Annotated in this window: 5 protein-coding genes and 5 pseudogenes (1 of these 10 running past the window's edge); all 10 read left to right on the top strand. The window is 75.1% G+C overall.

Translation table 11 applies throughout. The annotated features are described in order from the left end of the window. Window positions 1-8,128, top strand: the end of a protein-coding gene (locus tag ACFPQ9_RS18110; protein WP_380853970.1) for a type I polyketide synthase. The gene continues 12,902 nt to the left of window position 1, outside the view; only the last 8,128 of its 21,030 coding nucleotides appear in the window; the start codon falls outside the window, past its left edge; its stop codon occupies window positions 8,126-8,128. A 20-nt stretch (window positions 8,129-8,148) separates the two neighbouring features. Next, entirely contained in the window at window positions 8,149-22,746 is a 14,598-nt protein-coding gene (locus tag ACFPQ9_RS18105; RefSeq protein WP_465269577.1) for an SDR family NAD(P)-dependent oxidoreductase, read from the top strand. 49 nt (window positions 22,747-22,795) lie between these two features. Beyond that, window positions 22,796-37,870 (top strand): type I polyketide synthase, encoded by a 15,075-nt coding sequence (locus ACFPQ9_RS18100; RefSeq protein WP_380853966.1) that lies wholly within the window; start codon window positions 22,796-22,798, stop codon window positions 37,868-37,870. A 76-nt stretch (window positions 37,871-37,946) separates the two neighbouring features. Then, a pseudogene (locus ACFPQ9_RS18095) lies at window positions 37,947-41,093 on the top strand (type I polyketide synthase); the annotation flags it as partial. A 93-nt stretch (window positions 41,094-41,186) separates the two neighbouring features. Beyond that, window positions 41,187-50,786, top strand: coding sequence for a type I polyketide synthase (locus ACFPQ9_RS18090; protein WP_417803693.1), 9,600 nt, complete (start codon window positions 41,187-41,189; stop codon window positions 50,784-50,786). A gap of 28 nt (window positions 50,787-50,814) precedes the next feature. Next, window positions 50,815-50,871 (top strand): annotated as a pseudogene (locus ACFPQ9_RS44640) (hypothetical protein); the annotation flags it as partial. A gap of 102 nt (window positions 50,872-50,973) precedes the next feature. Further along, a pseudogene (locus ACFPQ9_RS44635) lies at window positions 50,974-51,597 on the top strand (beta-ketoacyl [acyl carrier protein] synthase domain-containing protein); the annotation flags it as partial. Between the two features lie 78 nt (window positions 51,598-51,675). Further along, window positions 51,676-51,966 (top strand): annotated as a pseudogene (locus ACFPQ9_RS44630) (hypothetical protein); the annotation flags it as partial. A gap of 18 nt (window positions 51,967-51,984) precedes the next feature. Beyond that, window positions 51,985-52,305, top strand: a pseudogene (locus ACFPQ9_RS44625) (ketoacyl-synthetase C-terminal extension domain-containing protein); the annotation flags it as partial. A 165-nt stretch (window positions 52,306-52,470) separates the two neighbouring features. After that, window positions 52,471-57,671: SDR family NAD(P)-dependent oxidoreductase (locus tag ACFPQ9_RS18085; protein ID WP_417803695.1), on the top strand; the 5,201-nt coding region annotated here is incomplete at its 3' end.

Below are 57,671 nucleotides of genomic sequence, written 5' to 3'. Positions count from 1 at the left end.
GGCCACCGCCCGCGCCGCCCTCCCGCACCGCGCCGTGCTGCTCGCCGGACCCGACGGCACGACCGAGGCCGCACGCGGCCGGGCCCGCGGCGGCCGCGGCCCGCTCGCCGTCCTGTTCTCCGGGCAGGGCGGCCAACGCCTCGGCATGGGACGCGAACTGCACGCCCGCTTCCCTGTGTTCGCCGACGCCCTCGACGCCGTACTGGCCCGTCTCGACCTGGAACTCGGCCGCCCGCTGCGCCCCCTGATGTGGGGCGACGACACGGCCGCCCTCGACCGCACCGGCACCGCGCAACCCGCCCTGTTCGCCGTCGAGGTCGCCCTGTTCCGGCTGCTGGAGTCCTGGGGCGTCACCCCCGAGTACGTCGCCGGACACTCCGTCGGTGAGATCGCGGCCGCCCATGTCGCGGGCGTCCTCACCCTCGACGACGCCTGTGCCCTGGTCGCGGCACGGGCCAGGCTCATGGACGCCCTGCCGTACGGCGGCGCCATGGCCGCCGTACGCGCGAGCGAGGAGGAGGTACGGCCGCTGCTCGGCGACGCCGTAGCCGTCGCCGCCGTCAACGCGCCCGACGCGGTGGTGCTGTCCGGCGAGGAGAGCGAACTGAACGCCGTCCTCGACCGGCTCGACGCCGCGCAGGTCACCCGCCTGCGGGTCAGCCACGCCTTCCACTCGCCGCTGATGGAGCCGATGCTCGGCGCGTTCCGGGCCGCGCTCGACCGGCTGGACTTCCACCCGCCGAAGCTCACCGTCGTCTCCAACCTCACCGGCCGGCCTGCCACGGACGGCGAACTCGCCGACCCCGGCTACTGGGTGCGGCACGTCCGCGAGACCGTGCGGTTCGCCGACTGCGTCGCCGCGCTGAAGGAGGCCGGCGTCGGCGCGTTCGTCGAGGCGGGCCCGGACGCCGTGCTCTCCGGCGCCGTACGCTCCCAACTCGACGCCGGCACGCCGGTGGTGCCGCTGCTGCGCCGGGACACCGACGAGCCGACCACCGCACTCACCGCCCTCGCCCGGCTGCACGCGGACGGCGTCCCCGTGGACTGGACGAGCTTCTTCACCGGAACCGGCGCCCGCCTGACCGACCTGCCCACCTACGCCTTCCAGCACCGCCGCTACTGGCCCGAGACCGCGCCCGTGGCCCAGACCGATCCCGTGGAGGCGGAGTTCTGGCAGGCGGTCGAGGCGTCCGACCCCGCCGCCCTCGCCGTCACCCTGGGCGCCGACCTCGGCTCCGAGGCGACGGCAGCCCTGGCGACCTGGCGTCGCAGGCGCCGCGCCCGGGCCGCCGCGGACGACCTGCTCTACCGCGCCGAGTGGGTGACGGCCGCGCTGCCCGCCGACTCCGGTACCGGCCGCTGGCTGCTGCTGGCCGGGGACGGGGACGAGGCGTGGACCGACGCGGCCGTCGCGGCGCTGGGCACCGACCGTCTCCAACGGGCCGACGTCGACACGCTCGCCGATGTCACCGTCGAACCGGCCGGTGTGCTGGCCCTGCCCGGCACCGTGCGCGCCCACGGGCCGCACGGACTGCTGCTCCTGCTGGAGCGGGCGGGCCTCACCGCACCGCTGTGGTGCGCCACCCACCGGGGCGTCAAGGCCGACACCGCCGACACCGCGCCGGAGCCGCCGTCCGCCGCGACCTGGGGTGCCGGACGCGTCGCGGCCCTTGAGCACGCGGGTCGCTGGGGCGGCCTGCTCGACCTCGACACCGCTCCGGACGCACGGCTGGGTGCCCTGCTCACCCTCGCCGCGGACACGGTCGGACGGACATCGGCCGAACGTGAACTGGCGCTGCGGAACGACGGCTTGCGGGCGCGCCGCGTTGTCCGAGCACGCCCGGCCACCGACAGCGCCGACTGGACGCCGCGCGGCACCGTGCTGGTCGTCGGCACCGGCCCGATGGGGCAGGCCGTCGCCCGCCACGCCGCGCTCGGCGGCGCCGACCACGTCCTGCTCGTCGGACGCGCTCCCGACCCGGACACGGCCGAACGCGCCCTGACGTACGGTGCTTCGGCTGGGGGCCGCCCAGGGGACAACCTCTCGGCTTCGGCCGGTCCAGGGGGAAGCCTCTCGCCTTCGGCCGGTCCAGGGGACAGCGCTGCGGCTTCGGCCGGTGTCATGGACGGTGTTGCGGCTTCGGCCGGTCCAGTGGAGGGTGCTGAGCCTTCGGCCGGTCTCACCGACAGTGCCGCGGCCTCGGCCCCCCTCCCCGGCAGCGCCACGACTACGGCCCGTCTCACCGTCCACGCCTGTGACATCGCTGACCGGTCCGCCCTGACCGCGTTCCTCGACAGCTCGGACGCCGCCGCGCTCACCGCCGTCGTCCATGCGGAGGAACCCGCCGGGACCACCCTCGATGACGCGCTCGCCGGAGTGCTCGCCCTGGACGAGCTTCTCGCCGATCGCGACCTGGACGCCTTCGTACTGTTCGGCTCGATCGCCGCCACCTGGGGCGCCCGTGGCCGCGCAGCCGAGGCCGCCACCGGTGCTGCCCTGGAGGCCGTGGCCGAACGCGGCCGGGACCAGGGACGGGCCGTCGTGGCCGTGGCCTGGAACGCGTGGGCCGGCACGGTGGAGCCGTCGCTCGCCGGGCATCTGCGGCTCAGCGGGCTCCCCGCCCTCACCCCGGACACCGCGCTCGCAGCCCTCGACCGGGCCGTCGGCCTCGGCCTGCCCGCCGTGACCGCCGCCGATGTCGACTGGGCGACGTTCGCTCCCGCGAGCGGCCCCTCCACCGCCCTGTTCGCCGCCCTGCCCGAGGCCCGCGACGCGCTGGCCGCCGTAAACACCGGCGAACCCGGCAACGATCCGGCCGCGCGCCTGCGTGAAGAGCTCCGCGCCCTTCCCGGGACCGAACGCGCCGACCGGCTCCTGCGCCTCGTACGGGAGAAGAGCGCCGTCGTCCTCGGTCACGGCCACGACACCACGGCGGCCGACGCGATCGAACCCGACCGCCCCTTCCGCGACCTCGGCTTCGACTCGCTCGCCGCAGTCGACCTGCGCGACCAGCTGGCCCGCGCCACCAGCCTGACGGTGCCCGCCACGGCCGTGTTCGACCATCCGACCCCGGACGAACTCGCCCGCCACCTGCTCTCCGAACTCCTCGGCAGCACCGGGCGGTCCGAGCGGGCAGAGACGTTCGTGGTCCCCGCCGTGGCCACCGACGACCCGATCGTCATCGTCGGCATGAGCTGCCGCTACCCCGGCGGCGTACGGTCCCCGGAGGACCTGTGGGACCTCGTCGTGGCCGGCGTCGACGCCACGGGCGACATGCCGCTCGACCGCGGCTGGGACTTCGACCGGCTGCTGTCCCGTGGCCCCGGCGGCAGCATCACCCGGCGCGGCGGATTCCTCGCCGACGCCGCCGACTTCGACCCCGGCTTCTTCGGCATCTCGCCCAACGAGGCCCTGGTGATGGACCCGCAGCAGCGGCTCGTCCTGGAGGCCGCCTGGGAGGCCCTGGAGCGGGCCGGTATCGACCCGACCGGGCTGCGCGGCGGCGACGCGGGCGTCTTCGTCGGCGGCACCAGCGGCGACTACCGGCTCCCGGACGCACTCGGCCGCTGGGAGACCGCCCAGTCCGGCAGCCTGCTCTCCGGCCGCGTCGCGTACGCCCTGGGCCTGCAGGGCCCCACCGTCTCCGTCGACACCGCCTGTTCCTCGTCACTGGTGGCCCTGCACCTGGCCGTGCAGGCGCTGCGCGCGGGGGAGTGCACCGTGGCGCTGGCCGGCGGTGTGACCGTGATGTCGACGCCGGTCGGATTCGTCGAGTTCACCGCGCAGGGCGCGCTGTCCGCCGACGGCCGCTGCAAGGCGTTCTCCGCCGACGCGGACGGCACCGGCTGGGCGGAGGGCGTCGGCATGCTCGTCGTCGAACGGCTCTCGGACGCCGAACGGCTCGGGCACCCCGTACTCGCCGTCGTCCGCGGCACGGCCATCAACCAGGACGGCGCCTCCAACGGCCTCACCGCCCCCAACGGTCCCGCCCAGCAGCGTGTCATCCGCCGGGCCCTGGCGAACGCCGGACTGACGCCGGCCGGCGTCGACGCCGTCGAGGCGCACGGCACCGGCACCGGCCTCGGCGACCCGATCGAGGCGCAGGCGCTGCTCGCCACCTACGGCCAGGACCGCGAACGGCCCCTGCTGCTCGGCTCGGTGAAGTCCAACATCGGCCACACCCAGGCCGCCTCCGGAGTCGCCGGAGTGATCAAGATGGTGCAGGCGATGCACAGCGGACTGCTGCCGCGCACCCTGCACGCCGACACCCCGTCCCCGCACATCGACTGGGCCTCCGGCGCCGTACGGCTGCTGACCGAGGCCACCGACTGGCCGGAGAGCGGCCGACCCCGCCGCGCGGGCGTGTCCTCCTTCGGCGCGAGCGGCACCAACGCCCATGTCGTCCTGGAACAGGCACCCGCGGCGCCCGGCGAAGCGCCCGCACCGGACGTACGGCACCCGCTGCCCGTCGTGCTCTCCGCCCGCACCCCCGCCGCCCTGCGCGACCAGGCACGCCTCCTGCTCGACCGGGTCACCGCGGGACCGCGCCCGGCCGTCGCCGACCTGGCGTACTCGCTGGCCACCGGCCGCGCCCTGTTCGAGCACCGCGCCGCGCTCACCGTCACCGGCCACGACGACCTCACGACGGGTCTCACCGCCCTCGCCGACCCGTCCGGCACCGCCGACGCCCCCGGCCTCCTGCGCGCGGACACCCCACACACCGGCACCGGCCGGGTCGCGTTCCTCTTCCCCGGCCAGGGCAGCCAACGCCTCGGTATGGGACGCGAGTTGTACGACATTCATCCGACCTTCCGTGACGCTCTCGACGAGGTGCTCGGGCAGTTCGACCCGGCCGTGCGGGAGGTGATGTGGGGCGAGGACGATGCGGCCCTCGATCGCACCGGCATGGCGCAGCCCGCGCTGTTCGCCGTCGAGGTCGCGCTGTTCCGGCTGCTGGAGCACTGGGGCATCACCCCGGACTACGTCGTCGGGCACTCCGTCGGCGAGATCGCCGCCGCCCATGTCGCGGGCGCGCTCCCGCTCGCCGACGCCTGCCGCCTGGTCACGGCCCGGGCCCGCCTCATGGACCGGCTGCCCGAGGGCGGCGCCATGAGCGCGGTGCAGGCCACCGAGGACGAGGTCCGTCCGCTGCTCACCGAAAGGGTGTCGGTGGCGGCCGTCAACGGACCCGACGCGGTGGTCGTCTCCGGCGCCGAGGACGAAGTGCTGCGCCTCGCCGGTCACTTCGCCGACCTGGGCCGCCGCACCGGCCGCCTCCGCGTCAGCCACGCCTTCCACTCCCCGCACATGGAGCCGATGCTGGACGACTTCCGCGCCGAGCTCACCGGTCTCACCGTCAGGGCACCCGCGATCCCCGTCGTCGCCAACCTGACCGGACGCCTCGCCGGAGCCGACGACGGCTTCGGGACGCCCGAGTACTGGGTCCGGCACGTGCGCGAGCCGGTCCGGTTCGCCGACGGCGTGCGCACCCTGAGCGAGCGTCAGGTGTCGGTGCTCGTGGAGGTCGGACCGGGCGGTGCAATGCTCGGTCTGGCCGGCACCGGTGAGGTCGCGGCCGCGCTCGCCGTGCCGCTGCTGCGCCGAGGCCGGGCGGAGGCCGGCTCGCTGAGCACCGCCGTGGCCCGACTGCGGCTCGCCGGGCTCGGCCTGGACTGGGACGCCTACTTCGCCGGCACCGGAGCACGCCGCGTCGACGTACCGACCTACCCCTTCCAGCACGAGCGGTTCTGGCCCGAGCACACTGCCGAGCGGACCGCGCGGAGCATGGACGGTGACTTCTGGACGGCCGTCGAGCAGGAGGACTTCGCCGACCTCGGCGCCCGTCTCGACGTCGACGACGACGCTCTCGCCAAGGTGCTGCCCGCGCTCCTCGACTGGCGGCGCGCCCGCGACTCCGAGATCCGCATGGACGGCTGGCGGTACCGCGTCGTGTGGCAGCCGCTGTCCGGCCTCCCGGCCCGCCGCGCCACCGGCACCTGGCTCGCGGTACTGCCCGCCTCCGGCGCCGACGACGCCTGGACGGACGCGGTCCTCGACGGGGTCGGTGCGAGGGTCGTACGGATGCGTGCCGACAGTACGGAGAGGGCTCAACTAGCCGCTGAAATAGGTAAGTCGGGGACCGGCTTCGCGGGTGTGCTGTCGCTGCTGGCCCTGGACGACCGTACGGCCGACCACGGGGTGCCCTCCGGTACCGCTGCCCTAGTCCAGGCACTCGGCGACGCGGGTGTGACCGCGCCCCTGTGGTGCGTCACGCGCGGTGCGGTCGCGGTCGGGGCGGCGGACACGGCCCCGGACCCGAGACAGGCAGCCGTCTGGGGCCTGGGCCGGGTCGCCGCCCTGGAGTACCCCGACCGCTGGGGCGGCCTGATCGACCTTCCGACCGCCGTCCCCGGCCCCCGCGAACTCGACACCCTCGCCGCCGCCCTCACCGGACACGACGGCGAGGACCAGATCGCCGTCCGCGGCGGCACGGCCTTCGCGGGGCGCATCGTCCCGGCGCCCGGCGATGGCCGCGACGCCGGTCTGGCGGGGCTTACCACCCCGGGACCCGTCGACGGCCGTGGCGTGGATGCGGTCGCGGGTCGTGTCGTCGCGGGGGCTGCGGACGGCGGTGACGCGGGCCTCGCCGGGCGCATCGTCCCGGCTCCCGCCGACGGCGGTGACACCGGCTTCGTCGGCCGTGCCGTCCCGGCTCCCGCCGACGGCCGTCACACCGACACCGCCTGGCAGCCCACCGGCACCACCCTCATCACCGGCGGCACCGGCGCCCTGGCCGCCCATGTCGCGCGGCGGCTCGCCAAGGCCGGTGCGCCGCACCTCGTGCTCACCGGGCGGCGTGGTCCCGGCGCGCCGGGTGCCGCCGCGTTGCGCGACGAGCTGACCGGTCTCGGCGCGCGCGTCACGCTCGCCGCGTGCGACGTCGCCGACCGGGCGCAGCTGACCGACCTCCTCGCCGCGATACCGGACGACCTGCCGCTGACGGCCGTCGTGCACACCGCCGGTGTGGTCGACGACGGGGTGCTGGACCGGCTCACCCCCGAGCGGTTCGCGACGGTGTTCCGCGCCAAGGCGGCCTCCGCCCTGCTCCTGGACGAACTCACCCGGGACCGCGACCTGGAGGTGTTCGCCCTGTTCTCCTCGGCGACGGCCCTCGTCGGCAATCCCGGCCAGGCCAACTACGCCGCCGCCAACGCCGTCCTGGACGCGCTCGCCGAACGACGCCGCGGCGAGGGCCTGCCCGCGACGTCCATCGCCTGGGGTGTCTGGGGAGGCGGCGGCATGGCCGGGGGCGCCGCCGCCGAGGAGGCCATGCGGCGGGTCGGCATCGAGCCCATGGATCCCGAACTCGCGGCCGAGATGCTGTGCCGGCTGGTCGTCGAACCCCACCCGACCGCGCTGGTCGCGGGGCTGGCCCCTGGCGCGTTCGCCGGGCCCGCCGCCGGACGCCCCCGCGCCCTGCTGCGCGGACTGCCCGGCCACGACCGGCCGCAGGGAGTCGCCGAGCCCACGGTCGAACCGGCCGAGGCCCTGCGGGAACGGCTCGCGAAGCTGCTCCCGGCACGCCGCACCGACGCCGTCCTCGACCTGGTGCTGGCCCGGTCCGCGGCCGTCCTCGGCCACCGCGACCCGGCCGCCATCGGCGCCGAACGCCTCTTCCGCGACCTCGGTGTCGACTCCCTGGGCGCGGTCGAGCTGCGCAACCGGCTCACCGCCGCCACCGGTCTGCCCCTCGCCGCCACCCTCGTCTTCGACCACCCCACCCCGCTGGCGCTCGCCGAACACCTCACCGAACGCCTCGCCCCGGAGGCACCCGCGGCGTCCACCACGACCACCCCGCCCGATCACACCCCCGAGGACGCGGGGATCCGCTCGGCGCTCGCCCGACTGCCCCTGGACCGGCTGCGCGAGAGCGGCCTGCTCGACGAACTCCTCGCCCTCGCCGCCGACACCGCCCAGCCGTCGGCGGATCCCGAACCCCACGCCGACATCGACGCCATGGCGCTCGACGACCTGGTGCGCGCCGCACTCCAGGGGCACGGAGCCGGCCCCGACGATCCCACCGAACCCGATGCCCCGGACGACCTGACCGACGAGTCCGCCGAGTGACGGAGCCAGCCATGACCACGATGCCCAGCGAGCAGGTCGTCCAGGCCCTGCGGGCCGCCATGAAGGACGTCGACCGTCTGCGCAGGAAGAACCGGCAGCTGGTCGCCGCCGCGGCGGAGCCGATCGCCGTCGTCGGCATCGGCTGCCGCTACCCCGGCGGCGTGCGCTCCCCGCAGGACCTGTGGCGGCTCGTCTCCGACGGCACCGACGCGGTGTCCGCGCTGCCCGTCGACCGCGGCTGGGACCTCACCGCGCTCGACAGCGCCGGGGTCGACGAGCACGGGCACGAACTCAGCACCCGCGGCGGCTTCCTCGACGGTGTCCCCGACTTCGACGCCGCCTTCTTCGGCATCTCCCCGCGCGAGGCACAGCGCATGGACCCCCAGCAGCGTCTGCTGCTGGAGATCTCCTGGGAGGCGATCGAACGCGCCGGCCTCGACGCCACCACCCTGCGCGGCAGCCGCACCGGCGTCTTCATGGGCACCAACGGCCAGGACTACGCCCATCTCGTACTGCGCTCCCTGTCCGACGCCGACGGCGAGGTCGGCAGCGGCATCGGCGCCGGCGCCCTGTCCGGACGACTCTCCTACACGCTGGGTCTCGAAGGACCCGCGCTGACCGTCGACACGGCCTGCTCCTCGTCCCTCGTGGCCCTCCACCTGGCCTGCCAGTCCCTGCGAGGCGGCGAGAGCACCCTCGCGCTGGCCGGCGGCGTCAACGTGATGGCGACGCCCGGACCGCTCGTCGAGTTCAGCCGGCAGGGCGGACTCGCCCGGGACGGCCGCTGCAAGGCCTTCGGCGACGGCGCCGACGGCACCGGATGGGCCGAGGGCGCCGGAGTGCTGCTGCTGGAGCGGCTCTCCGACGCCGAACGCCACGGCCACGAGGTGCTGGCCGTCGTCCGGGGCTCCGCCGTCAACCAGGACGGCGCCTCCAACGGCTTCACGGCCCCCAACGGGCCCGCCCAGCAGCGCGTCATCCGCGCCGCCCTCGCCGCCGCCCGGCTCACCCCCGCCGACATCGACGTGGTCGAGGCACACGGCACCGGCACCCCGCTCGGCGACCCCATCGAGGCACAGAGCCTGCTCGCCACCTACGGCCAGGACCGCGCACGCCCCCTGCTGCTGGGCTCGGTGAAGTCCAACTTCGGCCACGCGCAGGCCGCCTCCGGAGTCGCCGGCGTCATCAAGACCGTCATGGCGATCCGGCACGGGATCGCGCCGCGCACCCTGCACGCCGACACCCCCAGCCGCCTCGTCGACTGGACGTCCGGCGCGGTCGAGGTCCTCGGCACCGAGCGGCCCTGGCCCGACACCGGCCATCCGCGCCGCGCCGGCGTCTCCTCCTTCGGCGTGACCGGCACCAACACCCACGTCATCCTCGAACAGGCCCCGCCCGCCCCGCCGGCGCCCGAGCCGACGGCCCCCGACCGGACCCCCGGCGTCCTGCCCTGGCTGCTGTCCGCCGCCACCCCGGCCGCCCTGCGCGAGCAGTCCGACCGACTGCACGACCTCCTCGCGGGCGACGAGGGCCTGCGGCCCCTCGACGTCGCCTACTCCCTCGCCGTCACCCGCGCCGCCCTCGACCACCGCACCGCCGCGGTCGACCGCGCGCCTGCCGCGCTCGCCGACCCCACCGGCCCCGGCACCGTCCACGGCCAGGTCACCGGCCGGCCCAAGCTCGCCCTGCTGTTCTCCGGGCAGGGCAGCCAGCGGCTCGGCATGGGCCGTGAACTGCACGGCCGGTTCCCGGTGTTCGCCACCGCCCTGGACGAGGCGCTGGCCTGTTTCGACCCCGGGCTGCGCGAGGTGATGTGGGGCACGGACGACGCGCTGCTGAACCGTACGGACCACACCCAGGCCGCGCTGTTCGCCGTAGAGGTCGCGCTGTACCGGCTGCTGGAGTCCTGGGGCGTCCGGGCCGAGTTCGTCGCCGGGCACTCGGTCGGCGAGATCGCCGCGGCGCATGTGGCGGGCGTGCTGTCCCTCGCGGACGCCTGCGCCCTGGTGGCGGCGCGCGGCCGGCTCATGGCGGCCCTTCCGCCGGGCGGTGTCATGGTCGCCGTCGAGGCGGGCGAGGACGAGGCACGGCCGCTGCTGACGCCCGGCGTGGCGGTGGCCGCGGTCAACGGGCCGCGCGCCCTGGTGCTTTCGGGCGCCGAGGCGGACGTCGAGCGGCTGCTCGCGGAGCTGGGGGAGCGCCGGCACACCCGGCTCGCGGTGAGCCACGCCTTCCACTCACCGCTCATGGACCCGATCCTGGACGACTTCCGCACGGTCGCCGAGTCACTGACCTGGCACGCGCCCGAGGTCGCCGTGGTCTCCGGGCTGACCGCTCTGATCGCCGAGCCGGAGGAGTTGTGCTCGCCGCAGTACTGGGTCCGGCACGTCCGTGAGACCGTGCGCTTCGCCGCCGGTATGACCACCCTCGCGGACGCCGGGGCCACCGCCTTCCTGGAAGTCGGCCCGGACGCAGTACTGTCCGCCGCCGCCCGCGCCTGCCTCCCCGAACGGGCCGTCGTACAGCCGCTGTTGCGCCGGGACCGGCCCGAGGAGCAGGCGCTCGTCACCGGTCTCGCCGGGCTGCACGTCCACGGCGTCACCGTCGACTGGGCCGCGTTCTTCGCCGGCACCGGCGCCCGCCGAGTGGACCTGCCGACGTACGCCTTCCAGCGCGAGCGGTACTGGCCGGACGGCGGCGCCCGCACTCTGGAGGTGACCGGCGCCGGGCTCGACGCGGTCGGGCATCCGCTGCTCGGCGCCGCGATGGTCGTGGCCGGCTCCGACGACCTCGTGCTCACCGGCGTGCTCTCCACCGCCGTACAGCCCTGGCTGGCAGACCATCGCGTCGGCGGCATGCTGTTCTTCCCCGGCACCGGCTTCCTGGAGCTGGCGATCCGGGCCGGGGACCAGGTGGGCTGCGCCCGCGTCGCCGAACTGACCCTCGCCGTACCCCTCGTGCTGCCCGACGAGGGCGCCGTACAGGTCCAGCTGAAGGTCGGCGGGCCGGACGGGACCGGGCGCCGCGAGCTGTGGTTCCACTCCCGTCCCGCCGACCGGCCCGAGGCACCCTGGACCCTGCACGCCACCGGACGGCTCGCCCCGGATCCCGCCGAACCGGCCGGCTTCGACGCCGCCGAGTGGCCGCCGCGCGACGCGCATCCCGTCGACATCACCGACCGCTACGACCGCTACGCCGGCGCCGGCCTGGAGTACGGCCCCGCCTTCCGCGGACTGCGCGCCCTGTGGCGGCGTGGTGAGGAACTGTTCGCGGAGATCGCCCTGGACACCTCCGTCCGCGACACGGGCGAGTACGGCGTGCACCCCGGCCTGCTGGACTCCGTCCTGCACGCGGCCGCCCTGGACCAGGACTCCGAGCGGCTGCTGCCGTTCGAGTGGCGTGACGTGACCCTGCACGCCTCCGGGGCCGGACTGCTGCGCGCCAGGCTGCTGCGCACGGGACCGGACACCGTCGTGGTCGACGCCGTCGACGTACAGGGCGCCCCGGTCGTCTCGATCGCCGGCCTCACGCTGCGGGCCGCGCCCGACGCCACCGCCACGCCCGCCCTGCCCGACCCGGCCGGGTCGCTGTTCCGCCTGGAGTGGCAGCGCCACGAGGTGCCGGCCGCCGCGCAGGGCGGCTGGGCCCTGGTCGGCGAGGACCCGTTCGGGCTCGCGGCCCACCTGGAGGGCGCCGCGCACGTGACCGGGCTGGACACGCTGCCGGGCGAGCGGCCTCCGCGGCACCTGGTGGTTCCCGTGGGCGGGCCGGGCGAGGGTGCGGAGGCGGACGCCCGGTCGGGCGAGCGGCCTCCGCGGCACCTGGTGGTTCCCGTGGGCGGGCCGGGCGAGGGTGCGGAGGCGGACGCCCGGTCGGGCGAGCGGCCTCCGCGGCACCTCGTGGTCTCCGTCGCCGGGTCGGGCGAGGGTGCGGAGGCGGCCCGCGCAGCCACTCGCCAAGTACTCGCCCTGCTGCGGGACTTCCTCGCCCACGACCGCTTCCGCCGCTCCCGGCTGCTGCTGGTCACACGGGGCGCCGTCGCCGCGAACGACACCGACGACGTGACCGACCTGGGCGCCGCCGCCGTATGGGGACTCGTCCGGTCCGCGCAGGCCGAACACCCCGGCCGGCTGCTCCTGGTGGACACCGACGAAGCCTCCGGCGCGCTCCTGCCGACCCTGCCCGCCCTGCTCGACGACGCCGAACCCCAGGCCGTGCTGCGCGACGGGGAACTGCGCGTCGGGCGGCTGGCGCGGGGCGCGGGCGCCTCGCTCGTGCCGCCGGTGACCGGGCCGTGGCGGCTGGCCGTGACCGAGCCCGGCAGCCTGGACGGGCTCGCCCTGACCTCCTGCGAGGACGAGGAGCTGACGGGGCGACAGGTGCGGATCGCGGTGCGGGCCGCCGGGATCAACTTCCGGGATGTGCTCAGCGCGCTCGGCATGTACCCGGGTGAGGCCGGACTGCTGGGCTCCGAGGCCGCAGGTGTCGTCGTGGAGACGGGTCCCGAGGCCGGGCTGTGGCGGCCGGGCGACCGGGTCATGGGCATGGTCGCGGGCGGTTTCGCGCCGAGCGTCGTCGTGGACGAGCGGCAGGTGACCGCCGTGCCCGCCGACTGGTCCTGGGAGACGGCCGGTTCGGTGCCGCTGGTGTTCCTCACCGCCTACCGGGCGCTCGTCGAACTCGCCGACGTCCGGCCAGGCGAGAAGGTCCTCGTGCACGCGGGCGCGGGCGGTGTCGGCATGGCCGCGATCCAGCTCGCACGCCACCTCGGCGCCGAGGTCTTCGCCACCGCCAGTGAGCCGAAGTGGCCCGTGCTGCGGCAACTCGGGCTGCCGGACGACCACATCGCCTCGTCCCGCGACACCGGCTTCGCCGACCGGTTCGCGGAGGCCGGCCTCGATGTCGTCCTCAACGCCCTGTCCGGCGAGTTCGTCGACGCCTCGCTGCGCCTTCTCGGCCACGGCGGCCGGTTTTTGGAGATGGGCAAGACCGACCTGCGCGCCCCGGACACCGTCCCCGACCACATCCGCTACGAGCCCTTCGACCTGGGCTGGGTGGACCCCGACGGCATCCGGCGGATGCTGACCGCACTCGACGCCCTGTTCGCCGACGGCGCCCTGCGGCCCCTGCCGGTGCGCTCCTGGGACGTACGGCACGCCGCCGAGGCGTTCCGCTTCATGAGCCTCGCCCGGCACACCGGCAAACTCGCCCTCACCCTGCCGCCCGCCCTCGACCCGGACGGCACGGTCCTGATCACCGGCGGTACCGGCGGCCTCGGCAGCCTCCTCGCCCGCCATCTCGTCACCCGGCACGGCGTACGGCACCTGCTGCTCGCCGGCCGCCGTGGACTCGACGCGCCCGGCGCCCCCGAACTCGTCGAGGAACTCGCCGCGTACGGCGCCGAGGTCGGCCTCGTCGCCTGCGACCTCACCGCGCCCGGCGCCGTCGCCGCGGTCCTGGACGCCGTCCCCGCGGCGCACCCCCTGACAGCCGTCGTCCACACGGCGGGCGTACTCGACGACGGCGTGCTGGACGCGCTCACCCCGGACCGGCTCGACACCGTGCTGCGGCCCAAGGCCGACGTGGCCTGGCAACTGCACGAGCAGACCCGCGACCTGGACCTGGCCGCGTTCGTGCTGTACTCGTCCACCGCCGGTCTCATGGGCAGCCCCGGCCAGGCCAACTACGCCGCCGCCAACGCCTTCCTCGACGCGCTCGCCGAGCACCGCCGCGCGCACGGCCTGCCCGCGCTGGCGCTGCGCTGGCCCGGCTGGGAGCAGCACGGCGGCGGGATGACCGCGGCGCTCTCCGACCGCGACCGGCACCGCGTCTCCGCCCTCGGGCTCCCGCCGCTGACCGCCGAGCAGGGCCTCGCCCTCTTCGACGCCGCGCTCGCCACCGACGCCGCGGCCCTCGCCCCGCTGCCCGTCGGCGGCACGCCCCTGCCCCCGGGCGTCCCCGTCCCCGCCCTGCTGCGCGGCCTGGTCCGCCCCGGGCGACGCACCGCCGGCAGCGCAGCCGTCACACGCGGCGCCCTCATGGACCGGCTCGCGGGACAGCGGCCCGACGAACGCCGCCGCCATCTCGTCGAGCTGGTGCGGGCCGAGGCGGCCGGTGTGCTGGGCCACGGCACGAGCGAGGCGGTCGACGCCGACAGCGAGTTCCGCCGGCTCGGCGTGGACTCGCTCACCGCCATCGAACTGCGCAACCGGCTGGCCACCGGCACCGGCCTCCAACTGCCCGCCACGCTGGTCTTCGACTACCCCACGCCACGCCGGCTCGCCGTCCACCTGCTCGGTGAACTCATCGAGGAGGGCGTCGTCGGCGACGCCCCCGTGACGCCGGCGGGCACGGCTGCCGCGGACGAACCGCTCGCCGTCGTCGGCATGGCCTGCCGCTACCCCGGCGGCATCACCTCGCCCGAAGAGCTGTGGGAGTTCGTCGCGGCCGGCGGAGACGCCATCTCCGGCATGCCCGACGACCGGGGCTGGGAGAAGCACACCGGTGTCGCCTCGGTCGACGGCGTCGCGGGCGGATTCCTGCGCGGCGCGGGCGAGTTCGACGCCGCGTTCTTCGAGATCTCCCCGCGCGAGGCCGTGGCCACGGACCCCCAGCAGCGCCTCCTGCTGGAGACCGCCTGGGAAGCACTCGAACGGGCCGACCTGGACCCGCACGGCCTGCGCGGCAGCCGCACCGGCGTCTTCGTCGGCCTCAGCGGCCAGGACTACGGCACCCTCGTCATGCAGTCCTGCGTCGACGTCGAGGCCCACGCCACCACCGGCCTCAACACCAGCGTCGCCTCCGGCCGGCTGGCGTACGTGTTCGGGCTGGAAGGCCCGGCCCTCACCGTCGACACGGCCTGCTCCTCCTCCCTCGTCGCCCTGCACCTCGCCGGGCAGGCGCTGCGCGGCGGCGAGTGCGGGCTCGCCCTCGTCGGAGCGGTCACCGTCATGTCCACGCCGGTGGGGTTCGCCGGGTTCTCCCGCATGGGCGGCCTCGCCACCGACGGCCGCTGCAAGGCCTTCGGCGACGGCGCCGACGGGACCGGCTGGTCCGAGGGCGTCGCGGTGCTCGTCGTGGAGCGCCTGTCGGACGCCGTACGCAACGGGCACGAGGTCCTCGCCGTGGTGCGTGGGTCCGCCGTCAACCAGGACGGTGCCTCCAACGGGCTCACCGCCCCCAACGGCCCCTCCCAGCAGCAGGTCATCCGCCAGGCCCTCGCCAACGCCGGCCTCAATCCCGCCGACGTGGACGCCGTCGAGGCCCACGGCACCGGCACGAGCCTCGGCGACCCGATCGAGGCGCAGGCGCTGCTCGCCACCTACGGCCAGGACCGTGAACGGCCCCTGCTGCTCGGGTCGGTGAAGTCCAACATCGGCCACACCCAGGCCGCCGCCGGTGCCGCCGGGCTCATCAAGACCGTGATGGCGATGCGGCACGGCGTCCTGCCCCGCACCCTGCACGCCGACCCGCCGTCCCGGCACGTCGACTGGTCGAGCGGGGCGGTCGAACTGCTCACCGAGAACGTCCCCTGGCCGGACACCGGCCGCCCGCGCCGCGCGGGACTCTCCTCGTTCGGCATCAGCGGCACCAACGCACACGTCCTGCTCGAACAGCCGCCGAAGGCCGGCCCGCCGTCGGGCGCACCGGAGCCGGACCGTACGACACCCACCGGGTGGCTCCCGTGGGTGATCTCCGCCCGCACCGAAGCCGCCCTCGACGCCCAGATCGCCCGGATCAGGGCCGCCGCCGAAGGGCTCGACGCGCGTGACGTGGCCTGGACGCTGGCCGGTCGGGCCGGTCTCGAACACCGTGCCGTCCTGCACCCCGACGGCACCACCGAACTCGCCCGCGGCCTGGCCGCCGACCGTCCCCTCGCCGTGGTCTTCCCCGGCCAGGGCAGCCAGCGCCTCGGCATGGGCCGCGAACTGCACGCCCGTTTCCCGGAGTTCGCCTCCCCTCTCGACGAGGTCCTCGGCCATTTCGACCCGGCCGTCCGGGACGCGACGTGGGGCACGGACGAGATGCTGCTGGGCCGCACCGACCACGCCCAGTGCGCCGTGTTCGCGGTCGAGGTGGCCCTGTTCCGGCTGCTGGAGTCGTGGGGCGTCACCGCGGGACACGTCACCGGGCACTCCGTAGGCGAGGTGGCCGCCGCCCATGTCGCCGGTGTCCTCTCCCTCACGGACGCCTGCGCGCTGGTGGCGGCCCGGGGCCGGCTCATGGCCGCGCTGCCGCCGGGCGGCGTGATGGTCGCGGTCGAGGCGACCGAGGACGAGGTACGGCCGCTGCTCACCGACGGTGTGTCCCTGGCCGCGGTCAACGGCCCCACCGCCGTCGTCGTCTCCGGCACCGACGACGAGGTGACCGCCGTCGTCGCCGCCCTCGGGCCGCGGCGGCACACACGCCTCACCGTCAGCCACGCCTTCCACTCACCGCTCATGGAGCCGATGCTGGAGGACTTCCGGCAGGCCCTGGCGGGGCTGGAGTTCCGTCCGCCCCGGATGACGGTGGCGTCGGCCCTCACCGGGCGTCTCGCCGAGCCGGCCGAGCTGTGCTCGGCGGAGTACTGGGTGCGGCACGCCCGGGAGACCGTGCGGTTCGCCGACGCGGTGGACGCCCTGCGCACCGCGGGTGCCGGCGCCTTCCTGGAGGCCGGCCCGGCGGGTGTGCTCAGCGGCATCGTCCTCGCCACAGGACCCGACGACGGCGTCGCCACCCCGATGCTGCGCCGCGACCGGAGTGAGCAGGACTCCGTGATCGCGGCGCTGGCCACGCTCCATGTCGCAGGCGTCCCCGTCGACTGGCGCGCCGTCGGCGCGGGCACCGGGGCACACCGCGTGGAGCTCCCGACGTACCCCTTCCAACGGCAGCGCCACTGGCCCGACAGCGGCCCCGTCGCCCCGCGGCCCGCCCCCCGGACCGAACCGGCCGTCCCCCACGAGGGGCTCGCGGCCCGCCTGACCGCCCTCGGCCCGGAGGAGCGCAAACGACACCTGACGGGGCTGGTGCGCACCGAGACGGCCGTCGTCCTCGGCCACCGCGGCCGTGACGAGATCGACCCCGACCACGAGTTCGGCAGGCTGGGCATGGACTCGCTCACCGCCGTGGAACTGGCCGGACGGCTGTCCGCCGGCACCGGACTCCACCTGCCCGCCACCCTGGTCTACGACTACCCGAGCCCGCGCCGACTGGCCGCCCACCTGCTGGCCGAACTCCTGGGGGACACCGCCGACCGAACGGCGGTGTCGGCTGCTCCCGCCGGCCAGGACGAGCCCTTGGCCATCGTCGGCATGGCCTGCCGCTTCCCCGGCGACGTCAGCACACCCGAGGAGTTCTGGGAGCTGATGCTCGCCGGCCGCGACGGCACCGGACCCTTCCCGGAGGACCGCGGCTGGGACCTCGACACCCTGCACGGCACCGGCCCCGGCAGCAGCGCCACCACCCGCGGCGGATTCCTGTACGACGCCGCCGACTTCGACCCCGGCTTCTTCGGCATCAGTCCCCGCGAGGCCCTCGCGATGGACCCGCAGCAGCGACTGCTCCTCGAGACCTCCTGGGAGGCGTTCGAACGCGCCGGACTCGACCCCGAGGCGCTGCGCGGCAGCCGCACCGGCGTCTTCGTCGGCACCAACGGCCAGGACTACGTCCACCTCGCCACCCGCGCCCGCGAGGACATCGGCGGCCACCTCGGCACCGGACTCGCCGCCAGCGTGATCTCCGGCCGACTGGCGTATGTGTTCGGGCTGGAAGGCCCGGCCATGACCGTCGACACGGCCTGCTCCTCCTCCCTCGTCTCGCTGCACCTGGCCGCCCAGGCGCTGCGGGCCGGCGAGTGCGAACTCGCCCTGGCCGGCGGTGTCACCGTGATGACCACCTCCGTCAGTTTCGTCGGCTTCAGCATTCAGGGCGGCCTGGCGGCGGACGGCCGCTGCAAGGCGTTCTCGGACGACGCCGACGGCACCGTGTGGTCCGAGGGCATCGGCATGCTGGTCGTGGAGCGGCTCTCGGACGCCGTGCGCAACGGGCACGAGGTCCTGGCCGTGGTGCGGGGCTCGGCCGTCAACCAGGACGGCGCCTCCAACGGCCTCAGCGCCCCCAACGGCCCCTCCCAGCAACGCGTCATCCGCCAGGCCCTCGCGAGCGCCCGCCTCACCCCGGCCGACGTCGACGCCGTAGAGGCCCACGGCACCGGAACCCGGCTCGGCGACCCCATCGAGGCGCAGGCCCTGCTCGCCACCTACGGCCGCGACCGTGAACGGCCCCTGCTGCTCGGGTCGGTGAAGACGAACATCGGCCACACCCAGGCCGCCGCCGGAGTCGCCGGCGTCATCAAGTCCGTGCTCGCGCTGCGCCACGGCCGGCTGCCCCGCACCCTCTACGCCGACAACCCCTCCAGCCGTGTCGACTGGTCCTCGGGCGCTCTGTCCCTCCTCACCGACACCACCGCATGGCCCGACACGGGCAGGCCGTCGCGGATCGCCGTGTCCGCGTTCGGGATCAGCGGCACCAACGCCCACGTCATCATCGAGGGCGCACCCACGCCGGAGCCCGAGACGTCCGCCGCCGCACCGGCCATCACCCCGTGGCCGGTGTCCGCCCGCACCGAAGAGGCCCTCGACGCCCGGATCGACGCGCTGACCGACTGGGCCCGCGGCCGGGCCCCGCACGACGTGGGCCGCTCCCTGGCCGCCCGCTCGCACTTCGCCCACCGCGCGGTGCTCCTGCCCGACGGCGAGAGCGTGCGCGGCACCGCCACCGAACGCAGCCCGGCCCTGGTGTTCTCCGGCCAGGGCGCACAACGACCGGGCATGGGACGGGAGTTGTACGGCCGCTTCCCCGTGTTCGCCGACGCCTTCGACGAGGTGCTCGGCCATCTCCCGCCCGGCCTGCGGGACATCGTCTGGGGCGACGACCCCGAGACCCTGCGCCGCACCGAGCACGCGCAGCCCGCCCTGTTCGCCCTCCAGATCGCCCTGCACCGCCTCGTCGCGTCCCTCGGCGTCACACCCGAGTACGTCACCGGACACTCCGTCGGCGAGATCGCCGCCGCCCATGTCGCGGGCATCCTCACCCTCGACGACGCCTGCGCCCTGGTGAGCGCTCGCGCCCGCCTGATGGGTGAACTCCCGCCCGGTGGCGTCATGGTGGCCGTCGCGGCAACCGAGGACGAGCTACGGCCCCTGCTCACCGACGAGGTCGCCATCGGCGCCGTCAACGGCCCCTCCGCGCTGGTGCTGTCCGGCACCGAACCGGCCGTGGCGGCCGTCCTCGACCGGCTCGGCGACCGCCGCACCCGCCGACTGGAGGTGTCGCACGCCTTCCACTCGCCCCTGATGGACCCGATGCTCGACGAATTCCGGACCGTCACCGCCACGCTCACCCACCACCGGCCGCGCATCCCCTTCGTCTCCGCGACCCAGCCCGGCGACGACCCGGTCTCTGCCGAGTACTGGGTGCGGCACCTGCGCGACACGGTCCGCTTCGCCGACGCCGTCCGCACACTCACCGGCACCGGCGCCGACGCCTTCCTGGAGATCGGCCCCGACGGCGGCCTCATCTCGCTCGTCGCCGCTCTCGCGCCCGACGCCGCCGTCGCCGTACCGATGCTGCGCCGCGACCGCCCCGAGGAGACATCGGCCGTGACCGCGCTCGCTGCCCTGCACGTCGAAGGCGTCACCGTCGACTGGAGCGCCCTGTACGCCGGCACGGGCGCCCGGCGCCTGCACGACCTGCCGACCTACCCCTTCCAGCGGCGCCGGCTGTGGCCCACCGCCTCCCTGCGCTCCGCCGACGCGACCGGACTCGGCCTCGCCGCCACCGACCACCCCCTGCTCGGGGCCGCGCTGCCCGTCGCCGGGGCCGGAGACCTCGTCCTCACCGGCACCCTGTCCCGCACCCTGCACCCCTGGCTGGACGGCTCGGCCGTGGACGGCGAGGCCCGGCTGCCCGGCGCCGCCCTGGTGGAGGCCGCCGTACGCGCCGGAGACCAGGTCGGCACCCCGCACGTCGCCGAACTCGCCCTGCCCGAACCGGTGACCGTGCCCGACCAGGGCGCCCTCCAGCTCCAACTCCGTATCGGCGCACCCGGCGACGACGGCACCCGGCCGCTGTGGTGCCACACCCGGCCCGCCCACGAACCGGACGCCGCCTGGACCGAGCACGCCCACGGCCGGCTCACCCCCGAACCACCCGCCCCCGCACCCGACACCACCCGGTACGCCGCCGGCCAGTGGCCCCCGCCCGACACCACCGAACTCGCCCTGGACGACCTCTACGACCGGCTCGCCGACGCCGGAGTCGCACACGGACCCGCCGCCCGCGCCCTGCGCGCCGCCTGGCGGCACGGCGACCACCTGTACGCCGAACTCGCCCTGCCCAAGGAGACCGGCGAACACGCCGGGTTCGGACTGCACCCGGTCCTCCTGGAAGCCGCTCTGCACGCCGCGCACCTCGTGACCGAGGCCGACCGGACAGAGCCCGAACGGCTGCTCGCCGTCGCCTGGCACGAGGTGTCCCTGCACGCCGTATCGGCCACCGAACTGCGGATCCGGCTGACCGGCAGCGGCGACACACGCACCCTCGTCGCCGCCGACCCCTCGGGCGCACCCGTGCTCACCGCGCGTGCCGTCACCCTGCGCCCCGCGCCGCGCCGCGCCGACGCCCCCGCCGCCGGACCCGACCTGCGCACCTCCCTGTTCCATCTGGACTGGGAGGAGCGGCCCGTCCCGGCCGCCCCTGCCGAGCCCGCCCCCTGGTACCTCCTGACCGGCGACGACACCGACCCGGACCTCACGCTCGGATCGCTCGCGGAACCAGTGAAGTCCCTAGCCGAACTACGAGAAGGTGACGACGCGCCGGTGCGGCTGGTCGCCGTCCCGCTCACGGGCGGCCCCGACGACACCGCCGGAGCCGTACACGAACTGACGCACCGCGCACTGATGTTGACGCAGGAGTTCCTCGCCGAGGACCGGTTCGCCCGCACCCGCATGGTGTTCCTCACCCGCGGCGCGGTCGCACCCCACGGCGAGGACGTCACCGACCCGGCCGCCGCGGCGGTCTGGGGCCTGGTGCGCTCCGCCCAGATGGAACACCCCGGTCGGTTCCTCCTCGTCGACGCCGACGGCGGCGCGTCCACCGCGACCGTGCTGCCCGCCCTGCCGGACACGGACGAGGAGCAGTTCATGGTGCGCGACGGATGCCTGCGCGTGGCGCGCCTCGCCCGCGTGCCCGACGTCGCCGCCACGGCCGCCGCGGGACCGGCCGACTGGCGCACCGACGGCACCGTGCTCATCACCGGCGGCACCGGCGGCCTGGCCCGCATCCTCGCCCGGCACCTGGTCACCGCCCACGGCATACGCCACCTGCTGCTGGCCGGCCGCCGCGGTCCCGGCGCCCCCGGTGCCGCGGAACTGCGCGACGAACTCCAGGCCCACGGTGCCCGGGTCACCCTGGCCACCGCCGACGTCGCCGACCCGGCCGACGTGACCGTCCTGATCGCCGGCATCCCGGCCGAGCACCCGCTCACCGCCGTAGTGCACACCGCGGGCGTCCTCGACGACGGCGTCCTGGACGCCCTCACCCCCGACCGGTTCGACACCGTCCTGCGCCCCAAGGCCGACGCCGCCTGGCATCTGCATCGCGCCACCGCCCACCTCGACCTGGACGCGTTCGTCACCTACTCCTCCACCGCCGGTGTCGTCGGCAGTCCCGGCCAGGCCAACTACGCCGCCGCCAACGCCTTCCTCGACGCCCTCGCCCAGCACCGGGCCGCCACCGGACGGCCCGGCCACTCGCTGGCCTGGGGCCCCTGGGCGCACAGCGCCGGCATGACCGGCGGACTGAGCGAGGACCACATCCGGCGCATGAACCGCTCCGGCACCCCGCCCCTCGAACCCGAACTGGGCCTCGCCCTGTTCGACGCGGCCACCGCCCGCGACGACGCCCGGCCCGTGCTGATGCGCACCGCCGCCCGCACCGGAGCGGCCCTGCCTTTCGCCGGACCCGTGCCGCCCGTCCTGCGGGGACTGATCGGCGGACGCCGCACCGCCGCCGGCCGCAACCGCGCCGCCGAACTCGCCGCCCGCCTCGACGGACTGCGCCCCCACGACCGCACCCGCCACCTCACCGACCTGGTCCACAGCGAGGCGGCGACCGTGCTCGGCCACGACACACCCGAACAGATCGGCGCCGACGACGAGTTCGCCGCCCTCGGCTTCGACTCCCTGACCTCCGTGGAACTGCGCAACCGCCTCGGCACCGTCACCGGCCTGCGCATCCCCGCCACCCTCGTCTTCGACCACCCCACCCCGCTGGCCGTCGCCGAGCACCTCGCCCAACGACTCGGCCGCGGCCCGACGGAACCCGCCGACGCCCTGCACGCCGAACTCGACCGCCTGGACACGGCCCTGGCCGGTGTGCTCGACGGCGACGGCCTCGACGCCGCGGCCCGCACGGGCACCGCCGTCCGGCTGCGGGCCCTGCTCGCCCGGGTCACCGACGACGGCGGCGAACGGCAGGGGTCCGACGACGACGTGCGCAAACGCCTCGACGCCGCCGGCGCCGAAGACCTCATCGCCTTCATCGACAGCGAGATCGGCCGACCCACCGACCGCTGAACCGGTCGCGACACCCCACCGGTCTCCCACCGAGGAAAGGGCATCGACCATGCCGGACGAAGCAAAGCTCGTCGAGTACCTCAGGTACGTCACCGCCGACCTGCACGAGACCCGGCGGCGTCTCGACGAGGCCGAGTCGGGACGCCACGAGCCGGTCGCCGTGGTCGGCATGGCCTGCCGCTTCCCCGGCGCGGTGCGCACACCGGAACAGCTGTGGGACCTGGTCGCCTCCGGCACCGACGCCATCACCGCGTTCCCCGCGGACCGCGGCTGGGACCTCCAGGGCCGCGGCGGCTTCCTGGACGACGCCGGCGGCTTCGACGCGGGCTTCTTCGGCATCAGCCCGCGCGAGGCCCTCGCCATGGACCCACAGCAGCGACTGCTCCTCGAGACCGGCTGGGAGGCGTTCGAACGGTCCGGCATCGACCCGCAGAGCCTGCGCGGCAGCCGGACCGGCGTCTTCGTCGGCACCAACGGCCAGGACTACGTCCGCCTCGTGCACACCGCGAAGGAGGACCTGTCCGGACACGCCGGCACCGGCCTCGCCGCCAGCGTGATCTCCGGCCGCGTCGCCTACGTCCTCGGCCTGGTCGGCCCCGCTGTCACCGTGGACACGGCGTGTTCGTCGGCGCTGGTGTCGCTGCATCTGGCGGCGCAGGCGCTGCGCAGCGGCGAGTGCTCCCTGGCCCTGGCCGGCGGCGTCACGGTCATGACCACCCCGGCCGCCTTCGCCGGCTTCGACGTCCAGGGCGGCCTCGCGTCCGACGGCCGCTGCAAGGCGTTCTCCGACGACGCCGACGGCACCACCTGGTCGGAGGGCATCGGCGTCGTCGTACTGGAGAAGCTGTCGGACGCGATACGCAACGGCCGCCACATCCTGGCCGTGGTGAAGGGCTCCGCGGTCAATCAGGACGGTGCGTCCAATGGGTTGACGGCGCCGAACGGTCCGTCGCAGCAGCGGGTGATCCGGCAGGCGCTGGCGTCGGCGGGGCTGAAGCCGGCCGAGGTGGACGCGGTGGAGGCGCATGGCACGGGAACCCGGCTCGGCGACCCCATCGAGGCGCAGGCGCTGCTCGCGACCTACGGCCAGGACCGTGAACGGCCGCTCCTGCTGGGCTCGGTGAAGTCGAACATCGGTCACACCCAGGCCGCGGCGGGCGCCGCCGGACTCATCAAGTCCGTCATGGCCCTGCGCCACCCGGCCCTCCCGCCCACCCTGCACATCACCCGCCCCTCCGGCCACGTCGACTGGACCGAGGGCGCCGTCGACCTCCTCACCTCCACCACCGACTGGGCCGACACCGGCCGCCCCCGCCGCATGGGCGTGTCCTCCTTCGGCATCAGCGGCACCAACGCCCACGTCATCGTCGAGCAGCACACCCCGGCCGCCCCCGCCGAGCCCGAGCCAGTCATCGTCCCTCCCGGCGTCGTCGCCTGGCCGGTGTCCGCCCGCACCGAGGCCGCACTGGACGAACAACTCGACCGAATCCGCGCCCAGGCGGAGCACCACCCGGCACTGGACGTCGGCTACTCACTCGCCACCGCCCGCTCGGTCTTCGAACACCGGGCCGTGCTGGTCGCCACCCCCGACGGACTCACCGAGGCCACGAGGGCGGTTGCCGAGCCCGGCCCGGTCGCCGTGCTGTTCTCCGGTCAGGGTGCGCAGCGGCTGGGGATGGGGCGGGAGTTGTACGGCCGTTTCCCGGTGTTCGCGCAGGCGCTCGATGAGGTGCTGGCGTTGCTGCCGTCGGGTGTGCGCGAGGCGATGTGGGGTGCGGACCCGGAGGCGTTGGGGCGTACGGGGGTGGCGCAGCCCGCGTTGTTCGCGGTGGAGGTTGCGCTGTATCGGCTGGTGGAGTCCCTGGGCATCACTCCCGACTACGTGGCCGGTCATTCGGTGGGTGAGATCACGGCCGCGCATGTTGCCGGGGTGTTGTCGCTGACGGATGCGTGTGTGGTGGTGTCGGCGCGGGCGCGCTTGATGGAGGCGTTGCCGGAGGGTGGCGCGATGGTCGCGGTGGAGGCGCCCGAGGAGGACGTGCTGCCGCATCTGGCCGACGATGTGGCCTTGGCCGCGGTGAACGGGCCGCGGTCCGTGGTGCTTTCGGGTACCGAGGATGGGGTCGAGCGGGTGTTGGCCGCGCTGGGGGAGTGTCGGCATACGCGGCTCTCCGTCAGTCATGCGTTCCACTCGCCCTTGATGGACCCGATGCTGGAGGACTTCCGTGCCGCCCTTGCCGGGGTGACTTTCGGTGAGCCCAGCCTGCGTCTTGTCTCCAATCTGTCGGGTGGGGACGGGCGTTCGGTCGAGCACTGGGTGCGGCACGTCCGGGAGACCGTGCGGTTCGCCGATGGTGTGCGGGCGCTCGGGGACGCGCGGCATTTCCTTGAGATCGGCCCGGACGCCGTCCTCACCCCCCTGGTCGAGAACGCCGTACCGCTGCTGCGGCGGGACCGTGACGAGGAGACGGCCGTCGTGACGGCCCTCGCCCGGCTCCACACCACCGGCGTCACCGTGGACTGGCCGGCGCTCTTCGCAGGCACCGGCGTCCGCGCGGTCGACCTGCCCACCTACCCCTTCCAGCACGAGCACTACTGGCCCGAGCCCGCCGACGCGACGGTCATGGCCCCGTCTTCCGGTGACGGTGACGGTGCCGACGCCGACTTCTGGGCCGCCGTGGAGCGCGAGGACCTGGCCGCGCTCGCCGCCCGTCTGGACATCGGCACCGAGGCCCTCGGCGGTGTCGTCCCCGCGCTGTCGGCCTGGCGCAGCAGACGGCGCGCCCGGTCGCTCGCCGACGCGCTGCGGTTCCGCGAGACCTGGCAGCCGCTGCCCATGGCACCCGCCGCCGGGCAGACCGGCACCTGGTTGGTCGTACGGCCCGCCGACGGGCCGGACACCGACGGCGCCTGGCTCGACGCCGTGACCGGCGCACTCGGCCCCGACACCGTGTCCCTCCGGGTCGGCAGGCGGCCCGCGCGCGGTGAACTCGCCGAGGAACTGTCCCGGCTCACCGCCGACGGCACCCGCTTCACCGGGGTGCTCTCCCTGCTCGCCGGCACCGACGCCACCCGCTGGACCAGCGTCCCTGTCGGACTCGTCGACACCGCCGTACTGCTCCAGGCCATCGACGACGCCGGGATCCGCACGCGGATCTGGGCCGTCACACGCGGCGCGGTCGCGGCCTCGCCCGACGACACGGTGCGGCCGCTCCAGGCGGCCTTGTGGGGGCTGGGGCGGGTTGCCGCTCTGGAGTACCCGGACCGCTGGGGTGGGTTGATCGACCTGCCCGGAGAGCCGGACGACGTCGCGCTGCGACGGTTCACGGCTCACCTGGCCGGCGGGGGCGAGGAGGACGAGGTCGCCGTGCGCGGTGCCGGTGTCTTCGGCCGCCGTCTCGTGCCGGCGCCGGGTGTGGAGGAGGCTCCGGGGTGGGAGCCGTCGGGCACGGTGTTGATCACGGGTGGTACGGGTGCGCTGGGCGGTCATGTGGCGCGGTGGGCCGCGCGGAACGGTGCGGAGCATCTGCTGCTGCTGAGCCGGCGTGGCCGACTGGCGCCCGGGGCCGAGGAGTTGGAGGCCGAGCTGATCGGGCTCGGCGCACGGGTGACCATCGCCGCCTGCGACACAGCCGTCCGCGCGGAGCTCTCGGCCGCGCTGGAGGTGATCCCGGCGGACGTGCCGCTGACCGCCGTCGTCCACGCCGCCGGTGTCCTCGACGACGCCGTGCTGAACGGGCTCACCCCGCAGCGCTTCGGCGCCGTGTTCCGCGCCAAGGTCAGTCCCGCCCTGCTGCTGGACGAACTCACCCGCGAGCATGACCTGTCGGCCTTCGTGCTGTTCTCGTCGGTGGCCGGTGCGGTCGGCAACCCGGGGCAGGGCAACTACGCGGCGGCCAACACGGTGCTGGACGCGCTCGCGCAGCGCCGTCGGGCCGAGGGCCTGCCCGCCACCTCCGTCGCCTGGGGAGCCTGGGACGGCGGAGGCATGGCCGCCGCGCTGACCGAGGCGCTGCGCGAAACCGGCACCACCGCCCTGGAACCCGGGCTCGCCCTCGGTGTGCTCGCCGAACTCGCCGTCGACGCCGCACCCGTGACCGTCGTCGCCGACCTCCAGCAGCAGGACACCCTGCGGATGCTGTTCAGCATCCGGCCGTGCGCCGCACTCAGCGCCCTGCCCACCGCGGCGGAGGCCCGCAGCGCGGCCCGCAGGCTCCGCGACGACACCCGCTCCGCCGCCTCCGTACTGCGCCGCACGGTGTACGCGGCCCCCGAGGACGAGCGTGTCCCGTTCCTCCTCGAACTGGTCCGCACCCACGCCGCGGGCGTCCTCGGGCACGCCGGACCGGAGGCCGTGGACGCCGAACGCGCCTTCCACGACATCGGCTTCGACTCGCTGACCTCGATGGAACTGCGCAACCAGCTCGCCCGCGCCACGGGCCTCGCCCTGCCCGCGAGCCTCCTCTTCGACTTCACCCGGCCCCGCACCCTCGCCGAGCACCTGGTCGCCGAACTCCTCGGCAGCCAGCACGAATCGGACGGCCCGCTGATCGCCGCCGAGCCCGCCGACACCACCGAGGACCCGGTCGTCGTGGTCGGCATGGCCTGCCGCTTCCCCGGCGGGGTGCAGACCCCCGAGCAGCTCTGGGACCTGGTCGCCTCCGGCGGTGACGCCATCACCGCGTTCCCCACCGACCGCGGCTGGGAGATCCAGGGTCAGGGCGGCTTCCTGCACGACGCCGCCGACTTCGACCCCGAGTTCTTCGGCATCAGCCCGCGCGAGGCGGTCGCCATGGACCCGCAGCAGCGCATCCTGCTGGAGACCGGCTGGGAGGCGTTCGAGCGGGCCGGCGTCGACCCGCAGAGCCTGCGCGGCAGCCGCACCGGTGTCTTCGTCGGCAGCAACGGCGTCGACTACCACCACCTCATCGCCCGTGCCAAGGACATGGAAGGCCGCGGCGTCATGCTGTCGGCCAGCGTGATCTCCGGCCGGCTCGCTTACGTCTTCGGCCTGGAGGGCCCGGCGGTCACGGTGGACACGGCGTGTTCGTCGGCGCTGGTGTCGCTGCATCTGGCGGCACAGGCGTTGCGCAGTGGCGAGTGCTCCCTGGCCCTGGCCGGTGGCGTCACGGTGATGACCACCTCCGCCGCCTTCATGGGCTTCCGGCACCACGGCGGCCTCGCCGAGGACGGCCGCTGCAAGGCCTTCGGCGACGGAGCCGACGGCACCGGCTGGTCCGAGGGCGTCGGCATGGTCGTACTCGAACGACTCTCGGACGCCGTGTGCCATGGGCATCCCGTCCTCGCCACCGTGCGCGGCTCGGCGATCAATCAGGACGGTGCGTCCAATGGGTTGACGGCGCCGAACGGTCCGTCGCAGCAGCGGGTGATCCGGCAGGCGCTGGCGTCGGCGGGGCTGAAGCCGGCCGAGGTGGACGCGGTGGAGGCGCATGGCACGGGAACCCGGCTCGGCGACCCCATCGAGGCGCAGGCGCTGCTCGCGACCTACGGCCAGGACCGTGAACGGCCCCTGCTGCTGGGCTCGGTGAAGTCGAACATCGGTCACACCCAGGCCGCGGCCGGAGCCGCCGGACTCATCAAGTCCGTCATGGCGCTGCGTCATGCCGTCGTCCCGCGGACCCTGCACGCCGACGTGCCTTCGACTCACGTCGACTGGTCCGTGGGAGCCGTCGAGATCGCCACCGCCAACACCGACTGGCCCGACACCGGCCGCCCGCGCCGTATGGGCGTGTCCTCGTTCGGCATCAGCGGCACCAACGCCCACGTCCTGCTGGAACAGGCCCCACAGGTCCAGGCCGAGGAGCAGGAGGCGGCCAACGTCACCCCGCGCGTGGTGCCGTGGCCCGTCACGGCCACCGGCGAGGCCGCGCTGAACGCCCAGCTCGACCGTATCCGCGCCCACGCGGAGGGGCGTCGGGCCCTGGACGTCGGCCACTCCCTGGCCGTCGGTCGCTCCGTCTTCCCCCACCGGGCCGTGCTGGTCGCCACCCCCGACGGACTCACCGAGGCCACGAGGGCGGTTGCCGAGCCCGGCCCGGTCGCCGTGCTGTTCTCCGGTCAGGGTGCGCAGCGGCTGGGGATGGGGCGGGAGTTGTACGGCCGTTTCCCGGTGTTCGCGCAGGCGCTTGATGAGGTGCTGGCGTTGCTGCCGTCGGGTGTGCGCGAGGCGATGTGGGGTGCGGACCCGGAGGCGTTGGGGCGTACGGGGGTGGCGCAGCCCGCGTTGTTCGCGGTCGAGGTGGCGCTGTATCGCCTGGTCGAGTCGTTGGGCGTGGTGCCCAAGTACGTCTGCGGTCATTCGGTGGGTGAGATCACGGCCGCGCATGTTGCCGGGGTGTTGTCGCTGACGGATGCGTGTGTGGTGGTGTCGGCGCGGGCGCGGTTGATGGAGGCGTTGCCGGAGGGTGGCGCGATGGTCGCGGTGGAGGCGGCCGAGGAGGACGTGCTGCCGCATCTGACGGATGGTGTGGCGTTGGCTGCGGTGAACGGGCCGCGGTCCGTGGTGCTTTCGGGTACCGAGGATGGGGTCGAGAGGGTGTTGGCGGTGTTGGGGGAGTGTCGGCATACGCGGCTCTCCGTCAGTCATGCGTTCCACTCGCCCTTGATGGACCCGATGCTGGAGGACTTCCGTGCCGCCCTTGCCGGGGTGACTTTCGGTGAGCCCAGCCTGCGTCTTGTCTCCAATCTGTCGGGTGGGGACGGGCGTTCGGTCGAGCACTGGGTGCGGCACGTCCGGGAGACCGTGCGGTTCGCCGATGGTGTGCGGGCGCTCGGGGACGCGCGGCATTTCCTTGAGATCGGCCCGGACGCCGTCCTCACCCCCCTGGTCGAGAACGCCGTACCGCTGCTGCGGCGGGACCGTGACGAGGAGACGGCCGTCGTGACCGCGCTGGCCCGGCTCCACACCACCGGCGTCACCGTGGACTGGCCCGCCTTCTTCGCCGGCACCGGCGCGCGCCGCGTCGATCTGCCCACGTACGCCTTCCAGCACGTCCGGTACTGGCCCGAGGCCGCCGAGGCGGCGCCGCAGGGCTCCGGCGCGGACGCCGAGTTCTGGGCCGCCGTGGAGCGCGCGGACATCACCGCACTGGCCGGGCGCCTCGACGTGGCCCCGGACGCACTGGACGCGATCGTCCCCGCGCTGTCCTCCTGGCGAAGCCGCAGCAGGGTGCGTACGACCGTCGACTCCTTGCGGCACCGCGAAACCTGGCAGCCGCTGACCGCCACGGCACCCGGCCGCCGCGAAGGCACCTGGCTCGCGGTCCTGCCCGCCGAGCCTGCCGCCGCGACCTGGGCCCGCGCCATCACCGACGCGCTCGGCCCGGACACCGCGCTGCTCGTCGCGGACACCGCCGACCGTGCCGAACTCGCCGAACGACTACGGCAGTTCGCGACAGGCGACGCCGCAGAAGGGCACGTCACTCGCGTCATCTCCCTGCTGGCCGCCGACACCGCCACGCTCTCCGGCGACGTCCCCGCCGGCCTGCCCGCGACGGCCCTGCTCCTCCAGGCCCTCGACGACGCCGGTCTCGACGCACCCGTGTGGTCGGTGACCAGTGGCGCCGTCGCCACCGCCGACGCCGGTGAAGGACCCGTCGACCCGTCGCAGGCCGCCTATTGGGGTCTGGGGCGGGTGGCCGCTCTGGAGTACCCGGACCGGTGGGGCGGCTTGATCGACCTGCCGGGGCTCTTGGACGACGCCGCCGTACGCCGGTTCACCGGCTTCCTCACCGCCCCCGGTGACGAGGACGAGGTCGCCGTGCGCGGCGCCCGTGTCCTCGGCCGCCGTCTCGTGCCGGCGCCGGGCGTGGACGAGGCTCGGGTGTGGAAGCCGTCGGGCACGGTGTTGATCACGGGTGGTACGGGGGCGCTGGGCGGTCAAGTGGCCCGGTGGGCGGCCGAGCACGGTGCCGAGCATCTGCTGCTGCTCAGCCGGCGTGGCCGACAGGCGCCCGGGGCCGAGGAGTTGGAGGCCGCGCTCGGGGTGCGCGTGACCATCGCCGCCTGCGACACGGCCGACCGGGCGGAGCTCTCGGCCGCGCTGGAGGCGATCCCGGCCGACGTGCCGCTGACCGCCGTCGTCCACGCCGCCGGTGTCCTCGACGACGCCGTACTGGACAGGCTGACGCCCGACAGGTTCACGGACGTCTTCCACGCGAAGGTCCAACCCGCGCTGCTGCTCGACGAGTTGACCCGTGAGTACGACCTGTCGGCCTTCGTGCTGTTCTCGTCGGTGGCCGGTGCGGTCGGCAACCCGGGACAGGGCAACTACGCGGCGGCCAACACGGTGCTGGACGCGCTCGCGCAGCGCCGTCGGGCCGAGGGCCTGCCCGCCACCTCCGTCGCCTGGGGAGCCTGGGACGGCGCGGGCATGGCCGCCAGGGTCCAGGATCCGGAGCGGACCTCCGAGGCCGCTGCCCTGCTCGACCCCGTCACGGCGCTCACCGCGCTCGCCGAACTCGTCGCCGAACCGCACCCCGTCACCGTGGTCGCCGGCCTCCGGCATCCCCCGTTCCTCCAGGCGCTGTTCAGCCTCCGCCCGTCGCCCGCCCTGGCCGCGCTGCCCGCCGGCCGGGAGGCGCTGCGCACGGCCCGTACCTCACGGTCCGCGGGTGAGCAGGCCCGGCGCGCGCTACGGGACCGGGTGCACGCGACGGCCCCCGGCGAGCGGCTGCCGCTGCTGCTCGACCTGGTGCGCACCCAAGCCGCCGCCGTGCTCGCGCACCCCGACCCCGCCGCGATCCATCCGGACAAGCCCTTCCAGGACCTCGGCTTCGACTCGCTGACCTCGATGGAACTGCGTACCCGGCTGGCCCGGGTCACCGGCCTGCCGCTGCCCGCCGGTCTGCTCTTCGACCACCCGCGGCCACGCGTCCTCGCCGAGCATCTCCTCGACACGCTGCGCGGCGAGCCGGGCACCGAGCCCGCGCCGGTACCGGCCGGTCGGGCCGCCTCCGACGAACCACTCGCGATCGTCGGCATGGCCTGCCGCTTCCCCGGCGACGTCCGGTCCCCGGAGGACCTGTGGGAGCTGGTCGCCGGCGGCCGGGACGCGATCGGCCCGTTCCCCACCGACCGGGGCTGGGACCTCGACGTCCTCACCGGGGCGGGCCGCGGGCACAGCGCCACCGCCGAGGGCGGATTCCTCGCCGACGTCGCCGACTTCGACCCGGAGTTCTTCGGCATCAGCCCGCGCGAGGCCCTGGCGATGGACCCGCAGCAGCGCGTCCTGCTGGAGACCACCTGGGAGGCCTTCGAGCGGGCCGGTATCGACCCGCACAGCCTGCGCGGCAGCCGCACCGGAGTCTTCGTGGGCACCAACGGACAGGACTACGCCGAGCTCGTCTCCCGTTCCGCCGAGAACATGGAGACCCACCTCGGCACCGGCCTCGCGGCGAGCGTCATCTCCGGCCGTATCGCCTACGTGTTCGGCCTGGAGGGGCCCGCGGCCACCGTCGACACCGCCTGCTCCTCCTCCCTGGTCTCCCTGCACCTGGCCGCCCAGGCGCTGCGCGGCGGAGAGTGCGAACTCGCTCTCGCGGGTGGCGTCACCGTGATGACCAGCTCCTCCAGCTTCTCCGGGTTCACCGCCATGGGCGGCCTGTCCGGGGACGGCCGCTGCAAGGCGTTCTCCGACACGGCCGACGGAACCGGCTGGTCCGAAGGCGTCGGAGTGCTCGTCGTGGAGCGGCTGTCCGACGCCGAACGGCACGGGCACCGGATCCTCGCCGTGGTCCGCGGATCCGCCGTCAACCAGGACGGCGCCTCCAACGGGCTCAGCGCCCCCAACGGGCCCTCCCAGCAGCGCGTCATCCGCCAGGCCCTCGGCGCCGCGGGGCTCACGCCCGCGGACATCGACGCCGTCGAGGCGCACGGCACCGGCACGGCGCTCGGCGACCCCATCGAGGCCGACGCCCTGATGGCGGTGTTCGGGACGGCCGAGCGCGACCGGCCCCTGCTGCTGGGTTCCGTGAAGTCCAACATCGGGCACACCCAGGCCGCCGCCGGGGTCGCCGGCGTCATCAAGACCGTCATGGCCCTGCGCCACGGCACCCTGCCGCCCACCCTGCATGTCGAGACACCGTCGTCGCACGTCGACTGGTCCGCGGGCCCGGTGACGCTGCTCGACCACGCCGTCCCGTGGCCGGTCACGGGACGGCCCCGCCGGGCAGGCGTGTCCTCCTTCGGCATCAGCGGCACCAACGCGCACGTCGTCCTCGAACAGGCCGCCGACCCCGTCCCGTCGGCATCCGACACCACGGTCGTGACGGCACGGACCGACCGGCCGCTGCCCTGGGTGATGTCCGCCCGCACCCCCGCCGCCCTGCGCGGCCAGGCCGCCGCGCTCGCCGACGCCCTCACCCACGACCCCACCGTGGACCTCGCGGACGTGGCCCAGGCCCTCACCACCGACCGGGCCGTCTTCGAGCACCGCGCGGTCGTCGTCGGCACCGGCCGCGAGGCCCTCCTCGCCGGACTGGACACGCTCGCCGCGGGCGACGCGGTGGCCGCCGGTGTCGCGCGCGGCACCGGCGACGGCGAGGGACGTACCGTGCTCGTCTTCCCCGGGCAGGGCGCCCAGTGGGCCGGCATGGGTGCCCGGCTGCTGGAGGAGTCCCCGGTGTTCGCCGCCCGCATCGCCGAATGCGCCGCCGCGCTCGCCGAGTTCACCGACTGGTCCCTCACCGATGTCCTGCGCGACTCCTCCGCGCTGGAGCGTGTGGACGTGGTGCAGCCCGCGACCTGGGCGGTCATGGTCGCGCTCGCCGCGGTCTGGGAGGCACACGGTGTCGTGCCGGACGCGGTCGTCGGACACTCCCAGGGCGAGATCGCCGCGGCCGTCGTCGCGGGAGCGCTGTCCCTGACCGACGGCGCCCGCGTGGTGGCCCTGCGCAGCCGGGCCATCGCACGCCGGCTCGCCGGACGCGGCGGCATGATCGCGGTCCCGCTGCCCGCCGCCGAAGTCGAACCCCTCATCGCCGCCTGGGACGGGCGGCTGTCCCTCGCCGCGGTCAACGCGCCCGACGCCGTCGTCGTCAGCGGCGACGCCGCCTCGCTCGACGACTTCTTCGGCCGGCTCACCGACGACGGCGTCCGCGTCCGACGCATCGCCGTCGACTACGCCTCCCACTCCGCCCATGTCGCGGACCTGCACGCCGACCTGCTCACCGACCTCGCGCCCCTCACGCCCCGCGTCCCCCGGATCCCGTTGCTGTCCACGGTCACCGGCGAACGTCTCGACACGGCCGCGATGGACGCCGAGTACTGGTACCGCAACCTGCGGCAGACCGTGCGGTTCGCGGACGCCGTCCACGCGCTGCTCGACCAGGGCTGCACACGGTTCGTCGAGTCCGGGCCGCACCCCGTGCTCACCGGCGCCGTCCAGGCCTGCGCCGAGGCCGCCGGCACCGACGCCGTCGCCGTCGGCACCCTGCGCCGCGGCGAGGACGGCACGGACCGTGTGCTCACCTCTTTCGCCGAGGCCTTCGTCCGAGGCGTGCCCGTGGACTGGGCGGCAGCGACCGGTTCCGGCCGTTCCGGGGCCGTCGATCTGCCCACGTACGCCTTCCAGCGGCAGCGGTACTGGCCCACCGCCGGGGCCGTGACCACCGACGTGTCGGGTGCCGGCCTGGAGGCGACCGGGCATCCGCTGCTCGGTGCCGCCGTCTCCGTCGCCGACTCCGGCGACCTGGTCCTCACCGGCACCCTGTCCCTGTCCACGCAGCCCTGGCTCGGACAACACCGCGTGTCCGGCGCCGTGTTCTTCCCCGGCACCGGATTCCTCGAACTCGCCGTCCGGGCCGGTGACGCCGCCGGCTGCGGCCGCGTCGACGAACTCACCATCGCCGCCCCGCTCGTCCTGCCCGCACGCGGAGCGGTCCAGGTGCAGGTCAGGGTCGACGCGGCCGACGAGGAGGGCCGGCGCGGCATCCGCTTCCACTCCCGGCCCGCCGTCGGCGACGCCCCCTGGCAACTGCACGCCACCGGCACCCTCTCCCGCGACCCCGCAGCCCCGGCCCCCCTCGACACCACCGAGTGGCCTCCCGCCGGCGCCACCGAGGTCGACGTCACCGACATCTACCGGCGCTACGCCCGCGCCGGCCTCGACTACGGACCCGCCTTCCAGGGACTGCGCGGTGTGTGGCGGCTCGACGACGACGCCTACGCCGAAGTCGTCCTGCCCGAACCGGCCGGCGCCACCCAGGGCCTGGGACTGCACCCGGCGCTCCTGGACGCCGTACTGCACGCCGGTGTCCACGCCGGCGAGGAGAACCCCGAGCGGATGCTGCCGTTCGGCTGGCAGGACGTCACCCTGCACGCCTCCGGCGCCACCGTGCTGCGCGCCCGCATCACCCGCACCGGACCCGACGCCCTCACCATCGCCGCCACGGACGTCGAGGGCGACCCGGTCGTCACCGTCGGCACGCTCACCCTGCGCGCGGGCACCGACCAACCCGCCGCCCCGGCCGACGACCCGCGCGACGCCCTGCTGCACCTCACATGGGAGCCCGCGCCTGCCGACCTGCCCGCACCCGCGGGCGCCCGCTGGGCCGTCGTCGGCGACGACGCCCACGGCCTCGGCCAGGCCATGGCGCTGGCGGGGGAGAGCGTGGTCGCCTACGCCGAGACGTTCGCCGCCGCCATCGGTGAGGACGGCGACAACGGCCCCGTCCCGCACGGCTTCCTCGTCTCCGTCACCGGCGGCGAAGACCCCGACGCCGTGCACGACACCATCGCCCGGACCCTGACGCTGCTCCAGGACTGGCTCGCCGACGAACGTCTCGACCGCTCCCGGCTCCTCCTCGTCACGCGCGGCGCGGTCGCCCCTGACGCAAGTGACGCGACCGACCCTGCCGCGGCCGCCGTCTGGGGCCTCGTGCGCTCCGCACAGTCGGAGAACCCGGGCCGCTTCGTCCTCGTCGACCTCGACCGGGCGGACACCTCCGCAGCGGCCCTGCCCGCCCTGCTCGTGGCCGAGGAGGAACAGTGGGCGGTCCGCGACGGCCGCCCGCGTGCGCCCAGGCTCGCCCGGGCCACCACGGAACAGCCGGCCGAGGGCACCGGCGGCATCGCCGACTGGAACCCGGACGGCACCGTCCTCATCACCGGCGGCACCGGCGGCCTGGGCGGCGAACTCGCCCGGCACCTCGTCACCCACCATGGTGTACGGCACCTGATGCTGGTGTCCCGGAGCGGCGAGGCCGCGCCCGGCGCCGACGCCCTGCGCGCCGAACTCACCGACGCCGACGCCTCGGTGACCGTCGCGGCCTGTGACGTCGCCGACGCCGACGCGGTCGACGCGCTGGTCGCCGCGGTGCCCGCGGCGCACCCGCTGACCGCCGTCGTGCACACAGCGGGCACCCTCGACGACGGCGTACTGCCCTCGCTCACCGCCGAGCGGGTGTCCGCCGTGCTGCGCCCGAAGGCCGACGGCGCCTGGCAACTGCACCGCGCCACCCGCACAGCGGACCTCGCCGCGTTCGTCCTGTACTCCTCGGTCTCCGGCGTCCTCGGCAGCCAGGCCCAGGCCGGCTACTCGGCCGCCAACGCCTACCTCGACGCCCTCGCCGTCCACCGCCGCGCCCAGGGGCTGCCCGCCACCTCGCTGTCCTGGGGCTTCTGGGCCCGGCGCACCGGCATGACAGCGCAGCTGACCGAGACCGACGTACAGCGCATGGAACGCTCCGGGACCCCGCCGCTCGGCCTCGACTTCGGGCTCGCCCTGTTCGACGCCGCGCTCACTCGCGACGAGGCCCACCTCGTGCCGCTGCGGGTCGACCGGACGCGGGCCGGGGGCGACGTACCGCCCCTGCTGCGCGGTTTGCTCGGCGGAGCCCGGCGCACCGCCGCCACCGCCACCCGGTCGTTCGCCACACTCCGCGACCGGCTCGCCCGGCTCGACGCCGCCGAGCAGCACAAGGCGCTGAGCGACCTCATCGTGGAGACCTCCGCCGTGCTGCTCGGCCGCCGCGAGGAAGGTCCCCTGGACCCGAACCGTGAATTCCTCACCCTGGGCTTCGACTCACTCATCGCCCTGGAACTGCGCAACCAGCTCGGCGAGGCCCTCGGGCTACGGGTGCCGACGTCCGCCGTCTTCGACCACCGCACCCCCGCCCGGCTCGCCGAGTGGCTCCAGGGCCAGGTGGCCGCCCTCGGCAACCGCGCGGCGGCCGGCCCCGGCACGCTCACCGCGAACACCCGCGAGAGCGCGCCCGACTCGGTGGTCAACCTGTTCTTCGACACCGTCAGGAACGGCAAGACCCTTGAGGCGATGCGGCTGCTGATGGCGGTCGCGGCGACCCGCCCGCAGGTGGAACTGACCGCCGAGGTACCGGAACTGCCGCAGCCCGTCGCCCTGGCCGAAGGACCCGCACGCCCCCGGCTGATCTGCGTCAGCGCGCCCGGCGCCACCGGCGGCGTGCACCAGTACGCCCGGATGGCCGCACCGTTCCGCGGCAACCGGCACGTCAGCGCGCTGCCCCTGCTCGGGTTCGCCGAGGGTGAGGCGCTGCCCGCCGACAGCGAGGCCGCGGTCCGGCTCATCGCCGAGAGTGCCCTGCTGGCCAGCGAGGGCGAGCCGTTCGTCCTCGTCGGCTACTCCATGGGCGGCACCTTCGCCTACCGTGCGGCGGGCGTACTGGAGGAGACCTGGGGCATCCGGCCCGAGGGCGTGATCATGCTCGACACGCTCAGCCTCGAGTACAAGGCGGGGGAGGGCGTCGACTGGGACCTCTTCCACGAGAACTACCTCGCCGACATGGACAAACCCGCGGTGAAGCTCGACAGCGCCCGGCTGTCCGCGATGGCCCAGTGGTTCCTGCGGATGACCACGGGCGGCGCCGAACGCTACAAGACGGGCGTACCCAGCCTGCTGATCCGCTGCACGGCCTCCATGCCCGCGGTCGACCGCGGCGACGAGGCCCCGCCCGTCCCCGCCCACACCACCCGCATGATCGACGCCACCCACCAGACCCTCATCGCCGAGCAGTCCCACGAGACCGCCCGGCTGATGGACGAGTGGCTGCGGACCCTGGAGAGCGGACCGGCAGGTCTAAGGAAAACCGAGACCGCCCCGACCTACCTTCCACAACAGTCTCGTTGAGTGCTGGAACCATCGGAGGCGGTGCGGCATGACCATCCTGTCCGGACTGGAGTTCTTCGACCTGCACGACCCGGTCGCCGCCGAGCCGGTCGCGGTCGTCGCCATGGCCTGCCGACTGCCCGGCGGAATCACCGACCCCGAGGAGCTGTGGGAACTGCTCCTCGCCGGCCGTGACGCCATCGGCCCGCTGCCCGCCGACCGGGGCTGGGACCCGGACACACTCGACGGGCCGGACGGGACCCCCGTGCCCCGGCGCGGCGGATTCCTCGACGGCGTCGCCGACTTCGACGCCGGCTTCTTCGGGCTCTCCCCCCGCGAGGCCATCGCCACCGACCCCCAGCAGCGGCTGCTGCTGGAGACCGCCTGGGAGGCCGTGGAGCGGGCCGGCATCGACCCGCTGTCGCTGCACGGCACCCGCACCGGCGTCTACGTCGGCGTCAGCGGCGAGGACTACGCCCTGGTCACCGCACGCGCCGCCGACGACCTGGCCGCTGGCACCGTCACCGGCACCACGCCCGGCGTCGCCTCCGGCCGCCTCGCCCACGTCCTCGGGCTGCGCGGCCCCGCGCTCACCCTCGACACCGCGTCCTCCTCCTCGCTGACCGCCCTTCACTGCGCGGTCCGCGCCCTGCGCGCCGGGGAGTGCACGCTCGCCCTGGCCGGCGGGGCCAACGTCCTGTCCACGCCGCGCAGCCTCGTCGGCTACGCCCGGCAGGGCGGCCTCGCCCCCGACGGCCGCTGCAAGCCCTTCTCCGCCGACGCCGACGGCACCGCCTGGGCCGAGGGCGCCGGCGTCCTCGTCCTGGAGCGCCTCTGCGACGCCCGGCTGAACGGCCACCCCGTGCTCGCCCTCGTCCGGGGCACCGCCGTCAACGCCGACGGCGCCACCGACCGGCTGACCGCGCCGAGCGGCGCCGCCCAGCGCGAGCTGATCGCCCTGGCCCTGCACGACGCCGGGCTCGGAACCGGCGACGTCGACGCCGTGGAGGCACACGGCACCGGAACCCGCGTCGGCGACCCCGTCGAGGCCGAGGCCCTCCTCGCCACCTACGGGCGTGCGCGCGAACACCCGCTGCTCATCGGCTCCGTGAAGGCCAACCTCGGCCACGCCCAGGCCGCCGCGGGCGTCGCCGGGCTCATCAAGACCGTGCTCGCGCTGCGGCACGGCCTCCTGCCCGCCACTCCGCACCTGTCCGAGCCGACCCCGGCCGTCGACTGGACCGCCGGGTCGGCGCGGCTGCTGCGCGAGGCCACCGACTGGCCCGCCACCGGAAGGCCGCGCCGCGCCGCCGTCTCCTCCTTCGGCATCGGCGGCAGCAACGCCCATGTCGTCCTCGAACAGGCACCGCCCGCACCCGTCCCGGCCGAACAGCCCGGCAACGGCCCGCACATCGTGCCCTGGGTCGTCTCCGCACGGTCCGCGAACGCCCTGGACGCCGCCGTCGCCCGGCTGCGCCGGCTGGACCCCGCCGACGACCGGGCCCGCGCCGACATCGCCCACTCGCTGGCCACCGGCCGGGCCACCGCGCTCCCGCACCGCACCGTCCTGCTGGCCTCCGCCGACGGCACACCCACCGCGGCCCGCTGCGTCGCCGAACCCGGCCTGTCCGCCGTGCTGTTCGCCGGACACGGCCGCCCGCACGCCGCACAGACCCGCGCCCTCGGCGCACGTTTCCCGGTGTTCGCGCGCGCCTTCGCCGCCGTACGCGAGGCGTTCGACGGTCTGTCGGCCGAACCGCTGCCCGACCTGGTGGGCGGCGACACCCCCGCACCCGACACACCGGACACCGTCGAACCCCTTCTGTTCGCCCACGAGATCGCCCTGTACCGGCTGCTGGAGTCCCTCGGCCGGACGCCCACCCACGTCGCCGGACACGGGCTCGGTGAAATAGCCGCCGCCCATGCCGGCGGCGCGCTGTCCCTCACCGACGCCTGCCGGGTCGTCGCCGCCCGGGTCCGGCTGGCAGGACGGCTCGCGCCCGCCGCCACCGTCGCCGTACGCGCCACCGAGGCCGAGGTGACACCGCTGCTCACGACCGGGGTCGCCCTCGCGGCCGTCGACGGCCCCGACCGGCTCGTGCTGTCCGGCGCGGCGCGCGAAGTCACCCGTATCACCGACGCCTTGGCGACCGAGGGGCGCGCCACCACCCCCCTCCCGGCCCCGCACGGACTGCACTCCCCCCTCGTGGCCGACGCACTCGAGGAGTTCCGCAGGGACCTGGCCGGCCTCGAACCGCACACCCCGCGCATCCCGGTCGTGTCCACCCTCACCGGCGCTCACGTCACCGGCACCGACCTGGCCTCGCCCGCCCACTGGAGCCGCCAGGTGAGCGCCACCGTACGGTTCGCCGACGCCGTCACCGCCCTGCGCGACGCGGGCGTGCACACCTTCCTCGAAGTCGGCACGGACGCCGGCCTCACCGCGGCCACCGTCGAACTGCTCGCGTGGAGCGGCGTGGTGACCGTCGCCGCCCAGCGCGTCGGCACCGATCCCGAGACCGCCCTGCTCACCGCGCTCGCCCGGCTCCACGTCACCGGCAGCGACGTGCACTGGCCGGCCCTGTTCGCCGGCACCGGCGCCCGCCGCACGGAACTGCCGACCTATCCCTTCCAACGCGAACGCCACTGGCCCGCCCCCACGGACCAGGCTCTGTCCATGCCGTCCTCCGTGGCGCGGCCCACCGGCGAACCCGACACACTGCGGGCCCTCACCGGACCGCGCCGGGTGCGGGCGCTGCTCTCGCTGGTGCGCACCGAGGCCGCCGCCGCCCTCGGGCACGCCGACCCCGGACGCGTCGAACCCCGCACCGCCCTGCGCTCCCTGGGCCTCGACTCCTACGCCGAGACCGAGCTGCGGGCGCGCCTGGGCAAGGCCACCGGACTCGACCTGCCGTCCACCCTGTTCTACGACCAGCCCACCCCGGCCGCGGTCGCCGCCCGGCTCGCCGAGCACCTCGACGACCAGCCGCAACCGCTGCCCGACTGGCCCGCCGGCTTCGAACAGGCCCTGCGCGACCTGCCCGACGGCCACCCCGAACGCCGCCGCGCCGTCCGTCGCCTCGAAGCCCTGCTGGCCGAACTGGGCCGTCGCGCCCCGAGGCCCGGACCGGGCGTCCGCCGCGCCACGGCGGACGCCGCCGACATCGCCGCCGCCCCTGTCGATCGGCTCCTGGACCTCATCGACCAGGAGTTCCCGAGCGACCAGGAGTTCCCGGTCCGCTGACCGGGGTTCCAGGGCGGCACCCCCACTTCCCGGAAAGCCAGCGACCTCAGCGGGCCACCCCACCCGCAGGCCACGTACGCCTCCGCCGACGCGATGGGACATCCCGTGCAGGAAGAGCAGCAGGACACGGTCGTCGACTACCTCCGCCGGGTCACGGCGGAGCTGCGCCGCGCCCACCGGCGCATCGAGGAACTCGAGACGGACCGCGGCCCCGGAGCACCCGGCGACGACCCGGTCGCCGTCGTCGGCATGGGCTGCCGCCTGCCCGGAGACGTCACCTCGCCCGACGACCTGTGGCGGCTGGTCGACACCGGCCAGGACGCCGTCACCCCGTTCCCCGCCGACCGGGGCTGGGACCTGACCGCGCTGCTCGCCGAGAGCACCGCACGCGGCGGCGGATTCCTCGGCGGAGCCGACGCCTTCGACGCGGAGTTCTTCGGCATCTCGCCCCGCGAGGCGGCCACGATGGACCCGCAGCAACGGCTGTTCCTCGAAGTCGCCTGGGAGGCCCTGGAGAACGCCGGCATCGACCCGCAGTCCCTGCGCGGCAGCCGCACCGGCGTGTACGCGGGCACCTACCAGTGGGACTCAGGCCGCCCCGGCCCCGGCGACGGCGACGGCGTCGGACACGTCATGACCGGCACCGCCGCCAGTGTCCTGTCGGGGCGACTCGCCTACGTTCTCGGCCTCGAAGGCCCGGCCCTGACCGTCGACACCGCCTGCTCCTCCTCGCTGGTCGCCCTGCACACCGCCGTCCAGGCCCTGCGCACCGGCGAGAGCGAGCTCGCCGTCGTCGGCGGCGTCACCGTGCTGTCCGACCCGGCCGTCTTCACCGAGTTCAGCCGGCAGGGCGGCCTCGCCCCCGACGGCCGCTGCAAGGCGTTCGCCGCGGACGCCGACGGCACGGGCTGGTCCGAAGGCGTCGCCGTGCTCGTCGTCGAGCGCCTGTCCGACGCCCGCCGCCACGGGCACCCCGTCCTGGCGCTCGTACGGGGCACCGCCGTCAACTCCGACGGTGCCTCCAACGGCCTGACCGCCCCCAGCGGCCGCGCCCAGCAGCAGGTCATCCGGCAGGCCCTCGCCTCCGCCGGACTCGCCCCCGGCGACGTGGACGTCGTGGAGGCGCACGGCACCGGCACCCGGCTCGGCGACCCCGTGGAGGCGTCCGCGGTGCTCGCCACCTACGGCCAGGACCGTGAACGTCCGCTGCTGCTCGGCTCGTTGAAATCCAACATCGGGCACACCCAGGCCGCCGCGGGCGTGGCAGGCGTCATCAAGGCGGTGCTGGCCATGCGGCACGGCAGACTGCCGCGCACCCTGCACGCCGACGACCCGACCGACGCCGTCGAGTGGACCGCCGGCCGTGTCGAACTGCTGCGGGAGGCCGCCGACTGGCCGCGCACCGGCAGGCCCCGGCGGGCCGCGGTGTCCGCGTTCGGCATCAGCGGCACCAACGCCCACGTCGTCCTGGAGGCGGCCCCGGAACCCGCACCTGTCGCCGACGGCACCCCCATGGGCGCGGTGCCCTGGCCGGTGTCCGCCCGCAGCGCCGAAGCCCTCGCGGACCAGAAGACCCGCATACGTGAACGGGCGGCCGGGCACGATCCACTCGACGTCGGCCTCTCGCTGGCCGCCGGACGGTCCTCCTTCGAGCACCGGGCCGTACTGCTCGGCTCCGCCGAGGACAGCCCGCCGCTCGCCGAGGCCGTGGCGGGCGACGAGCCGTCCGTAGCCGTACTGTTCTCCGGCCAGGGCAGCCAGCGCCCCGGCATGGGACGCGAACTCGCCGCCCGTTTCCCAGTGTTCGCCGCAGCCTTGGACGAGATCCTCGCCGAACTGGACCCCCGTGTGCGGTCGGCGATGTGGGGCGAGGACGAAGGGACGCTGCACCGCACGGAGTTCGCGCAGCCCGCACTGTTCGCGGTCGAGGTCGCCCTCCACCGGCTCGTGGTGTCCTGGGGCGTACGGCCCGAGTACCTCATGGGCCACTCCGTCGGCGAGATCGCCGCCGCCCACGTCGCCGGCGTGCTGTCGCTGGCCGACGCCTGCCGGCTGGTGTCCGCGCGGGCCCGCCTGATGCAGGACCTGCCCGCCGGCGGCGCGATGGTCGCCGTGGCCGCCGACGAGGACGAAGTCCGCCCGATGCTCACCGACGGTGTCGTCCTCGGCGCCGTCAACGGGCCGCGTTCCGTGGTCCTCTCCGGCCCCGACGAGGCCGTGGACGCCGTCGCGGCCCGGCTGGCCGACGCCGGGCACCGCACGGCGCGCCTGCGGGTGTCGCACGCCTTCCACTCACCGCTGATGGAGCCCGCCCTCCAACCCTTCCGAGCGGCCCTCGCGGAGCTGTCCTTCGCCGAACCCACCCTGCCGGTCGTCTCCAACGTCACCGGGCGGCTCGCCGGGCCCGGTGAACTGACCACCCCCGACTACTGGGTACGCCAACTGCGCGCGACCGTCCGCTTCGCCGACGGCGTGCGCAGCCTGGGCGAACAAGGCGTCGGCGCCTGGCTGGAGGTGGGCCCCGGCGGTGTCCTCGCCGCCCTCGCCCAGGAGACCCTGCCGCCGGACGCCGTCGTCGCACCCCTGCTGCACGGCGGCCTGGACGAGGAGCACTCCGCCGTCACGGCCCTGGCCAGGCTGTACGTCCACGGCGTCCCGGTCGACTTCACGGCCCTGTTCGCCGGGACCGGGGCCGCACGGGTCGCGCTGCCCACCTACCCGTTCCGGCGTAGCCGCTTCCCCTTCCGCCATTCCGGCCGGCAGACCGACCGCACGGACCTGTGGTCGGCGCTCGGCCGCACCGAACCGGCCGCGCTCGCCGGCCGTCTCGGCGTCGCCGAGGACGCCGTACGCTCCGTCGTACCCGCCCTGCTGTCCTGGCGGTCCCGGCACCACAGCCGGGCTGCCGTCGATGCCCTGCGCCACCGCGAACACTGGCAGCCGCACACCTTCCCGTCGCAGGGTCGGACGTCCGGCCCGTGGCTGGTCGTCCTGCCCGAGCACGACAACCCCTGGGCCACCGCCCTGACCGACGCCCTCGGCTCGGCGGCCCTACCCGTCCGCTGCCCGGCCGGCACCGACCGCGCCACGCTCACCGCGCTGCTGCGGGACGCGGTGGGCGAGAGCGAGCCTGCGGGTGTCTTGTGCCTCACCGGGCTCGAAGCCACGGGGGCGGTGGAGACGGAGAGCACGGCAGCTGCGGCGGACACGGAGGGCACGCCGACCGGGAAGGGCGCGGCGCGCACGGCGAGCGCGGTGGACGTGCCCGCCGGGCTGCTCGCCGCGCTGACGGCCGTACAGGCGTCCGGTGACGCCGGGCTGCGGGCCCCCGTGTGGTGTGCGACCCGGGACGCCATGGCGGCCACCGACGCCGACCCGGCCCGTGGCCTTGCGGGAGCCGCACTCTGGGGCCTCGGACGTGTCGCCGCCCGTGAGATCCCCGACCGTTGGGGCGGCCTGCTCGACCTGCCCGCCGACGAGCCCACCGCGAACACCGTAGCCCTCGCGCTGGCCGCCCTCACGGCCTCGCGCGGCGAGGACGAAGTGGCCGTACGTCCCACCGGGGCCCTCGTACGACGTCTGGTGCCGGCCCCTCGACGGGAGCCTGCGAGGGCGGACGGGACGCCTATGGGCCGGCGGTCCGCGGGCGGTGGCGATGCCCCCGTACGGCAGCCGGTGCCGACGGCCCCACCTGAGCCCGAGGCGTCCGGCGGGACGCCCACCGGCTGGCGTCCCGCGGGCACCACTCTCGTCACCGGCGGCACCGGTGGCCTCGGCGCGCAGGTCGCGCGGCGGCTGGCCGAGGAAGGCGCCGAGCGTCTGCTGCTGGTCTCGCGCCGTGGCCCGGACGCGCCGGGCGCGGACGACCTGCGGCATGAACTGCTCGCCGCCGGCTGCGAGGTGGACATCGTCGCCTGCGACGTCGCCGACCGGGACGCGCTCGCCGCCCTGCTCGCCGCGATCCCCGCCGAGCGACCGCTGACGGCCGTGGTGCACGCGGCCGGAGTCCTCGACGACGGTGTCCTGGAGCGGCTCACCCCGGACCGGTTCACCGCCGTGTTCCGCGCCAAGGCGACCGCCGCCCTGCATCTGGACCACTTCACCCGGGACCACGACCTTTCGGCGTTCGTACTGTTCTCGTCGGTGTCCGGCGCCCTCGGCAACCCCGGCCAGGCCAACTACGCGGCGGCCAACACCGTCCTCGACACCCTCGCCGCCCGCCGGCGCGCCGAAGGGCTGCCCGCCGTGTCGATCGCCTGGGCCGCCTGGCGCGGCGCCGGCATGGCCGCCGGGCTCGACGCCGGACAGGGCCGACGGTCCGGTCTGGGCGGCCTCGACCCCGAACTGGCCCTGACCGCCCTGCTGGAGGCCACCGCCGAGCCCCACCCCACCCTCCTCGTCGCCGACCTCACTCCCCTGGCCACCGCACTGCGCGCGGGCCCGCGCCGCAGTCCGGTCCTCGACGGCCACCCCGCGGCCCCGGCCCCGCACGCGGCCACCCCATCGCTGGCGGACCTGCTGCGTAAGGCGCCCCCCGCCGAGCACACCACGCTCGTCCTGGACGCGGTGCGCGCCGAGTCCGCCGGGGCCCTCGGTCACCGCCGGGCCGCCGACGTACCGCCCGACCGGGCGTTCCGGGCCTCCGGGTTCGACTCGCTCACCGCTGTGGAACTGCGCAACCGGCTCGTCGCCGCCACCGGCCTGCCACTCGCCGCCGGAGTCGTCTTCGACCACCCCACCCCGCGCGAACTCGCCGAACATCTCCTGTCCTTGCTGACCGGCACCGCCGAGGCCGCCCCCGCAGAGTCGCCCGCACGTGGCGGCGACGACGCCGACCCGGTCGTGATCGTCGGCATGGCCTGCCGGCTGCCCGGCGGCGCCGACTCCCCGCAGCTCCTGTGGGACCTGCTCACCGAGGAACGCGACGCCATCGGGCCGTTCCCCGCCGACCGCGGTTGGAACCTGACGGAGTTCGCGGACGGCGGCCGCCTCGAAGGCGGATTCCTCTACGACGCCCATGACTTCGACGCCGCCTTCTTCGGGATCTCCCCGCGCGAGGCGGTCACCATGGACCCCCAGCAGCGGCTGCTGCTGGAGACCGCCTGGGAGGCCGTGGAGCGGGCCGGTATCGACCCGCACACCCTGCGCGGCACCCGCACCGGCGTCTTCGTCGGCAGCAACGGACAGGACTACGCCCACGTCGTCAGCGGCTCCGCCGAGCGTACCGAGAGCCACGCCGCCACCGGGCTCGCCGCCAGCGCCCTGTCCGGCCGCGTCTCCTACACCCTCGGCCTGAACGGACCCGCGGTCACCGTCGACACCGCCTGCTCCTCCTCACTGGTCGCCCTGCACCAGGCGGTGCGCGCGGTCCGCGCCGGCGAGTGCGAGCTCGCCCTCGTCGGCGGGGTCACCGTGATGACCGACTCGGCGAGCTTCGCCCGTATCCAGCGGCTGGGCGCCATCGCCCGCGACGGCCGGTCCAAGGCGTTCGCCGAGGACGCCGACGGCACCGGCTACTCCGAGGGCGTCGCCCTCCTGGTCGTCGAGCGGCTCAGCGAGGCCCGGCGCCGGGGCCATCGGGTACGGGCCGTGATCCGCGGGTCCGCCGTGAACCAGGACGGCGCCTCCAACGGGCTCACCGCACCCAACGGGCCCGCCCAGCAGCGCGTCATCCGCGAGGCCCTCGCCGACGCCCGCCTCGCGCCGGCCGACGTGGACGCCGTCGAGGCGCACGGCACCGGCACCCGGCTCGGCGACCCCATCGAGGCCGGGGCCCTCCTCGCCGCCTACGGCCAGAACCGCGAACGGCCCCTGCTGCTGGGGTCGGTGAAGTCCAACATCGGTCACACGCAGGCGGCGGCAGGCGCCGTCGGCGTCATCAAGACGGTACTGGCCCTCGAGCACGGCACCGCGCCGCGCACCCTGCACGCCGACACGCCCTCCACCCGCGTCGACTGGACCACGGGCGCCGTACACCTGCTGCGGTCCGCCCAGCCGTGGCCCGACACCGGACGCCCCCGCCGTGCTGCCGTGTCCGCGTTCGGTATCAGCGGCACCAACGCCCATCTCGTACTGGAGCAGGCGCCCCCGCAGCCCGCCGACGAGCCCACCGCGGAGGCGGCCCCGCCCGTCGACACCCTCGACGTGCCCCTGCTCCTGTCCGCCCGGACCGCTCCCGCACTGGCCGAACAGGCCGCCCGCACCGCCCGGTTCCTGCGCTCCCGGCCCGGGACCGAACCCATGGCGGCCGGCTGGTCGCTCGCCACCACCCGCGCCGCCCACCAGCACCGGGCCGTCGTCCTCGGCCACGACCGCGCCCGGCTCCTCGACTCGCTGGACGCCCTGGCCACCGGCACCGCCGACCCCGCTGTCGTAGTCGGCACGACCGCCGACAGCGCCACCGGCCCGGTGTTCGTCTTCCCCGGTCAGGGCTCCCAGTGGTGGGGCATGGGCCGCGAACTGTACGACACCTCAAGGGTGTTCCGCGCCACGGTCGACGACTGCGCCGACGCCCTCGCCCCCTACGTCGACTGGTCGCCCGTCGATCTTCTGCGCGGCGACGGCGACGACCCCGACGTACTGGACCGGGCCGACGTCGTACAGCCCGCGCTGTTCTCCACCATGGTCGCGCTCGCCGCCCTGTGGCGTTCCCTCGGTGTCGAGCCGGGTGCCGTAGTCGGCCACTCGCAGGGCGAGATCGCCGCCGCGCATGTGGCGGGTGCCTTCACGCTGGAGGAGGCGGTCCGGCTGGTGGCGCTGCGCGGCCGGACCATGCTCGAACTCGGCGGACTGGGCGGCCTGATGACGGTGTTCGCACCGGTCGACCACGTCGAACCCCTCTTGGCGGCGTGGCCCGGACGGGTCGGCGTGGCCGTCCTCAACGGGCCGTCCACGGTCGTCGTCTCCGGAGAGAACGCCGCGCTTGCCGAACTGCGCGAGGAGTGCGCGCGAAGGAACCTGCGCACCAAGGACGTCAAGTCGGACATCGCCGGGCACGGTCCGCAGACCGAGGCAGTGAAGGACCAACTACTGTCCGCACTGGGAGAGTTGAACCCCCGCCCCGCTCTCGTTCCGTTCTACTCCACGGTGACCGGTGGCCGGCTCGACACCACCTCCCTCGACGCCGGCTACTGGTACCGCAACCTGCGGCAGACCGTGCGCATGGAAGCGGCCACCCGTGCGCTGCTCGCGGCCGGGCACCGGGTGTTCGTCGAGAGCAGCCCGCATCCCGTCCTGGCCGGGGCGATCGGTGAGACCTGTGAGGCGGCGGGCGCGGAGGACGCCGTCGTCCTCGGCTCCGTGCGCCGACAGGCCGGCGACGCCCGCGCCTTCCTGCTGTCGGCTGCGGCGGGCTGGGCGGCGGGGCTGACCGTCGACTGGCGGCCCTGCTTCCCGTCCGCCGCCCGCGCCGAGCCGGCCGTCGAGCTGCCCACCTACCCCTTCCAGCGGCGCCGCTACTGGCCCACCCCTGAAGCCGCGCCCGCGCGGGCGGGTTCCGGCCTCGGCGAGGACAGCGCCTTCTGGGACCTCGTGGACGACGCCGACAGCGCCCGACTCGCCGCCGAGACCGGGGCCGGTGAGCCGGAACTCGCCGCCGTCCTGCCGGCCCTCGCCGACTGGCGGCAGCGGTCCCGGCGGCGGGCGCCGGCGGCCTCGTGGAGCTACCGGGATGCCTGGCAGCCCCTGCCCGCAGGGCATTTGGCGGGAGGTACCGAGGATGGTCGTCGGTTGTCTGCGGGTGCGTCGGGGCTGGTCGCGCCCACGCGACGGAGCCGCATATGTGACAGTCCCGCGCCCCTTTCGCCCCTTCGGGGCGCTGCGGAGCGGCTTGTCGTCGTTCCAAGTACCCATGCCGACGATCCCTGGGTGGCCGCTGTTGTCGGCGCCCTCGGTCCCGGCACCGCCGGCATCGAGGTGGACCCGGCCACCGTCGACCGCGCCTCGATGTCCGCCGCCCTGCCCGCTGAACTCTCCGTCGTCGTATCCCTGCTGGGCCTCGCCGAAGAGCCTGGCGACGCTCGGCAACCGGCCGTACCCGCCGGGCTCGCCGCCACCGTCGCGCTGCTCCAGGCACTCGCCGACCGGCCCGCCGGACCCCGCCTGTGGTGCCTGACCCGCGAGGCCGTCGCGGCCGTCCCCGGCGACAGCGTCCGCCACCCGGTCCAAGGCGCACTGTGGGGCCTCGGCCGGGTCGCCGCACTCGAACACCCCGCACTGTGGGGCGGCCTGGCCGACCTGCCGGCCACTGTCGACACCCACTCCGGCACGGTGCTCGCAGCGCTGCTCACCGCCGACACCACCGAGGACCAACTGGCCCTGCGCCCCTCGGGCGCGTACGCCCGCCGCCTCGTCCCCGCCGGAGAGCCCACCCCCGCCACACCGTGGCGCACCGGCGGCACCGCCCTCATCACCGGCGGTACCGGCGCCCTCGGCAGCCGGCTTGCCCACTGGGCCGTGGCCCGGGGTGCCAGGCACGTCCTGTTGGTCAGCCGGCGTGGGCCCGACGCGCCCGGTGCCGACACCCTCGTCAAGCAGCTCGGGGCACTCGGTGCCCGTGTCACCGTTGCCGCCTGTGACACCGCCGACCGGGGCGCACTTGCCGCCCTCCTCGACGGTCTGCCCGCCGGCCAGCCGCTGAGCGCCGTCATCCACGCGGCCGGCGTCTCCGACGGAGATGGCGAGATCGCCGCGCTCACGCCGGACACCCTTCAGAGGCTGCTCGCCGCCAAGCTGCTCGGTGCTCGGCACCTCCACGAACTCACCGCGGACCGCGACCTCGACGCGTTCGTGCTGTTCTCCTCCGGCGCTGCTTCCTGGGGCAGCGGCGGCCAGCCCGCCTACGCCACCGCCAACGCCTACCTCGACGCGCTCGCCGCACACCGCCGCGCTACCGGTCTGCCCGCCACGTCCGTCGCCTGGGGCGCGTGGGGCGAGACCGGGATGGCCACCGAACCCGGCCTCGCCGCCGAACTCACGCGCCGCGGTGTCCACCCCATGGACCCCGACACCGCGCTCGCCGCCCTGCAACGCGTCCTCGACGAGGACGTGACCGGCCTGACCGTCACGGCCACCGACTGGGCGGCGTTCCTGCCCGCCTTCACCGCCGCCCGGCCCAGCCCCCTGCTGTCCGGACTGGCGCCCATCGATGCAGGGTCCGACGATCCCGCCCCCGAGCCCGGCCTGCGCGACCGGCTCGCCGAACTGCCCGACGTCGAACGCGCCCGACTGCTCCTCGACCTGGTCCGCACCGAGGCCGCCGCCACCCTCGGCCACTCCGGCGCCGACGCCGTACCCGCCGAACGCGCCCTGCGCGACCTCGGGTTCGACTCCGTCAGCGCCGTCGATCTGCGCAACCGGCTCAAGACCGTCACCGGCCTCGCCCTGCCCGCCTCCCTCGTCTTCGACCACCCCAACGCCGCGGCCGTCGCCGCCCACCTGCGCACCGAACTCTTCCCCGACGCCCCGGCAGCCACCGCCGCCGGCGACGACCCGGACGCCGCGGTCCGCGCCGCCCTCGCCGCCGTACCGCCCGCCCGGCTGCGCAAGGCCGGACTGCTGGACCTGATCCTGCGACTCGCCGACGGCGACCCCGCGACCACCGACGCCCCCACCGACGGGGACGACCCGCACGACCTGGACGCCCTCGACGGCGAGAGCCTGCTGCGGCTCGCGGCCGAGACCACCTCGGACTGACGCCCCGCCCGACTTGAGAGAGCCCGCATTGAACACACCCAACCCCTACGTAGAGGCGCTGCGGACCTCCCTGAAGGAGAACGAGCGGCTGCGGCGGCACAACCAGCAGTTGCTCTCCGCGGCCGTGGAACCCATCGCCGTCGTCGGCATGGGCTGCCGCTACCCCGGCGGCGTCGCCTCCCCGGAGGAACTGTGGGACCTCGTCGTCGACGGACGGGACGCCATCGGCCCGTTCCCCGCCGACCGCGGCTGGGACCTGGCCCGCCTCACCGGCGACGGACCCGGCGGCAGCCGCGCCCACGAGGGCGGCTTCCTCGACGCGATGACCGAGTTCGACCCCGCGTTCTTCGGCATCGCCCCCCGCGAGGCCCTCGCCATGGACCCCCAGCAGCGGCTCCTGCTGGAGACCGCGTGGGAGGCCCTGGAACGCGCCGGCATCGCCCCCACCGCACTGCGCGGCAGCCGCACCGGAGTCTTCGCGGGCACCACCATCCAGGACTACGGCAAGGTCGTCGCCGAAGCCCGCGAGAACATGGACGTCTACGCCACCACCGGCCACGCCGCCGGCGTGCTCTCCGGGCGCATCTCCTACGTCCTCGGCCTCGAAGGGCCCGCAGTCACCGTCGACACCGGCTGCTCCTCCTCCCTCGTCGCCCTGCACTGGGCCGTGCAGTCGCTGCGCACCGGCGAGTCCACGCTCGCCCTCGCCTGCGGCGCCACCGTCATGTGCACCCCGGGCACCTTCGTCTCCTTCACCGCACAGGGCGGCCTCGCCGCCGACGGCCGCTGCAAACCCTTCTCCGCCGCGGCCGACGGCGTCGGCTGGAGCGAGGGCGCCGGCGTCCTCGTACTGGAACGCCTGTCGGACGCCCGCCGCAACGGCCACCCCGTGCTCGCCGTCGTCCGCGGCACCGCCCTCAACCAGGACGGCGCCTCCAACGGCATCAGCGCCCCCAACGGTCCCGCGCAGCAGCGCGTCATCCGCGCCGCCCTCGACAACGCCGGCCTCACTCCCGACCGGATCGACGCCGTCGAGGCCCACGGCACGGGCACGACACTGGGCGACCCCATCGAGGCCGGGGCCCTCCTCGCCGCCTACGGCCAGAACCGCGAACGGCCGCTGCTGCTGGGCTCGGTGAAGTCCAACATCGGCCACACCCAGGGCGCCGCCGGAGTCGCAGGCGTCATCAAGACCGTCATGGCACTGCGGGCCGGCCTGCTCCCGCGCAGCCTGCACGCCGAGCAGCCGACCCCCGACGTCGACTGGACCGCGGGCTCCGTACGGCTCCTCACCGCCAACACGCCCTGGCCGCGGACCGACGCCCCGCGCCGGGCCGGCGTCTCCTCCTTCGGCATCAGCGGCACCAACGCCCACATCGTCCTCGAACAGGCCCCGCCCACCGAGGAACCCGAGGCCACGCCGGTCCCGGCCGCCCTGACACCGTGGCCGGTGTCCGCCCGCACCGCCACCGGTCTCGACACCCAGCTCCACCGGGTCACCACCGCCGCGACCGACCTGCCTGCCCTGGACGTCGGCCACTCCCTCGCCACCGGACGCGGTCACCTGGACCACCGCGCCGTGCTCCTGCCGTACGAGGACGGGCTCAGGGAACTGGCGCGCGGCACGGCCGGAGAAGGCGGCCTCGCCTTCCTGTTCACCGGCCAGGGCAGCCAACGCCTCGGCATGGGACGCGAGTTGTACGACCGTTTCCCCGCGTTCGCCGAGGCCCTCGACGAGCTGCTCGGCCACCTCGACCCCGCCCTGCGCGACGTCATGTGGGGCGACGACGAGGCCGCGCTCCACCGCACCGAACACGCCCAGCCCGCCATCTTCGCCGTCGAAGCAGCCCTCCACCGGCTCGCCGCATCGCTCGGTGTGCGTCCCGGCTTCGTCGCCGGGCACTCCATCGGCGAGATCACCGCCGCGCACGTCGCCGGGGTGCTGTCCGCCGAGGACGCCTGCACCCTCGTCACCGCCCGAGGCCGCCTCATGCAGGCGCTGCCCGAGGGCGGCGCCATGGTCGCCGTGGCGGCGAGCGAGCAAGCGGTGCGTCCGCTGCTCGGGGACGACGTCGCCCTCGCCGCTGTCAACGGCCCGGCCTCCGTGGTCCTGTCCGGAGCCGAGGCCGCCGTACTCGCCGCCACCGAGCGACTCCGCCACACCGGGCACCGCACCCACCGGCTGGCGGTCTCCCACGCCTTCCACTCACCGCTGATGACGCCGGTCCTCGACGACTTCCGTGCCGTCGTCGCCGGGCTCACCTTCGACGACCCGCGGCTGCCCCTCGTCTCGACCGTCACCGGCCGCACCGCCACCGCACGCGAACTGCGCGACCCCCACCACTGGACCCGGCACACCGTCGCCACCGTACGGTTCGCCGACGCCGTACACACCCTCGCCGCCCAGGGCATACGCGCCCACCTCGAACTCGGCCCCGACGGTGTCCTCAGCCCCCTCGTCGACGAGACCCTCACCGACCCCGAGACGATCGCCGTACCCCTCCTGCGCGCCGGCCGCCCCGAGGAACTGTCCCTCATCACCGGTCTCGCCCGGCTGCACACCGCGAGCACCGCCGGAACCGTCGACTGGGCCGCCCTCTACCAGGGCACCGGTGCCCGCCGCGTCGACCTGCCCACCACCGCCTTCGAACGACAGCCCTACTGGCCCACCGGAACCGGCCGCCCCCGGGACGCCGCCGGCCTCGGCCTCGGCGCGTCCGGCCACCCGCTGCTGGCCGCCACCGTCGACCTGGCCGACGGCGAGGGCGTGCTCCTCACCGGCCGCCTGACCCCCGCCCGGCAACCATGGCTCGCCGACCATGTCGTCCACGGCCGCGCCCTGCTACCCGGCACCGCCTTCCTGGAACTCGTCCTGCGAGCCGGCGACGAAGTGGGCTGCGACCGCGTCCACGACCTCACCCTCACCGCCCCGCTCGAAATCGCCGCACGCGAGGCCGTCCACCTCCAGGTGCGCGTCGGCCCACCTGCCACGGACGGCCGCCGCCCCGTCACGGTCCACTCCCGCCCCGACACCGCCGACACCGACGCCGGGGCCGAGTGGACCGTTCACGCCACCGGCCGGCTCGACACGGCGCCGGACAGCGGGGCCCACCCGCCCCTCGACACCGCCTGGCCACCGCCCGGTGCCGAGCCCATCGACCTCACCGACTGCTACGACCACCTCGCCGACCGCGGCTTCGACTTCGGGCCGGTCTTCCGTGGCCTGAGCGCCGCCTGGCGACGCGGCACCGAACTCTTCACCGAGGCCACCCTGCCGCGCCCCGGACACAGCGACGCCACGGCCTTCCTGCTCCACCCGGCCCTGGCCGACGCGGCCCAGCACGCCGCCACTTACGGCGACCTCGGCACCCTCGGCGAAGGCGGCCTGCCCTTCTCCTGGGAGGGGGTCCGCCTGCACGCCACCGGCGCCACCGCCCTGCGCACCCGCATCGCCCGCCTGGACGACGACACCGTCACCGTGACCGCCACGGACCCCGCGGGCAACCCGGTCCTGACGGTGGACGCCCTGATCACGCGCCCCGCGACCATGACCGCCCACAACACCCCCGACGCCCTGTTCACCGTCGACTGGCAACCCCTGGGCGGGACCCCGGCCACCGACCTCCAACTCGCCGTCGTCGGCCCCGACGCCGAGGACCTGGCCGCCATCCTGCGCGCTCCCGGCACCACCGTCACCGTCGCACCCGACCTCGCCGCGCTCGAAACGGCACCCCCGGTAGTCCTCACCCGCATCCCCTGCCAGACCGACGCCACACCCATGCGCGGAGCCCTCCGGGCAACTACCGGACACGTCCTGAGCCTCGTCCGGTCGTGGCTGGCCGACCCCCGCTTCGCCGACTCCCGCCTCGTCGTCGCCACCCCCGCCACCGGTGACCTCCCGGCCGCCGCCGCACGCGGCCTCCTGCGCACCGCCCGGACCGAGAACCCCGGCCGCATCACCGTCCTCCACCTCGACGGCCCCACCGACGGCGAACTGCTGCGCCGCGCCCTGACCACCACCGAACCCGAAGTACGCGCCGGCGCCGAGGGCCTGCGCGTCCCGAGGCTCGCCCGAGCCCCGCGCACCGCAGCACAGCACCCGGCATGGGACGTCTCCGGCACCGTCCTGATCACCGGCGGGACCGGCGGCCTCGGGGCCCTCGTCGCCCGCCACCTCGTCAGCCGGCACGGCGCCCGCGACCTCCTGCTCGTCTCCCGCCGGGGCCCCGACGCCCCGGGCGCCGACCGGCTCACCACCGACCTGACCGAACTCGGCGCCCGCGTCCGCGTCGCCGCCTGCGACATCGGCGACCGCGACGCCCTCGCCCGACTCATCAACGGTGAACGCCTCACCACCGTCGTCCACGCTGCCGGCACCGTCGACGACGGCGTCGTCGACGCCCTCACCGCCGAACGCCTCTCCGCGGTCCTCCACCCCAAGGCCGACGCCGCCTGGCACCTCCACGAACTCGCCACCGGCGTCGGCACGTTCGTCCTGTTCTCCTCGGCCGCCGGCACCCTGGGCGGCGCCGGCCAGGCCAACTACGCCGCCGCCAACGCCTTCCTCGACGCCCTCGCCGCACACCGCCACGCCCTCGGCCTGCCCGCGCTCTCCCTGGCCTGGGGACCCTGGGACGTCGCGGGCAGCGCGATGACCGGCGAACTGGCCGACGTCGACCGGGCACGCCTGGCCCGCTCCGGCTTCCCCTTCCTCACCCCCGACGACGGCCTGTCCCTCCTCGACGCCGCCCCCGCCACCGGCCACACCACCGTCCTCCCCATCCGCATCGACCTCACCGCGCTGCGCGCCCGGGACGACGTCCCCGAACTCCTCAAGGGCCTGACCGCCGGCCGCCCCGGAACAGGCCGTACGACACTGACCACGCCCACGGGCAGGGCTACGCCCACGCCCCCCGCCACGGTCACGGCCGCGTCCGCCGGCGCTCCGACGGAAGCCCTCGCCCACCGACTCGCCCCGCTCGACCCCGCCGACCGCAGGACCGCACTCCTCGACCTGGTCCGCGCACAGGTGGCCGTCGTCCTCGGCCACCTGGACGCCCAACGCATCGAGCCCGGCCGGGCCTTCCGGGACCTGGGCTTCGACTCCCTGACGGCGGTGGAACTGCGGAACGCGCTCGCCGCCGCGACGGGACTCCGCCTCCCCGCCACCCTGATCTTCGACCACCCCACACCCCGGGCGCTGGCCGAGCACCTGCTGTCGAACCTGTTCCCGGACACCGCCACGGGCACCACGGCACAGGTAGCGCCATCCACGACGACCCCCGCCGACGACCCGGTCGTGGTCGTCGGGATGGCGTGCCGCTACCCGGGCGGAGTCCGCTCACCGGAAGACCTGTGGCGGGTGGTGTCGGAGGGCGTGGATGCGGTGGGCGAGTTCCCGTCCGACCGTGGCTGGGACCTGGAGCGCCTGTACCACCCGGATCCGCAGCACCCCGGTACGTCGTCCACGCGGGCGGGTGGGTTCCTGCACGACGCCGGTGGCTTCGATGCGGACTTCTTCGGGATGAGTCCGCGGGAGGCGTTGGCGACGGATGCGCAGCAGCGGTTGCTGTTGGAGTCGGTGTGGGAGGCGGTCGAGCGGGCGGGTATCGACCCGGCCTCGCTGCGCGGCAGCCGGACGGGCGTCTTCGCCGGTGTCATGTACAACGACTATCGGGAGTTGCTGCCGGGGGAGGAGTTCGAGGCTTTCCGGGGCAACGGCAGCGCGCCGAGCATTGCTTCGGGGCGGGTGGCTTATGCGCTGGGTCTAGAGGGGCCCGCGGTATCCGTTGATACGGCGTGTTCGTCGTCGCTGGTGGCGTTGCATTTGGCGGCGCAGGCGTTGCGGGGTGGTGAGTGTTCGCTTGCGGTGGCCGGTGGTGTGACGGTGATGTCGACGCCGACGACGTTTGTGGAGTTCTCGCGGCAGGGCGGTCTTGCGCCGGACGGGCGGTGCAAGGCGTTCGCCGATTCGGCTGATGGGGTCGGGTGGGCCGAGGGTGTGGGTGTGCTGCTGCTGGAGCGGCGGTCGGATGCCGTGCGCCACGGTCATCGGATCCTCGCCGTGGTGCGGGGCAGTGCGGTGAACCAGGACGGTGCGTCGAATGGGTTGACCGCGCCGAATGGTCCTTCGCAGCAGCGGGTGATCCGGCAGGCGCTGGCGTCGGCCGGGTTGTCGGCCGCCGAGGTGGATGCGGTCGAGGCGCACGGCACGGGCACGACGTTGGGCGACCCGATCGAGGCGCAGGCGCTTCTCGCCACTTACGGTCAGGATCGTGAACGGCCCCTCCTGCTCGGCTCCGTGAAGTCCAACCTGGGTCATACGCAGGCCGCTGCCGGTGTCGCCGGTGTGATCAAGAGTGTGCTGGCGATGCGGCACGGTGTCGTTCCGCGCACCCTGCATGTGGACGCGCCGTCCTCGCATGTGGACTGGTCGGCGGGTGCGGTGGAGCTGGTGCGCGAGCAGGTGGCGTGGCCGGACAGCGGCCGCGCCCGCCGCGTCGGAGTTTCCTCGTTCGGGGTCAGCGGTACGAATGCCCACCTGATTCTTGAGGAGGGGCTGGAAGAGCCGGAGGCCGTGGACGACCCGTCCGGGATCGTCCCGTTGGTTGTGTCCGGCAGGACGGCTGAAGCGCTCGACGCTCAAATCGAGCGTTTGAGCGCGGGCGTTGAGGGGTCAGCCCTCAATCTTGGCCACGTACTTGCCACGGGACGGACCCGCTTCGCCCATCGGGCGGTGTTGTTGGCGTCTGGGGAGGGTGCCACCGAGGCGGCCAGGGGAGTGGCGTCCGAGGGGGCGTTGGCGTTCGTGTTCTCGGGCCAGGGCGCCCAGCGTCTGGGGATGGGCCGGGAGCTGTACGGCCGTTTCCCGGTGTTCGCGCAGGC

This window comes from Streptomyces coerulescens (genome assembly GCF_042657965.1).
Lineage (GTDB): Bacteria > Actinomycetota > Actinomycetes > Streptomycetales > Streptomycetaceae > Streptomyces > Streptomyces coerulescens.
Note: the sequence above shows the minus strand (reverse complement) of the source record. Positions and strands in the feature narration are given on the sequence as shown.

Coding starts and splice junctions, on each gene's coding strand:
- ACFPQ9_RS18105 (WP_465269577.1), top strand. CDS start 8,149: ATGCCCAGCGAGCAGGTCGTCCAGGCCCTGCGGGCCGCCATGAAGGAC.
- ACFPQ9_RS18100 (WP_380853966.1), top strand. CDS start 22,796: ATGCCGGACGAAGCAAAGCTCGTCGAGTACCTCAGGTACGTCACCGCC.
- ACFPQ9_RS18090 (WP_417803693.1), top strand. CDS start 41,187: ATGGGACATCCCGTGCAGGAAGAGCAGCAGGACACGGTCGTCGACTAC.